Origin of the sequence: Kitasatospora sp. NPDC056327, assembly GCF_042261735.1 — a bacterium.
Taxonomy (GTDB): domain Bacteria; phylum Actinomycetota; class Actinomycetes; order Streptomycetales; family Streptomycetaceae; genus Kitasatospora.
In genome coordinates, this window is the sequence record NZ_JBHJRC010000016.1 from 1 (window position 1) to 57671 (window position 57671).

The window sequence follows — 57671 nt, forward strand, 5'->3', positions numbered from 1 at the left end:
ATCACACATAAATATCGGTGTTTATCATGCTTTTTCGGGTCGCGGACCACCCTGCCGCGCCTTTACTGCGCTTGTTTTTCCCCGGGACGGGGGGTGCGCCGGCCCCGCGCACCGCCCGTCACCGCCCGCGGCCCCGCCCCCGTCCCCGCCGAGGCGCTCCCCCACGCGCCGGCCGGACGCGGAAGGGCCCCGGTCCACCGGCGGCACCCCCGTCGCCCGCCGGTGGACCGGGGCCCGGATCGAGGGGGCCCGTCCGGCCCGTCTTCGGTCCCGCTGCCCGTCCGTTCCCGTGTCCCGCCCGTTCCGCCCGGTCCGTTCCGTTCCCGGTCGCGGCCGTCCCCGTGCCGTGGCGGCCCTACTGCTTGCCGCCGCTCGCCGCGACCGGGCGGGACCGCAGCAGGGCCCGGGCCGGCAGGGCCGTCGCGGCCAGGCAGAGCACCACCGCCCCGGCGGCCAGCGGTACCGCCGTCCCGGCCGGGACGTGCGGCGCGGCACCCGTGAGGCCCCGGGTGATCGGCACCAGGGTGACCCAGGCGATCACCGCCCCGACGCCCAGACCGGTCGCGGCCACCAGCAGCGCCTCCCAGCGCATCATGTGGCGCACCTGCCGCCGGGTGGTGCCGGCCAGCCGGAGCAGCGCGACCTCCCGGCGCCGGTCCAGCACCATCATGACCAGGGTGTTGGCGGCCGTGACGGCGGCGAAACCGCCCAGCACACCGGCCATCACCGTGTTCGCCCAGGCGCCCATCTCCTGGGCCTTGTCCGCCTGCGCCGCGTAACCCGCCCGGTCGGTCACCTGCAGACCGGGGACCCCGAGCCCGGACAGGCCCCGGGCGACCGCGGCCCGGTCGGCGCCGGGAGCGTCCGCGACCAGCACCCGGGTGTCGTACGAGGTGGTCGAGTGCGCCGCGACCGCCGCCCGCGGCAGCAGCGCCTGGCCGAAACCGAGGCCGCGCTCGTAGGTGGCGACCAGCTGCGGCTTCACCTCCGTGCCGTCGCCGAGCCAGAACGGCACCCGCTGGCCGACCTCGACGCCCAGGCTCTCGGCCAGAGCGGCGTCCAGCGCGACGGTGTCCGCGGCGCGGCCCAGGTCGGCCAGCGAACCGCCGCGCACCCCCAGGTCGAGCACCCGGGGCAGCCGGGAGGGATCACCGGTGACGCCGAGCGCGGTGGCGGAGAGCAGCTGGTCGCCGTCCCGGTAGACGATGCCGGTGTTCAGCACACCGACCGCCGCCTCCACCCCGGGCACCCCGGCGGCCCGTTCGACCACCCCGGGGGTGCCGGGCAGACCGGCCACGGCCGGTGCCCCGGCGGGCAGACCCGGCCCGGTCGAGCCGAGCACGTGGTCGGCGACGATGCCGGTGCGCACCTGCTCGCCGGTCTCGTGCCGCAGGCTGCTCTGCATGAACAGCAGGGTGCCGCAGAAGGCGGTGACCATCGCGATCGGCGTGATCGCGGAGGCCAGCCGACGGGAGTTGGCACGGGTGTTGTCGGCGGCCAGCGAGCCGGTCGGGCCGCCGGCCCGCAGCGGCAGGCCGAGCACCTCGGCCGCGAGCCGGGCCACCCACGGCCCCAGCAGCGCCACCGCGACCAGGAAACTCATGACCACGCCGAGCGCGGTGTTGGCGGCGTCGGCGCCGTCCAGCTTCGCGGCGACCACCGCGAGCACCGCACCGCCGACGGCGAAGAGCACGCCCACCAGGGTGCGGACCAGACCCGGCCGGGAGGGTTCGACGGCGGCGGCGCCGAGCGCCTGGCTCGCCCGCATCTTCGCCGGGCCGCGCGCCGCGACGTAGCCCGCCGCGAGGGCGGCCAGCGTGCAGGCGGCGACCGCGACCAGCATCGGCACCGGGCCGACGGACAGCTCGACGTCGGCCGGGACGGCGCCGCGTTCCACCATCCCGTCGAACCACCAGCGGGCCAGGCCCAGGCCGGGCAGCACGCCGAGCGCGGCGGCCAGGGGCGCGACCAGCATCGCCTCGGTGGCGATGGTGCGGCGGATCTGGCTCGGAGTGGCGCCGACGGCGCGCAGCAGGGCGAACTCCCGGGCCCGCTGACGGACCGCCAGGGCGACGGTGGAGACGACCACGAACACGGCGGTCATGGTGGCGGTACCGCCGAAGGAGCCGCCGATCGCGATCAGCATGACCTTCGCCTCGGTGAGCACCGGCTGCTCGGCCGAGCCCCGGCCCTGACCGCTCAGCACCTCGGCGGCGCCGCCCACGGCCTGCTCGACCTGCGCGGTCAGGGTCTTGCGGTCCACGCCCTCGCGGGGCTGGACGGCGATGGCGTCCACCCGGCCGGGGTGGCCGGAGAGGTGGTCGGCCTGCTGGTCGGCGAACCAGACCGTGGCACCCGCGGGCTGCGGGGCGGCGAGGCCGGAGATCCGGTAACTCCCGCTGCCGCCGGGGGCGGTGAGGGCCACCGTGCCGCCGGGGGCGAGGTTCGCGGAGCGGGCGGTGCCGGCGTCCAGCACGACCTCGCCGGCGGCCGGGGCACGGCCCTCGACCAGGCGGTCCTGCGACCCCGCGATGCCGAGCGCGGCGAAGCCCCGGCCGGTGACCGCGCCGACCGTCCCCGGCAGCCCGGCCCCCGGGGGCGCCGCGCTCTGCAGCGGGAAGGAGGTGTCCGGGCGGGCCGCCGCGACCCCCGGCTGGGCAGCGATCCTGGACACCAGCCCGGCGTCCACCCGGGCCCGCTCGGGCAGCGGCTGCTCGTGGGTCTCCTTCTCGTCGTTGATCTTGTAGGCGATGGTGACCTGCGGGTCGGCGGCCACCACGACCGGCGCCTCGGCGTACCGGACGGTGGGCACCGAGGCCGTGAGCCCGGTCTGCAGCAGCGTGCCGCAGGCCATGATCACCGCGGCGCCGAACAGCAGCGCGACGAAGGTGCCGACGAAGGAGGCGGGGCGGAAGCGCACCGAGGCGCGGGCGAGTCCGTTGCTCATGCCGCGGTCCTCAGCGGGCGCGCCGTCAGCGCGACCATCCGGTCGGCGATCGTCTGCGGGTCCGGCCGGTAGAGCTCACCGGCGGGCAGGCCGTCGGCCAGGAAGACCACCCGGTCGGCGAACGAGGCGGCCACCGGGTCGTGCGTCACCATGACGACGGTGGCCCCCATGGTGTCGACCGCGCGCCGCAGCAGCCCGAGCACCTCGTGCGCGGTGTTGGTGTCCAGCGCGCCGGTCGGCTCGTCCGCGAACAGCACGTCCGGGGAGGTGATCAGCGCCCGGGCGATCGCCACCCGCTGCTGCTGACCGCCCGACAGCTGGCCCGGCCGCCGCCGGCCGTGCTCGCCGAGACCGACCTGCGCCAGCAGCTCCCGGGCCCGGCCCCGGTCCTGGCGCTCCCCGGCGAGACGCTGCGGGAGCAGCACGTTCTGCAGCACCGTCAGCGAGGGCAGCAGGTTGAAGGACTGGAAGACGAAGCCGATCCGGCTGCGGCGCAGCCTGGTCAGCCGGTCCTCGCTCAGCCGGGTGATCTCCTCACCGCCGAGGAAGACCTCGCCGGAGGTCGGACGGTCCAGACCGGCCGCGCACTGCAGGAAGGTGCTCTTGCCCGAGCCCGACGGACCCATCACGGCGGTGAACGAGCCGCGGTCGAGCACCAGGTCGATGCCGCGCAGCGCGTGCACGGTCTCCTCGCCACGGCCGTAGCTGCGCCGGACGCCGCGCAACTCGATCGCGGCGTGGGCGGCGGACCGCCCGGTCGGCTCGGGCGCGGGGCGGGAACGGCGGGGTGCCATGGTGGGGCCTTCCTTCGTGGATCGTCGCTGCTCTTCGACGTGTTCCAGGCTAGGAAGACGGGGTGCGGCGGACCATGGAGGCCGCTGGCGGACCGGGGGTGGGGTTATCCCCCCGGAGGGGCTGCGGGTGGCCCCGGGGCGGGACGGCTGTGGGGGGCTTCGGCGGTGGGGGGCTTCGGCGGTGGTGGGCTTCGGCGGTGGGGGGCGGTGGATCGGCGTGGTGGGCGGTGGTGGACGGGTGGCGGTCGGGGGCCAGGTCGCGACTGTCGGCTGCGGGCGGCGTCCCGTCGCCCGGTCGGCCCGACCCGGGCGGCACCGGTCACCGGGCGGCGGCGGCCACCGGGCAGGACGCGGGTCCGTGCGCCGGCGTCCGTACGCCGGTCCGCGCGCGCCCGGCCCGTCGGCCCGCCGCCGGGGTCGCGCCCCGTCCGTCCGCGCCGTTCGGTCGCGCCGTTCGGTCGCGCCGTTCGGTCGGCCGCACCGCGTCGCGCCCGTCGACGGCCGGCCCGGCCCCGGGGCGCGGATCCCGGGGCGCGGGGCGCGCCCGCCCCGGCCCGCCTCCGCCGCCCCTCGTCGTGTCGGCCGTGCGGGTCAGATCTCCTCCGCCCCGACGCCCTCGTAGGCGGCGCGCAGCTGGGCGACGACCGGGTGGGCGGGGTCGAGGGCGGTGCCGTCGACGGCGGCGAGCGGGCGGACGCCGGCACCCGCGTTCACGGCGACCGCGGCAGTGAAACGACCCAGGTCGCCCGGGGTGACGGGCTCTCGCCGCTGCGGGCCCGGGTGGGCGGCGGCGAGCAGGGCGGCGGTGACGCCGGGCAGGGCCTCGGCGTCCGGCCAGACCAGCGCCCGCCCGTCGTGGAGGGCGAGGTTCCAGGTGGCGCCCTCGGTGATCCGGCCGGCGTCGTCCAGCAGCAGCGCGTCGTCGTAGCCGTCGAGCTGGGCCTGCCGGCGCTGGTGCAGCAGCCCGAACAGGCCGACGTGCTTCACCTGCGGCAGCTCGCGCCGGTGGGCGACGGTGCGGACCCGCAGCGGCCCGGGCACCGCGGCGGGTGCCGGACGGGTGGTGACCAGCAGGTGCGGCACGGCGGGTGCGGCGGGCCGCTCCAGGCCGAGCCCCGGATCGAACACGGTGACCCGGACGATCACCGGCGCGCCGTCGGCGGGCAGCACCCGGCGGATCCGGGCGCGGACGTCCGCGCGGTCCAGTTCGGCGCCGAACACGATCCGGCAGTCGCGGACCAGCCGGTCCAGGTGCAGGGCCAGTCCACGGGCGCGGCCGGCCTCGGCGCGCAGGGTGGTGAAGTGGCCGTAGTTGAGCAGGCCCAGGGCCGCCAGCCGGGCGGGGTCGGCCGGGCCGCCGTCGATCTCGATGTCTGCCATGGTGCCGAGTCTCCCAGGGGCGAGGGCGAGGACGGGGGGCGAAGTGCAGGGACCGGGGCGGGGATGGGGGCGGGGGCGGGGCAGGGCGGGGTTCGGGCACCGCGGGGGTGGCCGCAGTGCCGTCCGTCGTGCGGCGACGGTGCCCGTCCGGACGACGGGTTTCCGGCTAGCCGACGAGGGCCGTTCTCGGCAGCACCCCGACGGCCCGGCCGTCCACCAGCACCAGCACCCCCGGATGCGTCGCCCCGAGCGCCGCGCGGGCCTCCGCCACCGACTGCCCGACGCCGACCGTCGGCAGGGCCGGCCCGACCAGGGCGCCCAGCGCGGCGGCGGGCTTGGCGGAGCCGTCGGCGAGCGCCGCCACCAGCGCGTCCCGGGACACCGAGCCGACGACCTCGATCGCGCTCACCCCGTACGGGCGCGCCGCCCGCGCCAGGACCACCGGGGCCACGCCGCCCGGCGCACCGTCCAGGGTCTCCAGCGCCCCGCCCACCGTCGCGTCGGCGTGGACCGCGACCACCGGCCCGGCGCCGTCGAGCAGCGGACGCAGGCCCTGCGGCTCCCCCTCCTGCGACTCCTGGCCCCGCCCCTGCCGCCGCGCCTGCGACGCCTCGTCCTGCGACTCCTCCAGGAAGCCCCACTGCCGCATCCACGCGTCGCTGTGCACCTTGGACAGGTAGGAGCGGCCCGAGTCCGGCAGCAGCACCACGACCAGGTCGTCCGGGCCCAGCTCCCGTGCCACCCGCAGCGCCGCGGCCACCGCCGTGCCCGAGGACGGCCCGGCCAGGATCCCCTCCTCCCGGGCGAGCCGGCGGGTCGTCACCAGCGACTCGCGGTCCGGGATCTGCTCCATGACGTCCACGACCTCCTTCCGGTAGGACTCCGGCCAGCGGTCCTCGACGGTGTCGGGGTGGACGAAGTGACCGATGCTCTCGACGAAGTACGGGCTGCCGTCGCCGCCCCCGTAGATCGAGGACTCGGGATCGGCGCCGACGACGGTCACCGCACCCCCGGACACCTCCTTCAGGTACTCCCCGGTGCCGGTGATGGTGCCGCCGGTGCCGACGCCCGCGACGAAGTGGGTCACCCGGCCGCCGGTCTGGTCCCAGATCTCGGGGCCGGTGGTCCGGATGTGGGCGTCGGGATTGGCCGGGTTGTCGTACTGATCGGCGAGCCAGGCCCCGGGGATCTCCTCGGCGAGCCGCCGGACGACGTGGTACAGGTGCGACGGGTCCTCCATCGGCACGACGGTCGGCGCGAGCACCACCTCGGCGCCGTACGCGCGCAGGATGTCCGACTTCTCCGCCGAGGCCTTGTCGGCCACCCCCGCGATCACCCGGTAGCCGCGCTGCCGGCCGACGATGGCCAGACCGATGCCGGTGTTGCCGGAGGTCGCCTCGACGATCGTTCCCCCGGGCCGCAGCAGCCCGTCCCGCTCGGCGGCGAGCACCATGGCCAGCGCGGCACGGTCCTTGACGCTGCCGCCGATGCCGAGGAACTCGACCTTGGCGTAGACCGGGGCGGCGAGCCCGGCACCGAGGGCGGCGAGACGGATCAGCGGCGTGCCGCCGATCGCGTCGAGGACGGATTCGTGCACGGGGGGTTTCGCTGGAAGCATCTGGGGCTCCTCGCTCCGGTGTCCTGCGGGCGGCGCCGGGACTGACGCCGCCCGGTCTCCGCCGAACCTGCCCAGCCCGGTGCGCCGTTAGGCCGTGTCCTGTGACTCATCCCGTCGTCGGGTGCGGGGTGTCCAGCGGCCGGGGGGAACCCGAGGGGCGGGGTACGCACGGGCCGGTGGGCCCGGTTCGGTCGGGATGGTCGGTTCGGTCGGGGTGACCGTCGCGGTCCTCGCGGTCCTCGCGGTCCTCGCGGTCCTCGCGGTCGACTCGGCCGACCCGTTCGACCCGTTCGACCCGTTCGAGCCGGTCGGCCCGTTCGAGCTGGTCGATCCGGTAGGCGAGGCCCTCCGGTTCGCCGGTGTCCGCCCAGCGCCAGGCCTCCGCCCACCACTGCGGGCCCCGCACCAGCGGCCGGCCGGCCAGCGCCAGGTGCAGGGCGAGCGTCGAGCGGGCGTAGCCGTGCACCCAGCCGTCGGTCTGCCGGTAGGCGGCGGTCTCGTCCAGCCGCAGCCGGCGGCCCTCGGAGCCCGCGGCGAGCAACGGGCTCCAGTCGTGCCCGGACGGTTCCGGCGACGGCCGGTCGGCGACCAGCAGGACCAGGCGGCCGTCCTCCTCGCAGACCCGGTAGGGCGGGAGTTGCGGCATCCGGGCGAGGGCGACGGCGTGCTTCCAGGAGACCGTCCAGAGGCCGCGGCGCAGGGCGTAGCGCAGGGCGTCGGGGTGGGACCAGGGGGCCTCCAGCCGGTAGCCGGGCAGGCCCTCGGCGGTGGCCGCGCGGTAGACCTGTTCGAGGGCGGCCGCGGCGAGGCCCCGACCGCGGGCCGAGGGGCGCAGGTAGAGCGCGGAGACGGCCAACTGGCCCGGCCCCCGGGTGCAGTTGTCGACCGCCAGCACCCCGGCCGGCCCGTCCACCGGATCGACGGGGCCGCCCAGCCCGCCAGGACCGCCCGGCCCGGCAGTGCCACCCGGGCCCGTGTCCAGCAACCAGTAGCGCCGGCGGTGGAGTTCGCCGCCGGGCCAGGCGGGGCCGCCCCCTCGGAGCCGCTCGCGCAGCCGGCGCTCGTCGGCGGGGCCGATCGCCGCCGGGTCGACCCGCTCCGCCGACTCCTCCTCGACGCGGGCCGCGAGGTCCCAGCGCGCGAATCCGCGTTCCTCGTCCTCCCCCGTCACCCGCCGTACTCCGGGCGCCGTGCCCAATCGTTCCTGCGCCCGCTCGACCGCCGCATCCCAGGACCTCACCACACCGTCCACGATAGCGAGCAACCGGCACCGAGGGTAATTCGATGGACACCGAACGTCAGATCGGATACGAATTCCCTTGTTCGGAACGCCGACCACCGAGGGGAGATCCAGAACCGTGCACACCCGTCCCACCGTTCACGCCGTCCGCCGGGCGCGGGGGCCGCCGCGTCCGCCCGCCCGGTGGTAGGGGAAACCCGACCGGAGGACTCGACCTGACCGTCATGACCTCGCCGACCTGCGCCGCTGCAATGAAGTGGTGCTGATTCCCCGTCTCCGTACCGCCCTTCCGTCCCCTGCCCGCCACGGCTCCGGCTCCGGGACCGGCCCCGGGACCGGCCCCACCGCCGGGCCCGGCACCGCTCGCAGGCCCCGGCCCGCTGCCCTCCCCGGCCGCGCCGACCACGCCGACCGCACCGGCACCGGCCGACCGCGCCGCCTCCCCCGTCCACCCGGATCCTCCGCTCCGGGCCGCCCGGCCGGCGGGCGGCGGGCGCTGTGGTGCGGCGGGTGGCTGGTCGCGGCCGGGTGGGCCGGGGCGTTCCCGCTCGTCTCCGGGCTGGGACCGCACCGGAGTTGGGGACTCCTCGCGGCAACGGGATACCTGGCGGCGGCGGTCGCCGTGCTCGTCCTGCGCCCGCGGTGGGCACGGCCGGGGTCGGTGGCGGTCGCGCTGACCGGTGCGGTCCTCATACCGTTCCTCGTCCTGGTGCTGACCGGGCAGGGGCAGAGCGAGGTCACCGTCATCGAGCGGTCGGGCGAGCTGCTGCTCCGGCACGGGACGCCGTACCTGGCCGAGCCCCGGACGGTCGACGAGTACACCCCCTACCTGCCCGGGATGGCACTGTTCGGGCTGCCCCGCGCCCTGCTGGGCGCGGACGGGTGGCCGGCCCGGCTGCTGGGCGACGCACGCCTGTGGTGCGCCGCCGTGTTCCTCGGCTGCCTGGCCACCGCCGTCCGGCCGTCCTGGCGCGGTGCGACGCCGCGCTCCGCCCCGCACCCCGGCTCGCGCCCACCGCGTGCCGGGGAGCACGCGTCCGGCGGCCCGTCCGTGCCCGTCATCGCGGTGACGGCGCTCCTCGCCTCGCCGCCGGTCGCGCTGCCGCTCTGCGTCAGCGGGGTCGACCTGCCGTTGACCGGGCTCTGCGTGCTCGCGCTCACCCTGGCCGACCGGGCACGTCCGCTCGCCGCCGGCTCCGCCCTCGCCCTGGCCTGCGCGCTCAAGTGGACGGCCTGGCCCGCGGTCGCGGTGGCCGTCGCCCTGCTCGCGGTCACCGCCGGGCGCGGACCGGCCCTGCGCGCCGCCGTCACGGCCGTCCTCGGCACGGCCGCCCTCGTCCTGCCCGGTGCCCTGCGCTCACCGGGGCCGCTGCTGCGGCAGGTGTTCGCCTTCCCCACCGGCCGGGGCGGGCTGCCCACCCCGGCGAGCAGCCCGCTGCCCGGCCGGCTGCTCGCCGACCTCGGCCCCGGCGGCTGGTGCGCCGCGCTCGCCCTGCTGCTCCTCGCCGGGCTGGCCGTCGCCGCGTCCCTCCTGCGCCGCCCGCCCCGGAACGTCCGAGCCGCCGCCGACCGGCTCGCCCTCGGCCTCACCCTGGCGTTCCTGCTCGCGCCCGCCGGCCGTTTCGGCTACCTCGCACTGCCCGCCGTCCTGGCCCTCCTCCCCCGGCTGCGCTCCGCCCCGGCCGCCGGACCGATCCGCTCCCCGCACCCCCTTCCGTCCGCCGCCCCCCGTCCCCGCGCACCCCAGGTGGTTCCCGCCCCATGACCGGCACGCTCATCGTCACCAACGACTTCCCGCCCCGGCAGGGCGGCATCGAGACCTTCGTCCACGCCGTGGCCACCCGGCTGCCCGCCGACCGGGTCGTCGTCTACACCTCGGCCGAACCCGGTGCGGCCGACCACGACGCCGCACTCCCGTTCCCGGTGATCCGCGACCGGTCCCGCACACTCCTCCCCACCCCCCGGGTGACCCGCCGGGCCGCCGGGATCGCCCGCGCCCACGGCTGCGACCGGGTCTGGTTCGGCGCCGCCGCGCCGCTCGCCGCGATGACCCCGGCGCTGCGCCGGCAGGCGCCCGGCATCCGGCGAACCGTCGCCACCACGCACGGCCACGAGATCTGGTGGGCCCGCACGCCCCTCGCCCGGCACCTGCTGCGGCGGATCGGCGACAGCGTCGATGTCGTCACCTACCTGGGCCCGCACACCCGCGACCGGATCGCCCCGGCGCTCGGCCCCTCGGCCAGGCTGGAACGGCTGGTGCCCGGCGTCGACACCGAACTGTTCCGCCCCCGGCCCCGGCCGGCCGGCCCGCGGGCACCGGTGATCCTCTGCGTGGCACGGCTCGTCCCCCGCAAGGGCCAGGACACCCTGATCCGCGCGCTGCCGGTGATCCGGCGGACCGTGCCCGACGCGGTCCTCCTCCTGGTCGGCCGGGGCCCCGACGAACGGCGGCTGCGCCGCCTCGCCCGGCGTCACACCGCCCCCGGCTCAGTGGTCTTCGCGGGCGGTCGGGAGCACGCCGACACCCCCGCCGCCTACGCCGCGGCCGACGTCTTCGCGATGCCCTGCCGCACCCGCCGCGCCGGGCTGGAGGCGGAGGGCCTGGGCATCGTCTTCCTTGAGGCGGCGGCGGCCGGACTGCCCGTCGTGGCCGGCCGCTCCGGCGGCGCCCCGGACGCCGTCCTCGACGGCGTCAACGGCACGGTCGTCGACGGCCGCGACCCGGCCGCCGTCGCCACCGCGATCAGCCGCATCCTCCGAGCCCCCTCCGCCGACCGCACCCGCATGACCACCGCCGGCCGCCAATGGGCCCGCAGCCACTGGTCCTGGGACACCACGGCCCAGCGCCTCACCACCCTCCTCACCCCACCCGACACCCCGCACTGAGCAGCCGCCCCCACCCGCTCCCGCACATCCGCGTCAACGGTCCGATCACCCAGGGGCCGTCACCCCGGCCGGACCCACCCGCCCACCCGCACCCCAGACTCCCAACAGCCCGGCAAACCCAAGGGCCTCCACACCGACGAAGACCGGCCGGCCGCACACCGCACCGCCGCTCGGACACCCGCTTCGTAGCCCCAACAGCCCGGTCCCTCCAGGGACTTCACCCGACCGGGGCCAGCCGCACCGCACACCGCGCCGCCGTACCGCCACGGCCGCAGCCCCGCCGTAGGCCCCGGCCAGGCGGCCCGGCGGCCCCGTGAGCGCCGATGGACGGGTCCGGCCAGGCGGCCCGGCGGCCCCGTGAGCGCCGATGGACGGGTCCGGCAGCCTCACAGGTGTCCGGCCGCCGACAGCCGGTCGAGGAGATCACGACGGGGACAGCCACCGGCCCTGTTCCCCAGGCCCACCTGTACGGGCGAACCGAGCCACCACTGCCTCCGGGGCCGCAGCGGCGCCACCACGCCCGACGGGACACCGCCCGCACGGATCCGGTCCCACGAACCCGACTCCCGGCCCCGCTCCGGGCGACAACGACCCGCCGAAGCAACCACCGTGCGGGCGGCCGACCCCGGCCGACCCCGGCCACCCTCGGCTGATCCGGCAGCGGCTCAGCGAGCGGCGGCGTCCAGCAGGATCCGGGCCGGGGCGGTCGGCCTGAAGATCATCGGCCGGTGGCCCGTGTCGAGGGTGACGTGCCGCCGGCCCGCTTCGCGGACCAGGGCGGCGACGGCCGGCGGTGGCGCGGGACTGTCGAGCGGACAGGTGAGGTACGTCGCGGGGAGGTCGGCGAGCGAGCCGGTGAGGGCGGCCGGTTCGGCGAGGCTGCCGCCGGGTGCGGGGTCGATCCGTCGACGATCCGGGCGATCCGGGCGTCGGTGAGCCCCTGGCCGCGAGGTCGCCGGCGGCGAGCGGCCGCCAGGAGCCGTCATCGGCGGCGATCGCCCCGGCCACCGCCGCGCCCCAGGGCCCGGCCGCGACGAACGGCTGCCCGTCGACCGGGACGGCGGCGTCGACGAGGACGAGGTGGGCGAGCCGGTCACCGATCCGTTCCGCGGCCTGCCCCACCGGGACACCCGCGTAGCCGTGCCCGACCAGGACCACCTCCCGGAGGTCCCACCCCCGGAGGTCCCACTCCTCGACGAGGCCGACGACGTCCCGGACACGGCCTGCGGCCCGACCGGTTCGCCGCGCCGCTCGGCGAGGCCGGCGAGGGTGAGCGGGTGGACGCCGTGCCCGGCCGCGCGCGGTTCGGGGACCACGTCGTCCCAGGCCCACGCACCGAGCCGGGCACTCGCCCCGAGTACGTGTTCCGTCATGGCGGCGCCGTAGCGCCGGGCACCGACGGTCCCCCGGGGCCGATGGTGCGGGGCTGGCGGCGCGGGGCCGGCGGCGCCAACGGTGCCGACGGGTGGGGACGGCGGGGTCGCCTCAGTCGCCCCGCCGGTCGGCGAGGTGCGCGAGGACCGCGAGGACGCGGCGGTTGCCCTCGGCCGGGTCGAGGTCGAGCTTCATGAAGATGTTTCCGCAGTGCTTGACCACGGACGCCTCGGTGATGTTCAACCGGGCGCCGACCGTCTGGTTGTTGAGGCCCTCCGCCATCAGCCCCAGCACCTCGCGCTCGCGCGGGGTGAGCCGGGCGAGCGGGCGGTCGGCGGACTGCTGCCGGAGGAGGACCCGGACCACCTCCGGATCGATCACGGTCTCCCCCGCCGCGACCCGGCGCAGCGCGTCCAGGAACTCGGAGACCTCGCCGACCCGGTCCTTCAGGAGGTAGCCGAGCCCGGCCGGCTGGGCGCCGGCCGCGCCGAGCAACCGGGTGGCGTACGGCGTGGCCACGTACTGGGAGAGGACGAGCACGGGCAGGCCGGGGTGGCGGGCCCGGAGGTCGAGGGCGGCGCGCAGCCCCTCGTCCTGGAAGCCCGGCGGCATCCTGACGTCGGTGACGACGGCGTCCGGCCGCTCGGCGTCCACCGCGTCGGCGAGGGCCCGGGCGTCGCCGACGGCGGCGACCACCCGGTGGCCGCCCCTGGTGAGCAGTTCGACGAGGCCGGCCCGGAGCAGGACGGCGTCCTCGGCCAGGACTAGCCGGAGCACGGCACCTCCAGCCGGAGCCTGGTCGGCCCGCCGGTCGGACTCGTCACCATCAGTCGTCCTCTCAGGATCGCCACCCGGTCGGCCAGTCCCTGGAGCCCGGCCCCGGCGGCCGGGTCCGCCCCGCCGCGGCCGTCGTCGGTCACCTGGAGCACCAGCCGGCCGGCCGTGACCCGTCCGTGGACGGTGACGGCGGTGGCGCCGCTGTGCTTGGCGGCGTTGGTGAGGGCCTCGGTGACGGTGAAGTAGGCGGTGCTCTCGACGGGGCCGGGCAGCCGGCCGGGCAGGTCGACGTCGACCTCGACGGGGACCGGGTGGCGCAGCGCGACCTCGGCGACCGCGGCGGCCAGTCCGTGGTCGGTGAGCACCTGGGGGTGGATGCCGCGGACCAGCCCGCGCAGCTGTTCCAGGGCCTGCCGGGCCTCCCCGCGCGCCCGGTCGACCAGGACGAGCACCGGGTCACCGGCGGGCGGAACGGCGGGAACGGCGGGAACGGGACCGGACGCGCGCTCGCGCAGCTCGTGGGCGGCGAGGCCGAGGGTCATCGCGAGGGCGACGAGCTGCTGCTGGGCGCCGTCGTGCAGATCGCGTTCGATGCGGCGGCGTTCGGCCTCGAAGGCGTCCGCCAACCGCGCCCGGGAGCGGGTCAGTTCGACGACCCGCCGCCCGAGGTCCTCCTCACGGGGGCCGAGCAGCAGCCGCGCCGCCCGGACGTGCACGGCGGTGAGCAGCGCCCCGGCGTAGCTGCCGAGGACCAGCCCGGCCAGGCCGGCGGCGGTCGCGGGCAGGGCGTACAGCGGTCCGGGCGTGGCGTGGCCGGGGATCAGCATGACCGTCTCGGGTGCGAGCGCCCAGACCACGACGGGGCTGACCACCAGGGCCGCGGAGAACACGAGCAGCGCGACGAGCCCGAGCCCGGCGGCGGTCAGCGGCGGGCCGACGAGCAGGGTGTGGGCGAGCTCCCGCCAGGTCGCGCGCTCGCGCAGCCTGGTCCGGATCCTGGCGCGGCGGCCGACCCCGGGGAGCGGGCGGTGCGGGTCGGGCACGGGGACCGGTTCGACGAACCGGAGGCGGCGGCGTTCCAGGGCGCCGGCCGGCAGACCGGAGAGCGCGACGGCCAGCAGCAGCGGCAGCCCGACGCCGACCACCGAGAGCCCGAGGCCCAGCAGGGCGAGGGCGACCAGCAGGACGACCGACAGCAGCCCGAGCACGGCGCCCCCGGACAGGTGGGCCCAGCAGCGCAGCGAGTCCGTGGTGAACGGGAAGCGCAGCGGACGGGCGCGCAGCGCGGTCAGCACCGCGACGGGGGACGGCCGGTCCACGTCCTCCTCCGCACCCGCGTCCGTGTCGTGCTCCGCTGCCCGCCCCGTGCCCATCGGGCCACCCTAACGGACCGCTTGACGCCCCCTCCGGCGCCGCCTTCCGACACCCCTGCGGGCGGCGCCCCGACCGCCTCACCGACCGCCTCATGACCGCTCACCGGCCGCCTCACCCGGCAGCCCGCCGACGCCCCGGCTGCCGGGTCAGCACGACGGCCGCGATCACGACGAGACCACCGACCAGGGTGTTCCAGCCGACCGGCTCCGCGAGCAGCAGCGCACCGAACACCGTCGACCAGAGCGGCGTCACATAGGTGACGGCAGCGGCCACCACCGTCCCGGCGGTGCGGACCAGACCGAGGTTCATGACGTAGGCCACCCCGGTGCCGATCGCCCCGAGGAGGAGCAGCGCGCCGGCCGCCCCGGTGCCGGGCCACTGCGGAACGCCGGCCGCGACCGGGGCGGCGACGGCGAGCTCGGCGGCGGCGCAGGTGATCTGGACGGCGGACAGGGCGGTGGCCGAGTGCGGGCGGGCGGCGAGGTGGCGGCGCAGGTAGGCGAACCCGGCGCCGTAGCAGCAGGTCGCGGCCAGGCACGCGAGCCCACCGGCGACCACGTCACCCGACGCCGGACCACCGACGGCCCCGGCCCCGGGAGCACCCCCGGCACCACCTCCGGGGCCCTCCCCGAACCCGGCCCCGAGCACGGTGAGCACCCCGGCGAGGCCGAGGGCCAGCCCCACGAGCCGCCGCCGCCCCGGCCGCCGCTCCCCGGGGACGAGGGCCGTCGCGAAGAGCAGGGCGAACAGCGGCGTGGTCGCGTTCATCACCCCCGCGAGCACCGAGCTGACCCGGGTCTCCCCGTAGGAGAACAGCACGAACGGCACCGCGTTCAGCAGCACCGCGGCCACCGCGCTGTGCCCCCAGGTGGCGAGGTCGCGCGGGGCGGCCTCGCGGCGGACGGCGAGGATCGCCCAGAGCGCGGCGGCGCCCAGCAGACAGCGCCAGGCCGCCACCCACACGGGCGGCACCCCGGCGTCGACCGCCACCTTGATCAGCGCGAAGCTCGCGCCCCAGATCGCCGAAAGGGCCACGAACCCCGGCCACCAGCGCCGTCCCATCCCGGTCACCCTCCTTCGCCCTCCTCGCCGAACCCACCGACCCGCTAATCCGCCGGACCGAACCAGCGGGACCGAACCAGCCGGACCGAGCCCGGCGACCGGACAGCTCGCCGGACCACCGCGCCGGACCACCGCGCTGGACAGAGCGTCGCCGGTCGGCGGAGCATGAGTCCAACAAGTGGCGATGCCGGACGGATGAGGAGGTCTCATGACCCAGGACGTGAACCTCGCCCAGCTCAGAGCCCTGGTCGCGGTCACCGACACGGGCGGCTTCGGATCGGCGGCGGCCGAACTCGGCGTGAGCCAGTCGGCGGTGTCGCACACGGTGGCGGCGCTGGAACGGATGCTCGGCGCGCCCGTCCTGCACCGTGGCTCCCCGGTCCGGCCGACCCCGCTCGGGGAGCGGATCCTGCCGCACGCCCGGACGGCGGTCGCCTCCGCCGCGGCCGTCCGCTCGATCGCCACGCACCACCACGGCGGACTGACCGGAACGGTCCGACTCGCCGCGCCGACCACCGTCTGCCAGGGCCTGCTGCCCGGACTGCTGTGCGACTGGCGGGCCGAGCACCCCCGGCTGACCGTCCGGGTCTTCGAGGGCGAGGACGACGAACTGGGCGTCTGGCTGGAGGCCGGCACGGTGGACGCGGCGGTGCTCGTGGACGCGGACCCACCGCCGCCGGGCGCGGTGGCGCTCGGCGCGGACTCGATGCACGCGCTGCTCCGCCGCGACCACCCGCTCGCCGGCGAGGCCGCCGTCGACGTCGCCGACCTGACGGACGACGACTTCCTGCTCTCCGAGGGCGGCTGCGAGCGGCACATCCGGGACGCCTACCGCCGGGCGGGCGTCCGCTTCGTGCCGCACCACCGGATCCGCGACCTCAACACCCTGATCGGCATGGTGCAGGCAGGGGTGGGCGTCTCGGTGATGCCGGCGCTGGCGCAGCCGATGCTGCCGGCGGACTGCGTGCTGGTCCCGATCCGGCCCGCCGTCCACCGGACGCTGACCCTCACCGGTCCGGCGGGCCGGCCCTGGACGCCGGCCGTCACGGGCCTGCTGGCCTCCCTGCACGGCACCGACGTGATCGGCATGATCGGCGTGATCAGCGGGGCCGGCGGGGCCCGTGGGGCAGCCGCGCCGCGGTGAGCGGCGGACCGACGCCTCCCGCCCCCGCCCCGGCCGCTTGTACCCCAACCACCCGCCCCAACGGAATCCGCATTTCGTCGTACGACACGGCCGGGAGCCACACGCCAGGATGGTCCTGGCATGGCCGCCTCACCACACGACCACCGCCGCCGTCACCATCCCGGCCGGACCGCGCACCCCGCGTCCCGACCGCCCTGACCATCCGAACGCCCGGCCGGCCACCCGACCTCTGGGCCGACCGGCGCCCGCGCCCCGGTGCCGATCCCCCCGGCACCGGGGCGCACCCGCACCGGTGCTCACCCGCACCACCGGCCCCGCCTCAGCCGGCCCGGCCCCCGCCCCCCGACCGCGGGCACAGGAAGAACAGCTCGGGATCCCCGTCGTCCAACCCGTCGACCATCCCGACCGCCCGCCACCCGGCCCGCCCCAACAGCCGCTGCATCGCCTGGTTCGAGACGTTGGTCGAGGTGAACAGCTTCGGCGCGGTGCAGGCCTCCTCGACGGCGGCGAGCACCCGCGCCCCCACACCCCGCCCACGGGCCCGGGGCGCCACCATCACCAGAGTGACGAAGCCCTGCTCGAAGAAGGTGTACTCCAGCACGCCGTAACCCAGCGGCCCGGACGAGTCCTCCACCACCACGGCCGAGCCCTCCCCGCACCACCGCCCGATACTCGCCCGCCGCCCCTCGTCACCCGCCGCCGCGACCGAGTCGACACCGACCAGCGCCGCCCGGTCCGCAACCCCCGCCGCACGAACCACGAACCCACCGAAGTCCCGGATCTCCATACCCCCATCCTCCCAACCCCCACCAACCACCCCCACACCACCGGGAAAGCCCACCCCACCCCGCCGACTACCATCGCCCCGCCCCGAACCCCGCCCGACGACGGGCACCGCCGCCCGGGGCCGGATCCGCGTGGATCCGGCCCGCGTCGACGATCCGGCCGGCGTCGACGATCCGCCGGCCGTCCGCGCCGCGGTGCACCGGCACTCCCCCGCCTCGGTGCGGTCCGGGCTCCGGCGCACCGCCCGGCGAGCGCCGCCGCCACGGACCCCAGCCCGTCACGCCATCGGAACCACCGCTGCACCGTCCGACCCGCGCAACGCCTCGGCGGCCGAGCGGAACCCGGCCGCGCCCGACGTGTCGCCGGCCTCCTCGCTGAGCTCCACCAGCGCTTCCAGCACGCGCAGTTCGTCCCCGGGCGAGCGCCGCTCCCGCGCGCCGGCCAGCGCGGCCTCGTACAGGGCCACGGCCTCGGCCCGCCGCCCGGCCGCACGCAGGGCGCTGCCGAGCTCGAAGCCGGTGCGGGCGGCCATCCGTTCCCGGCCGAGCCCGCTCGCGGCCGCGTTCGCCTCACCCAACAGATCGACCCCGCGCGCGAGATCGCCCATCGCGACGGCGGCCCGGCCGAGCAGGTAGGTCTGCAACATCACGCCGTAGGCGTTGCCGATGGCCCGGTGCTCCTCACGCGCCGCCTCGAAGTCCGGGACGGCTGCCGCCCAGTCGCCGAGCACCGAAGCGAACTTGCCGCGGAACTCGACGGCGGAGGCCCGGAGTTTGCGCTCCTCCGCCGATTCCCCGAGCAGCCGGGCGCCGTCGACCGCCAGCCCCAGCTCCTCGGCGGCCTCCGGGTAGCGGTGCTGTTCCCAGAGCGCACGCGCGAGTTGGCAGCGCATGCGGACGGTCGCGGCGAGCCGATCGGAGCGGACGGCCGCGGCCACGCCGTGCCCGAAGGCCTCGATGACGTCCGCGTAGTGCCGGTGGTCGAGGAAGTGCGTCCACAGCGCCTCGCAGAGCGCCACCACCTCCTCGTCGAACCCGTCCTCGGCGGCGATCCGCACGCAGCCGTAGAGGGCGAGCCGCTCGTCCTCCAGCCACCGCAGGGCAGTGGGGGCGTCGGGGAACACGAGGTCCGGCACCCCGGCGGGGGCGGGCGCCTCTTCGGCCGGGACGGAGACGGTGAGCCGGGGACCGGCGGCGACCAGGTCGGCCCGGCCGGCCTGCCGCCGGTACCAGCGCACCAGACGTGCCCGGGCGCCCTCGGCCGGATCGGCGGAGTCGGCGTCCCCCGCGCGGCGCAGCGCGTGACCGCGCAGCAGGGCGTGCATCCCGAGCCCGTCGGGTCGCCGTTCCAGCAGCCCTGCCGTGTCGAGTTCGTCCAGCGCCCCGGCGGCCTCGTCCAGGTCGGCACCGAGCAGAGCGGCTGCCGCGTGATCGCCCACCACGGGGGCCGGGTGGTGCGGCAGCAGCCGGTACAGCCGCGCCGCGACAGGACCCAGGCCGGCGTACGCCGCGTCCCAGACGGCTTCCACCACGGGCAGTCCCTCCCGGTCCAGTTCGGCGGTCAGGTCCTCGATCAGCACACGCAGTTCACGCCGTCGCTGCCGCCGGATCCAGCGGCCGGCGACGTACAGCGCGGCGGGCAGGCCCGCGCAGCGACGGGCGAGTTCGGCGACTGACGCGGGGTCGGCATCGAGCCGGTCGGCGGCGGCGCGGTCGTCGGTGACGATCCGGCGCAGCAGGTTGACGGCCGCCTCGGGGCCGAGCGGGCCGAGCGGCAGATCGAGGAGACGGACGCCGTCGAGGTCGTACAGCGGTCCGTGGCTGGCCACGATGACGACGCTGTCGGCGGAGGCGGGCAGCAACGGGCGCAGTTCGCCGTCGCTGCGGGCGTTGTCGACCACCACCACCAACCGCCGCCCCTGGGTCGCGGTCCAGTACTGGCGGGCCCGGCCGCGGAGTTCGGGCTCCGGGCGGGCCTCCGGGGCGAGCGCCCGCAGCAGGTCACCGAGGGCGTCGGCGACCTCCACGACGCCGTCGCGGCGCAGGTCGTCGAGGTCGACGTGCAGAGCCCCGTCCGGGCAGTGGCCGAGCAGCGCACGGGCGAGCTCGAAGCCGAGCGCGGTCTTGCCGATCCCGCCCATCCCGCTGAGCGCCACGACCAGCGGCCCGCCGCCCGCCCCGGGCCCTTCCGCGACGGCGGCCAGCACTCTGGCCCGTTCGTCCGCCCGGTCCTCGAAGTGCGCGAGCGCCGGCGGCAGCTGACACGGTACGGCGGACGTCCGCACGGCCGCCTCGTGCACGTGCAGCGTCCCGACGGACCCCGCCTGGATGATGGCACCGGCCCGCACCGGCCCGTCCACCTTGTTCCACGTCTCTTCGGCCACCTGCCAACTCTAGGCCGTACCGGGCGGCCCGGGCGGTGGATCCGGGCCGGATCGCACGCGGAGGAGCACCCGGCACTGTTGACGTGTCCTCAGCACAGGTCTATACCAGTGAAGGCCTCGCGGCGGCCCGGCCCCGCCGCGAGGCCTTCCGGGGCCCGGCGTGCCGCCCCCACTGTCGGCACGGACGGGCCGGCCCGCCGTTTCCTGGAGAGGCAGAAGCCGATGGAACGCGCACGTCCCCCGCACTCGTCCCGCCCCTCGCCCCGGCCCGGCAGAACCCGAGCGCGACGGACCGCCGCCGCGGTGGCCGGGGTGCTCGGGCTGGTCGCCGGCGGGCTGCTGTCGGTCGCCGCGAGTGCGACGCCCGGCACGCCGGGTGCGCCCGGCTCGGGGGTCACCGCGCCGCCGACGGTCCCGCCGACGAGCGCGTCCCCCTCCCCCTCGCCGACCTACACCATGCCCGGTGTCTGCCAGGACCCGGAGTGGAAGCGCGACACGGCCTACAGCCGCAACACCAAGGTCTCCTACCAGGCCCACCGGTACCACGCCAAGTGGTGGAACCTGAACGAGGAGCCGAACTCGACCAACCCGTGGAGCGTCTGGGTGAACGACGGTCCCTGCGCGCCCACGCAGTGGCCGACCCCGATTCCCTGACCCGGCCGATCACCCGACGCACCGGATCCCCCGGCCCACCGGGTCCCCCGCCCCGCCGCACACGGCGCCCCGGTCGTGTTCCCCGCCACGGGGCAGCACGACCGGGGCGCACCCGGTCCCGGACCGGCCCCCGCTCAGTCCGCGAGGCGCTCCCGCAGCTCCGCGAGGATGTCCGCCGCCTCCGTCAGCCCGTGCCGCCGGCACCGCTCCGCGGCGACGGCGAGCCGGTCCCGGGCCGCCTCCCGGCGGCCCAGGTCGGTGCCCTCGATCAGCGCGGCCAGCCGGACGGCCTCGGCGCGCGGCGTCTCGGCCTGCTCGCCGCCCGCCTCGTAGGCGGTGATCGCCCGTTCGGCCTCGGCCAGCGCCTCCTCGTACTGCTCGGCCACCGCGTGCACGCGGGCCCGCTCGTAGTGGACGGCCCCGCGCGGGTACCAGGTGTCGGCCCCGGGGTCCTCCCGCTCCAGCCGCTCGCGCACGGCGTCCGCCTCCGCCAGCCGGGCGAGCGCCGGCTCGACCCCGGCCGGCCCCTCCTGCTGCGCGGTGAGCCGGGCGAACTGCCGCAGCATCGCCAGTACCGGGCCGGGCTGCGGCCACTGCTCGTGGGCGGCGAGCGCCCGGGTGCGGGCGGCGTGCGCGGCCTCCCAGCGGTCGGCGTGGATCAGCGCGACGGCGGCCTCCGAGGCGACCATGGTGCGCAGGTGGAGGTCCTCGGTCCAGCCTTCGAGGTCGGCGGCGAGCCGCAGGTACTCCTCGGCCGCGTCCCGGTCCTCGTCCAGCGAGAAGAGCCCGCGCGCGAGGTCGAGCCGGGCCTGGGCGATCAGCCGCTCACCCGGGCCGGCTGTGGCCGCCTCGACCAGCACCGACTCCAGGACGGCCACCGCGTCGGCGGTCCGGTCGGCCTCGGTGAGCAGGTCGGCGAGCTGCAGCCTGGTCCGGACGGCGTCCTCGGCCGCCTCCGGGCCCTTGCGGTCGAACCGCGAGGCGGCCTCGGAGAGCGAGCGGATCGCGGCGCCGGTGTCCCCGAGGTGGGCGCTGGCGTGCCCGGCCATCAGGTAGGTGGCGGCGAACGGGTAGGAGTCGTCGGCCCAGCGGGCGGCCGCCGCCAGGGCGCGGTGGAACACCTCGACGGCCTCGGCGTGCTCGCCGTTCTTCGCCAGCGCCTGACCCAGCAGACCGTACGGCCGCGGGGTGTGCCAGGGCTGTCCGGCCTGCTCCAGCTCGGCCACCGCGGTCCTCAGTTCCTCCGCGGCCTCGGCGACCCGGCCCTGCCGGGCGGCGGCGTCTGCGGCGTACTGGCGGGCCACCGCCAGGCGGCGCACGGAGCCGCGGGCGGCGGACGCGTCGCGGTAGGCGGTGACGGTGGCGGTGAAGCGCTCGACCCGCTCCGCGGGCGGCTGCCCGGGCGGCTCGGGCAGGACCCGCACCAGCTCCTGGTGGGCCGCGTAGGCGCGGCACTGCAGGACGATCAGGTAGTCGTCGTCCGTGATGGCCGGGCCGGTCGCACCGGGCGCGGCGGCGGCCAGCTCCTCGGCCCGGGCCAGCGCGACGTCCAGCGCCGCCCAGTCGATGACCGGCTCGGCCGCGGCACCGCCACCGCCACCGACACCGCCACCGCCCGGCGCGGCGGACCCGCCGGACCCCCCGGCCTCGCCGCCCCCGGCGCCCTCGCCCGCCTCGCCCGCCTCGCCCGCCTCGCCGTCCTCCCGGACCAGCTCCGCGACCAGCGCCCGGGTCCGGGCCGCCAGCGCACGCCCGGCCAGCCCCTCCCGCTCGTACAGGTCCCCGGCCGCCAGCATCGCGGCGGCACCCTCCTGCCAGGCGGCGCGCTCCAGCGCCGCGTGCGCCCGCCGCTCGGCGACCTCCGCACGCACCTGCCCGAGCGGCCCGGCACCCCCGCCGAGGAGCTCGGGGACGGCGGCGGCCCCGTCGCCGCCGCTCTCCTGCGCCGTGAGCCGCTCGTCGATCCGCAGCCAGAGCCGGTCCGCGTCCGGGTGTCCGACCAGCCGCAGCTCACGGGCCCGCAGCACCAGCGCGGCGAAGTCCGCCGGCTCCGGCTCGGCCTCCCGGGCCGGCACCGCCGGAACGACCGGGACGGCGGAGAGCTCCGGCGCGGCCGCCGCCCGCACACCGAGCGCCAGCGGCTCGGTGAGCAGCGGCCGGCGGGCGAGCCGGTCGGCCCGGCGCCGGCCCACCGCGTCCGTGCCGTTGCGGGCGTCGAAGCGGGCGGCCAGCGCGTCCGCCTCGGTGTGCACATGGGCGAGCAGGGTGTCGACCGTCCAGCCCGCCCCGGGCGGGCCGCTGACGGTGAGGCCGCCGTGCCCGGCGCGGGCGAGCCCGGCGATCAGCACCTCGACGCCGGTGAGGAAGTCGAGCCGGCCGACCGGGTCGCCGGTCACGCCGAAGAGGTCGCGGTTCTCGGCCACGATCTCCAGGCCGCGCGGCTCGTTGCCGGACAGCGCGCAGAACTCGATGTGCAGACCGACCGAACGGGCCAGCCCGCTCTTGCCGCGGGCGAAGCGGTACCCGACCAGGTGGCTGGAGCGGGCCTCGTCCAGCCGGCCCTGGCGCACCAGCGGCAACAGCGCCTGGGCGTGGCTGAGGTAGGGCTCCTCGGCACAGGTGGCCTCGCCGCCGAGCACCGGCCGCCAGACCTCCAGCGCGGTCGCGTCGTCGCCCTGTCGCAGGTGGTGGACGGCCCGGGCGCGGATCTCGCAGGCGTGGCAGTCGCTCAGGTCGGTGCGGGGCCGCCCGGCCCACAGCTCGTAGGCGTCCTGGAGCCCCTCCCCGGTGTGCGCGGCGAGGTGGAAGCGCTGGGCGTAGTACGGCTGGAGGCCGTGCCCGGCGGCCCGGTAGCGGGTGCGCATCTCCTCGTGCCAGCGGCGGATCGCGGCGAGCGGCACGTCGGGGGTGCCGAGCAGGGAGGTGGCGACCCACTTGAAGCGCCAGAACACCTGCTGCTGCGCCCACTCGCCGAAGTCATCGGGGTCGGTGTCCCAGAGCTTGAGGACGCGGGCGAAGACCACCGGGGCCTTGCTCCGCTCGCCGTCGTACTCGTAGGCCTCCATCAGTTCGAGCAGCGCCATGGCGCGGATCGCGGTGTCGTCGAACTGCTCCGCGGCGTCGACGAGTTCCTCGGCAGTGACGGTGCGCTGCCGGCCGTAGGGGCGGGCGTCGTTCTCGCGGAGCGCGGTCATCACCGCGTCGATGCTGTTCAGCATCACGCCTCCTTCCGGGGAGCCTGCGGGCCCTGCGGGCCGTCCGGGTCCTGCGGCCGCCGGTCGCCGGCACCGCCGGCGGCGGCCTCGTGGCCGAGCATCGCGTGGTCGAGCAGGCTGATGAACGAGCGGTTGAGCAGCGCGCTCTCGCTGGAGGTGAGCGGCCGCCGGGTGAGCAGCACGGCCTGCCCGTAGAGCGTCTCGACGGCGGTGACGGCGAGTTCGCGGTCACCGATCGAGGCGGCCCGGCGGACCAGCGGGTTGAGGTGGTTGAGGACGAGCTGGGCACGGGGCACCTCGGCGCGCAGCGAGCCGAGGATGTCCGCCCACAGTCCGTCCGCCTCGTCGGCCAGTTGGGCGCGGGTGCGCTCGTGCCTGGCCTCCCGGTTGTCGAGCAGCAGGGCGGGCGCGCTGGTCGGGTGGAAGCTGCGGAGGGCGACGTCGCAGTCGAACCGGCCGACCACCTCGCGGGCGACGGTGAGGAAGGCGGAGGCGGCGAGTTCGGCGGCCGGGTCGACGGTGTCGAGGTGCGCGGTGACGGTGCTCGGGTCGAGGTCGGCGACGGAGGTGCCGGGGCGGATCTCGGGCAGCCGGTGCACGAGGTCGCGGTCGTAGGTGTAGCCGCCGTTGACGACGCCCAGCCCGGCGGCGCCGGCGATCGGGGCGACCTGGCGGAACTCCTCCACGGTGCGGGTGACCAGCACCACCGGGTGGGTCCGGGCGAACTCGTCCAGGGTGACGTTGCCGTCGGTGGTCTCGAACGGCAGCCAGGGCAGCAGCATCCGCAGCAACTCGTCGTCGTAGCGCGCGAGTTCCTTGACGGCCAGGTGGTGCACCGAGATGAACCGGTGGAGCAGCGCCGGGTCGCTGGCGGAGAGGCCGGTCAGCCAGTCGCGGATCCGGGCGCCGAGCGCGTCGCGCACGGCGGCGAGCGTCTCGTCGGCGTACAGGCCCTCGCGGGAGGCGGTGGGCCGCAGGCCGTCGGTGTCGACCACGCAGCGCACGAAGAACGCCCAGTCGGGCAGCAGGTCGTGGGCCTGGTCGGAGAGCAGCATGCCCTTGAGGTGCACCCGGTGCCCGGCCCGGCGGGACGGCGGCACCGCGTCGGGCAGCACGTAGGCGACGCCGCGCAGGCCGACCAGCGGCAGGTCCAGCTCGATGGTGTCCAGCGGGGTGAAGTCGAAGGACGAGCGGCAGTACGCGGCCAGCGCCTCCCGGCGGGCCAGCGGGGAGCCGTGCCGGTCGGCCCACGGCGGGGTGTGGTTGACCCGGGTGGCGTCGCCGCGGCCGTCGACCACGGTGACCTCGTGGCGCAGCAGGCTGCCGAAGTCCCGGGCGAGGCCGAGCACCCGGTCGGCGCGGGTCCACTCGGCGGCGTCGGCACGCGGCGAGAGCCGGACGGTGGTGCCGGGCTCGGGCCTGGCGTCGGCGGGCAGGGTGCGGATGGTGTAGCGGCCGTCGGAACCGCCGCGCCACTCGATGACGGGGGCGTCGGGGGTGGCGGCGGAGCGGGTGACGACGGTGATCTCGTCGGCGACCACGAAGCAGGCGAGCAGGCCGATGCCGAACTGGCCGATGAAGTCGCCGCGGGCGCGGGCGAGTCCGTCGCCGTCGAGCCGGCCGTCGGCGTCCCGCTTGGAGCTGCGGCCGATGGTGGCGAGGAAGGTGTGGACGTCCTGCTCGGTGAGGCCGATGCCGGTGTCGGTGACGGTCAGGTCGCCGTCGGCGCGAACGGTGATCGCGGCGGGCGCGGCCGGGTCCAGGGCCTGCCGGGCGGAGATCGCGTCCACCGCGTTCTGCAGGAGTTCCCGCAGGTAGACGCGGGGGCTGGAGTAGAGGTGGTGGGAGAGCAGGTCGACCAGGCCGCGCAGGTCGACCTGGAAGGTGTGCGCGCTCGTCGGGTTCTCGGATGGGGACACCGGGGGCTCTTTCGCTCGCGAGGAGTGTGTCGGGCTTCGGGAGGGGCGCGCCGCGGACCGGTTCCGTGCCGCGCGGACGCGGGACGGCCGGCGTGCGGCGCGGACGCGGCGGTGGCCGCGGCGGCAGCGCCGGCGGCCGCGGCTAGCGCGGGGCGCAGCGGTCGCGCTGGACGCGGAAGTTCTCGGCCTCGTCGCCGCCCAGGTAGTACCAGGGCCAGTCGGTGACGACGTCGTCGAGGGTGGCGAACACCGCGTGGGCGAGCTCGCGCTCGTCCGCGAGTGCGAGCACCATCGCGAAGGCGTTGTGGGTGGCCCGCCAGTCGCGCCGGCGCCGGTAGGCGGGGTGCAGCACGGAGCGCAGCACCGCCTCGCGCAGCGAGGAGCGGACGGCGGGGCCGGTCAGGTAGGCGTGGTCCTCGCCGTCCGGCAGGTCGAGCCAGTGCTCCAGGTGCGCGAGGGCGACCAGTTCGCCGAACGGGCTGCCCTCGGGTGCGGCGAGCATCGCGGTGCGGGCGAAGGCGTGCATCTCCTCGTGCGAGCCGCCCCACTTGGCGCAGAGCTGCTGGAGCCGCTGCTGGTGGGAGGCGAGGTGCCCGGGGTCGCGGCGCACCGCGGCGTCGAAGCGGGTGGTGGCGACGGTGCGGCCGAGCGAGGCACCGCGGGCGGCGATCTGCAGGAAGAACCAGGGGGCGAGCCAACCGGGCTCGCGCTCGGCCACGTCGAGCAGCTGCTCCTCGGCGGTCTCCAGCCGTTCGCCGAAGGTCCGCCACTGCTCCTCGGTGACGTGCTGGGAGCGCTGCCCGGTGCGGGCCTCCCAGGCCCAGGCGATCTGCCGGGCGCCGGCGAGCAGCAGCAGGAGGGTGTCCCCGGGCCGCTCGGCGACGGTCCGGGCCAGCCACACCTCGGTGCCCTCGACGGAGGAGATCCGGTGCAGCAGCCAGGTCAGCCCGGCCTGGTCCCCGACGGCGGCCAGGGCGGGGCCGAGCGCGTCCCAGTCGCCGGCCTCGGCGAGGTCGCGCAGCCGGCGCAGCTCCTCGTCCCCGTGCGCGAGGTCGAGCACGGGGGGCAGGGCGCGCGGCGCCTTCCGTCCGAAGCCGAGGCTCCGGCGGCCGCCCTGACCCACCGGAGCACCCTGACCCATCTGAGCACCCCGGCCGCCCGGAGCGCCTTGCTCCGCCGAGGCGTCCCCGCCGGATCGGCGTCGGAAAATGGACATGGTGCGGCTCCCCCTGAGACCTCGTCGACCGGGACGGTCGTCGGCATCGCATCGTTCGGCGGCCTGGCGGCGGCCGGTGTTCGACTGATGCACTGCCTATCACACGCTTCCGACATCCCGTTGACCAGCCCTCTTCCGGCGGCCCTCCCCGACCCCCTCCCCGCCCCCGGCCCGGCACCCCGCCACCCGGCCGGCGGGCGCGCGAAACGGCGAGGACCCGGTCCCGTCGCCTCGCGGCCGGGCCGGGTCCTCGCCGTGCGGCGACGTTCCGGGTGAGCGGTGGGCGGACCCGCCGCGGGATCAGACCCGGTCGGCGGCGATCAGCAGGTACTGGAAGGAGCCGTCCTTGTAGGAGTTGATGAACGCCTCCTCGATGCCGGTCACCAGCGAGGGCACGGTGGCCCGCAGCTCCCAGTACGGGAGGGTGGCGGCGGTCAGGTCGACGACCGCGTTCGGCACCAGCCGGTTGTCGGCCATCGCCCGCAGGTACTCGCGGCGCGAGTGGATGTTGCACTCGAAGTGGGCGTTGATCTGCGAGACCCACTTCGACGGCTGGCCGTAGATCGGGTTCCAGCAGCCGGTGATGGTCACGTAGCGGCCGCCGACCGAGAGGATCCGGGAGTGCTCCGCGAACAGGTCCTGAAGGTCGACGTACATGCTGGACTCGTTGTTCCAGGAGCCCCGCACGGTGCCGTTGCCGAACGGCATGTCGAGCATGTTGCGGACCTGGGCGTGCACCGAGTCGTCGATGCCGAGCTCCTTGGCCCGCCGGTTGCCGAACTCGGCCTGCTTGGCCGACAGGGTCACGCCCTCGACCTTGCAGCCGAAGCGCTGGTGCGCCATCACCATGGAGCCGCCGCGCCCGCAGCCGGCGTCGACCAGGGTGTGCTCCGGGCGGATGTCCCCGAGGCTGTCCAGCAGGACGTCGGTCTGCGCCGACTCCAGCCGGTGCAGCTCGGTGACGAGCTTCTTCTCCCGCTCGCTGTCGTCCGGGGCGCCCAGCGCCTCGTGGTCGACCTCGCCGATGCCGTAGTGGTGGTGGTAGAGACCGTCCACATCGCCCAGGCGAAGGTTCACCGGCCGGGCCTCATGGTCCCAGTACCGGGCGATGTCGCCCTGGTAGGGGGTGGCCGGACCGGGGACGGCGGCGTGGTTCACGGGGGTGGTGTCGGTGACGGACACGGTTCAACTCTCCTTGGTTACCAGGGTTACCAGAAATCGGGCAGGCTGTAGCGGTAGGTGTTGGTCTGGTGCCAGTAGTGGTTGCCGTCGACCCATGCGGCGACCCCGCGCAGGAAGCGCACCACCACCGGGACGGGCGTGGCGGCGGCCAGCGCGGCCGCCTCCGCCTCGAAGGCGTGCATCAGTTCGTTGTGCACCTCGACGGCCTTCAGGTAGCCGGCGCGGTCGTCGACGCCTTCGCGCTCGGAGATCACCACCGGGAGGTTCAGGTGCCGTCCCGGACTCGCCAGCTCCTTGGTGTACGAGTACAGGTCGTTGACGATGGTGGTGGCGTTCGAGGCGAGGGCGATGACCCGCTGCATGGCCGGGCGGGCGTGCAGGTCGGCGGGCAGCTCGTAGCCGCCGACGGTGTCCGTGATGGTGGGGCAGGGGCGGAAGTTGTTGAACTGCCGCATCGCCAGGTACTCCCAGACCTCTGGGACGTGGTCCTCCAGGTCCCAGGCGGCCTCGGCCAGGTACCCGAGGTGCAGGCGCGCCATGTCGTGCCGGAACCGGTCCGCCTGGGAGGCGGTGGCGGCGCCGGTGAAGTGCTCCATCGCCGAGCGGTAGGCCCGGCGGGGCGCGTCCGAGCCCAGCGACTCCTGCCAGCCGCCCTGGTACTCCGCGGTGGTGTGCAGCGGGTCGAGCGCGGTGTGGGCGAGCAGCAGCCGGCTGCCCAGCCCGACCGGCGAGCCGCCGAGGTCCTCGCAGTAGCAGTCGTCGACGGCGTTCTCGGCGACCATCAGCCGGGTGGCCAGCATCAGGTGGTCGACGCTCGGCGCGTCGGGGTGGCAGGCGACCATGTAGCGGCTCACCGAGAAGCCGTCGAACTGGTCCTCCCAGTCCGGCGGGTAGAGCTCGATCTCGTCGGCCCACAGCTTGACCCGGCGGTTCAGCTCGGCCACCCGGCCGGCGTCCGGCTCGGGCACCGGGTGGAAGTACAGTCCGGGGATCGGATCCCCCGACTTCGGCTTGCCGGACGGCGCTTCGGCCCCCGCCGCCGGGGAGTCCGCCGAACCGGCCGCCGCCTCCGCCGACCGGCGCGGCGCCAGGTTCAGCCCGGCCGTGCCCAGCCCGCTGGGCCCGCGGAGCAGCTGCTCCAGAACCGTCCCGCTCATGACCGCACCGCCGCGCGGAGGCCGGGGTGCGGGTGCTGCGACGCCTGCGGGGTCTCGCCGCTCGTGGCCACGGGCATGGGAGAACCTTCCTCTTCGAAGGGGGACGCGTTCTGACGGGTCGTCGGCCGTCGCCTCGTCCCGGAAGAAAGGGATCTCCGCTCGCTTCCGCGGCCATCCCGTCTCGCTGCTGCCCACCGTAGGCGGGGCGGAACGATCTGAACCGCTTCGCATGATCCTGTGCACTCGAAAGGGTGAACGTTCACATCACTCGCGTTTGAAATCGCGCAATCGATGATCGGTTCGGACCGCCCTCACCGCCCGGCGGCCCCACCCGTGGGCCGGGGCCACCGCTGAACGGTGGTGCGCATTCGAAGCACGCCGGCCGGCCCGCCCGCCGCTCCGGGCCGGCCCCGCCCCGGCCCGGTCAGCGGTGCTCGGGGTTCTCGAAGTCGAACCGGCAGCCCGCGTCCCACGCCGACCGCTGGTTGCCGTGCACGGGCACCCCGCCGGCGTCCTTGAGCATCCGCGCGAAGTGCAGCAGGTTCCAGGTCATGAACGTCGCGTTGCGGTTGGTGAAGTCGTTCTGCGGACCGCCCGAGCCCTCGTCCAGGTACGACGGCCCCGGCCCCGCCTCCCCCACCCAGCCTGCGTCCGCCTGCGGCGGCACCGCGTACCCCAGGTGCTGGAGGCTGTACAGCACGTTCATCGCGCAGTGCTTGGCGCCGTCCTCGTTGCCGGTGATCAGACAGCCGCCGACCCGGCCGTAGTAGGCGTACTGCCCGTGCTCGTTGAGGACCGCCGAGCAGGAGTAGAGCCGCTCGATCACCCGCTTCATCACCGAGGAGTTGTCCCCCAGCCAGACCGGCCCGGCCAGCACCAGGACGTCGGCGGCCATCACCCGGCTGTAGAGGACCGGCCACTCGTCCGTCTCCCACCCGTGCTCGGTCATGTCCGGCCAGACACCGGTGGCGATGTCGTGGTCCACCGCCCGCAGCACGTCCACCCGTACGCCCCGGCGCTCCATGATGCCGGTGCTGATGTCGATCAGGCCCTGGGTGTGGCTCCGCTCGGGCGAGCGCTTGAGGGTGCAGTTGATCACCAGGGCGCTCAGGTCGCCGTACTCGGCGGGCGGGGAATCCATGGTCGTCGGCCTCTCGGGTCTCCGTCGGGGATGCCACCAGTCCACCCCGCGCGGTACCCGGCCGCCCGCCGGACTCCGCCGACCGGAGGCGCCTCACCCCTCCCCGTCCCGCTCCTCCACCGGCGCCAGCACGGGTGTGACCAGCATCCGCCCGGCCAGCGCGGTGCTCGCGGTGACCGCCGCGAGCGTGGCTTCGTACATCGGGCGGATGTTGCGCTGGTGCCAGAGCGTCTGGACCGCCGCCCAGGCGGCTTCGCCGGCCCGCGCGACCGAGAAGCCGGAGACGATGTGCTCCAGCGGCTCCGCCGGCCCGGGCGCCACCCGGCCGATCCGCGCCCCGAACTCCGCCCGCGCCTGCGCCTCCACCCGCACGAACAGCTCGCCGACCGCGAGGTAGTCGGCGTGCACCGGCGGCGTGTCGGGCGTGGTGCGGCACTCGATGCACGTCGCGACGACGGCGGGCGCCAGGTCGTGGTTGACGTGCGCGTACATCCCCGCGAAGACGAACTGGACCGGCCACACCTTCCGGCTCCCCCGGGCCTCGAACAGCGGCTGCCACGCCGGGTTCACCGGCCGCCCGGCCGCGGCGGCGTCCACCGCGTCGAAGTAGAGGTTCGCGAGGACCACGGCCAGCCGCTCGGCGAACGCCCGGTCCGCGAACCGCCCGGCGGCGAACCCCTGCCCGATCAGCTCCATCACCGCCAGGTAGGCCCGGTTGAAGCAGGCCACCCCGTCCCGGGGGTCCAGCCCCGCCCCGATCCCGCGCATCCGGGCGACGGCGTCGCCGGTGCTCCGGGCGGCCCTGGCGACCGACCGGGTCATGGCGTCCCCTTCCGTTGGCGTTCTCCGGCTGCCACCTATACACACCGCCACCCGCCCGCCCCACCGAACCGACGGACACCCCGCCACCCGTCACCCGAACCGCCGAGCCGCCCCGGCGCCCGTGGGTGCGTCCCCTCCCTGCACGACGACCGGGCCCGTCCTACTAATCTGGCCACCTGCGTCCGCGGCGGTGGCCACGCCGCGAAACCACGAAGGGGTGTGCTCATGCCGGGAGTGCCCGAGCGGATCGGCCGGTACACGGTGGCGTCCACCCTCGGATCCGGCGGCATGGGAGAGGTGTTCCTCGCCTTCTCGCCCGCCGGGGACCCGGTCGCGGTGAAGCTGATCCGCGCGGACCGGCTGAACCCGTTGACCCGGGAACGCTTCGAACGGGAGGCGCGGGCGGCGCGGAAGGTGGTCGGCACCGGCCGGGTGGCGCGCTTCCTGGACGCCGACCCGTACGCGGACCGCCCGTGGATGGCCATGGACTACGTCCCGGGCCGCACCCTGCTGGAAGAGATCGACGCCCGCGGTCCGCTGCCGGCGGTACAGGTCGCGAGTCTGGGCGCGCTGCTCTCGGAGGGGCTCGCCGCCGTTCACGCCGCCGAGCTGCTGCACCGCGACATGAAGCCGCAGAACGTCATCATGGGCGACTACGGCCCGGTGATCATCGACTTCGGGCTCGCCGCGTTCACCGACGCGACGCACGAGTCCCTCTCGCACAGCGGCATGATCGTCGGAACGGTGCGGTGCATGCCGCCCGAGCAGGCCGCGGGCCGTCCGCACGTCACCGCGGCGGCCGACGTGTACGCCCTCGGCACCGTCCTCCTCTACGCGGCGGCCGGCCACTTTCCCTACGACGGCACCCGCTGGGAGTCGATCGTCGCCCAAGTCGCGAGCCCCGAGCACGCTCCCGACCTGTCCGGAGTGCCCGAGGCACTGCTGCCCCTGCTCACGGCCGCGTTCGCGCACGAGCCGCAGGACCGGCCGACACTGGAGCAGGTCGCGGACGCGTGCAGTGCCGTGATGTCCGCTGCCGGTGTCACCGCGGCCGCGGCCCGGCAGACGCTGATCGCCCGCACGGCCGGCGGCGGCTCGGGGGCGGCCCGGCTCACCCCGGAGGTCGAGGACCGTCTGCGGGATCTCGCCGAACCGGCGCCGGGCCCGGACACCCTGCCGGCGGAGTCGCCCGCCGTGGAGGAGGCCCCCGAGGCGCCGGCGCCCGAGCCCGGACCTCCCGTGCCCGCCGCACCTGCTCGCCCCCGGGTGCCGGCCTCCCGGCGGGTCGCCGACGAACTGCGCAAGGCCTACGCGTCGAGGCCCGCGCTCTAGAACCTCCCGGACGATCACCCGAACGGTCCCGGTCCGGCCCCGGGCCTGGTTGGATGGCACGGTGGCGCCTCCCACGCCCGGACACCTCGGTGCGGGCGTGGCGGGGCAGGAAACCGGCGAGTGCAAGTGAGTGGGAGTACGGCGTGGCGGTCGACGCGGAGTCCGGCGACATGACGGCGACCGGAACGGCGGCAACCGGGACAACCGAGGCGTCCGATTCCGGCTGGACCGACTGGGAGCCCGAACCGGCGCCTCCCGCCTCCCCGGGCGACCGGGCGGCCGGGCCCGGGTTCGCCCCGGGCTCCCAGGTCCTGGTCCGGGACGAGCAGTGGCTGGTCCGCAAGGTGACCTGGACCGCGCACGACCGGTGGATGGTCGAGGTCACCGGCGTCTCCTCCTTCGTCCGGGGCACCGAGGCCGTCTTCTACAGCCGCCTCGACGACATCCAGGTCCTCGACCCCCGTGAGACCGCCCTGGTCGCGGACGACTCCCCGAACCACCGCCGCGCCCGCCTCTACCTGGAGGCGGTGGTCCGCAAGTCCTTCCTCCCCCAGACCGAACACGGCCTCGGGCTGGCGGACAACTTCCTCATGGACGCCCAGACCCACCAGCTCCGCCCCGCCGAACTCGCCCTCTCCATGGCCAACCCGCAGCCGCGCCTGCTGATCGCGGACGTCGTCGGCCTCGGCAAGACCCTGGAGATCGGCCTCGTCCTGGCCGAGCTGATCCGGCGCGGTCGCGGCGAGCGGATCCTGGTGGTCACGCCACAGCACGTCCTGGAGCAGTTCCAGCGCGAGCTGTGGACGCGCTTCGCGATCCCGCTGGTGCGGCTGGACTCCACCGGGATCCAGCGGATCCAGCAGGAGATCCCCTCGGGCCGCAACCCGTTCGCCTACTTCAAGCGCGTGATCGTCTCGGTCGACACCCTGAAGCGCGACGGCCAGTACGCCCACCACCTGGACAGGACCGAGTGGGACGCGGTGGTGATCGACGAGTCGCACCGCCTGGTGAACCGCGGTACCGACACCAACGCCCTCGCCCAGCTCCTCGCCCGGCGCACCGACGCCCTGGTCCTGGCCTCCGCGACCCCGCACAACGGCGACGCCCGCTCGTTCGCCGAGCTGATCAAGCTGCTCGACCCGGCGGCCATCGTCGACCCGGACCGCTACGAGGTGTCCGACCTGGAGCACCTCTACATCCGCCGGACCAAGACCACCCCGGAGGTCCGCGACTCCCTCAAGGGCGCCTGGGCGGACCGCGGGCCGTCGGTGCCCGTGCCCGCCGCCGCGAGCGAGGCGGAACTCGCCGTCTTCGAGGAGCTGGCGTCGCGCTGGATCCCGCGCGACGGCGCCGACGCATCCGCGGCCTTCAGCCAGCTCGACGCCTACAACCTGCTCAAGTCCTTCCTCTCCTCGCACCACGCCCTCCTCCAGACGGTCGCCACCCGCAGGAGGACGCTGAGCACGGCGGTCAAGGAGCAGCCGGCGGACGACGGACCGGCCACCGCGAGGTCCGGCCGCCGCAGGCGCACCGCCGAGGAGACCGCGGCCGAGCTCGCCGCCCTGACCGAGCTGGAGCGACTGGCCGGCGCCATCGGCGACGACGAATCCGCGAAGCTCCGCGCGCTGGTCGCCGAGCTGCGCGCGCTGGGCGTCGGCCCCGGGTCGGACGTCCGCGTGGTGGTCTTCTCCGAGCGCATCCCCACCCTGAAGTGGCTGGCCGAGGCGGTACCGGCGGCACTGGGCTTCACCAAGGGCCCGAGCCCGGACGACCGCAAGCCCTGGCTCGCCTACGGCCACGGCCGCGGCGGCACGCACGCCGTGCAGGTGATGCACGGCGAGGCGACCAGCGACCAGGAGCAGATGAGGATCATCGAGAGCTTCGGTCTGCGGGACGACCCGGTCCGGCTGCTCTTCACCGGCGACGTCGCCTCCGAGGGCGTCAACCTGCACCAGCAGTGCCACCTGCTGATCCACTACGACCTGCCCTGGTCGCTGATCCGGATCGAGCAGCGCAACGGCCGCATCGACCGCTACGGGCAGAAGCGCTCCCCGCAGTTCCGCGCCCTGGTCCTCACCAGTGACCTGCCCTGGCGCACCGACCCCCTCACCGGCGAACCCCGCACCCTGGACGACCGCCTGGTCGGCGAGAAGCTGCTGCGGCGCGAGGAGGAGGCGCACAAGATCGACGGCTCCGCCGAGGCCGCCACCGGCCTCTACCGGGCGCAGGAGGAGGAGAACCGCCTCACCAAGGACCTGATCGCCGGCCGCACCGTCGAGCAGTCCATCAAGGCGTCCCGGCAGGCCGGCGGCGGACTGCTCGCCGGACTGCTCGCGCAGGTCGGCGCCGCGCCGACCCGCCGCGAGGTGCCGCGCGCGCAGGTCCTGCGCCTCTTCCCCGACACCGCCGCCTACTTCGAGGCGGGCCTGCGGCAGGTCTGCCGCACCAACCCGGAGGACGAGCTGTCCCTGCGCCGCGACCCGGACGGCACCCTCGCGTTCGAACCGCCGCGCGACCTCGCCTACCGGTTCCGGGCCCTGCCCAAGTCCTACCTGGACGAGCAGCGGATCCTCCCCCGCCGTGACGAGCCCGGCCGGCTCCGGGTGACCTTCTCCAAGGAGCTCGCCGGGAAGCGGCTGGCCGTCGCCCGCGACTCCTCGGAGTCGCTGTGGCCCAACGTCTCCTACCTCACCGACATCCACCCGGTGCTGGACTGGCTCACCGACAAGGTGCTCGTCGAGATCGGCCGCCACGAGGCCCCGGTGCTGGCCGCCGCCGTCCCCGCGCCGGTCTTCCTCGTCCAGGGGATCTACTCCAACGCGCTCGGCCGCCCGACCGTCGTCGAGTGGATGGCCGTCTCCGGCCTGCCCGGCGAGCCCGTCGTGGAGACGCTGGACAACGACTGGCTCGCCCGCGCGGGGGTGAACCCGTCCATGCCGGGCCGGGCCGCACCGCGCGACCTGCCCGGCCTCCAGGGCCTGGTCCCGGCCGCGATCACCGCCGCCACCGGATTCCTGGAATCGCGCGAGGACGCCTACCGGCAGCAGGTCGACGCCACCCTCGCCCCCTACCGCAAGCGGCTGACCCAGTGGAAGCAGGGCGCCCTATTCACCGGCGGCACGGCCGGCAAGCAGCAGGCGGCGCTGACCGCGAGCCGCCGCTTCGACCTGGTCAAGTCGCTGGAGACGGCGGGCGCGCCGATGCTGCGCCTGCTCGCCGTCCTGGAGCCCCTGGACGCCGGCACCGCCCCGGCCGGACCCTCGCACCTGGAGACCGAGAACCGATGAGCACCGTCCACGACTCCTTCGGCAACCGCGGCGAGTACTTCGCGGCGCACTACTTCGCCGAGCAGCTCCCGGCCGACCTGAAGAAGCACGTCTTCGACTCGTGGACGCTGCGCGAGGGCGACGAGCACGACCCCCGCACCACCGCCCGCGAACGCGTCCGCACCCTGCGCGCCGCGTACTTCGCCGACGACCTGCGCCCGTTCTTCGCCGAGGCCGACCGCACGGACGCCGAGGACGAGTACGCCCGCCGCACGTACGGCAACGCCGAGTGGACGAAGCGGCTCACCGAATGGCACCAGACGGTGCTGCGCGCCCTCGGGTACGACGACGGCGGCCCGGCCGAGCTGACCGTCCACCGGGCGGGTAAGGACCACACCGTCCAGGTCGCCTACCACGGACACGGCCTCGTCGCGGTGGACTGCGGCTGGGCCGCGGAGAACGACGCCGCCCTCGACGCGGCCGGGCCGGGGCGGCTGCTCGCCCCGCTGCGGGTGAGCGCCGCCGAGAGCTACGCGGACGGCGCCGCGCTCGCCTCCTGGCTGTTCGCCGGCAAGATCGGCGGCCCCGAGGGCAGCCCGCCGCGCTTCGTGCTGTTGCTGATCGGCGGCGTGCTCGTCCTCGCCGACCGCAACAGCTGGGGCGAGGGCCGGTACCTGGCCGTCAACCTGGACGCGGCGCTGGAGCGCAACGACCGCAGGCAGGGCGGCGAACTCGCCATGCTGGCCGCCCTGTTCGGCCGGGACATGCTGCGCCCGGGCGACAACGGCGCCGAACCGCTGCTCGACACCCTGCTCAAGGCCTCCGCCACCAACGCCGTCGGCGTCAGCGGCGAGCTGCGGGACGGTCTGCAGCGGTCCGTGGAGATCATCGCCCAGGAGGTCCTGGACCGGATCGCCGCCGCCGGGCTGACCCCCGCCGACCTGGAGGACGGCCGCACCCCGTTCGCCAAGCGGCTCACCCGCGAGACGCTGCGGTACCTGTACCGGATCCTCTTCCTGCTGTACGCCGAGGCCCGGCCGGAACTCGGCATCCTCCCGGCGGACGACGGGAGCTACGAGGCCGGGTACTCGATGGCGCGGCTGCGCGAACTCGTGGCCCGGGACGAGGAGCTGGTCGAGCCGGCCGCACGGGAGGGGTACCACCTGTACTCGTCCTTGGACGTGCTGTTCCACAAGGTCAACCACGGCCACCGCCGCTACGGCAGCGAGCCGGACGACGAACTGCCCGGCGACGACGTGGAGACGCGGAAGGCCAAGGCCGCACGTCGCAGCGAGGACCGCGGGCTGCGCTTCGAGCCGCTGCACAGCACGCTGTTCGAGGACAAGTCCGTCACCCTGATCGGCGGCAATACGCTGGACCCGCGCGCGGAGGACGACTGCCCGGCCTGGCTGGACCTGCGGCTCCGGAACGCGGCGCTGCACGAGGTACTGCGGCTGCTCACCATGAAGAACGCGCGGCGCGGCGAGCGCGGCGGCTTCATCTCCTACCGCAACCTGGGCATCAACCAGCTGGGCGCGGTGTACGAGGGCCTGATGTCCTACACCGGCTTCATCGCCGACCAGGAGCTGCGGGAGGTCGCCAAGGGCGGCGACCCGAAGGACGGCTCCTGGATGATCCCCGCCGACCGGCAGGGCGAGTACCCGGACGAGGTCTTCGTCGAGTACGACGAGCGGGACGCGCGGAAGGGGCTGCGCGGGCGGAAGGTGTACCGGAAGGGTTCGTTCGTCTACCGGTTGGCGGGGCGGGAGCGGCAGACGTCTGCTTCCTACTACACGCCGGAGTCGCTGACCAAGGTGACGGTGGAGCTGACGCTCAAGCACCGGCTCGACCAGGAGAAGGACGAGAACGGGGGGGTCATCCCGACACGGGCGGCCGAGCTGCTCAAGTACCGGATCTGCGAGCCGGCGCTCGGGTCGGGGGCGTTCCTGAACGAGGCGATCAACCAGGTCGCGAAGGAGTACCTGAGGCGGCGCCAGGACGAGTTGGGCGTCTCGATCCCGACCAGCAAGGCGCTGGAGGAGGAGCAGAAGGCCAAGGCTTACATCGCCCTGCACAACGCTTATGGCGTTGATCTGAATGCGACGGGTGTGGAGCTGGCGGAGGTCTCGCTCTGGCTCAACACGATGCACCCCGGTATGCAGGCGCCGTGGTTCGGCCTGCACCTGCGGCGGGGCAACTCGCTGATTGGTGGGCGGCGGGCCGTGTTCAGCGGAGAGGACGTCGGGGCGAAGGAAAAGCTCTGGCTGAAGGCCAAGGGCGCGCTGGGCCCGACGTCGCTGCCGTTCATCGGCGAGGACGGCGTGACGCGGCAGGAGCTGCCGGAGGGCGCGGTGCACCAGTTCCTGCTGCCGGCGCCGGGGTGGGCGGCGGTCGCCGGGGAGAAGGAAGCGCGGGCGCTCGCGCCGGAGGAGACGAAGCAGCTCGCGGCGTGGAAGAAGGGGATCCTGAAGCCGCCGACGGTGAAGGCCGCGCGTGGGCAGAAGCTGTCACAACTGGCGAGGCTGCAGGCGGTGGCGCGGCGGGCTGAGTTTTTGTGGGAGCTGGTCGTGCGGAGGATGGAGATCTCGGAGGGCGAGATCTCGCGTCGGATAGACGTGTGGGGCACGGAGGACTCGGAGGAGTACGCCTTCCTGCGGCGGCCGGAGGGTGCGGTGCCGAAGGAGAAGGTCTATCGGGATCTGTTCGATAATCCCGGGTCGCCTTACTGGCGGCTGAAGACGATGATGGACGTCTGGTGCGCCCTCTGGTTCTGGCCGGTGGAGAAGGCCGCGCTGCTGGACGGCAGCACGGCGGTGTACGAGGCGAACGATGACGCACTCGCCGTCGCCGCACTGGCTGGACTGCCGCAGGTGGGCGAGGTCGAACCGGCCCCGGCTCTTGCCGGGCTGGGCATCGCCGAACAGTCGTCGCTGTTCGGCATGGGCCACGAGCAGGAGTCCCTGCTGTCTGCCCTCAGCGATGCTGCCCCTGTTGCGGCGCCACGCAAGGCCTCCACCGGTACGCGACGGCGCATGCCGGGGCCCACACGGCGCCCCGTCATCGCCCTGACGGATTTCGCAGACTGGCTGGACTTCACCGAAGCCTTGCTCGGTACGTATGACCAGGAAGAGGGCACGCTGGTCGCCGACCTCGGATCGCTCGACACCATCGAGGCCTACGAGGAGGGGCTGCCCGGATTCATGGGCATGGACTCAGTATCCAAGCTCAATGAACGCTTCCCCTGGCTGGCTACAACACAAGAGATCGCCGATCACCAGGGCTTCCTGCATTGGGAGTTGGATTTCGGCCCGGCGTTCGCCCGTTATGGCGGCTTCGACCTCCAGGTGGGCAACCCGCCATGGGTGCGGCCACGATGGGATGAGGCTTCGGTACTAGCTGAGCACGAACCATGGTTCATGCTTGCGGAGAAGGCGCCCGCGACAGAGAAGCAGAGCCGTAAGGAAGAACTGCTTCAGTCGACGAAGGTTCAGCGCTACATTTTGGACGAGCTGACGTTCATCAGCGCCCAGGTCGAGATGTTTACATCCGAACAGGTATATCCGCTACTGACGGGCACTCAGCCGGATCTGTATCGAGCATTCATGAGCCAGGTATGGCTCCATAGCAGAGGACTTGGATCTGCGGGAATCGTACATCCGGACACTCACTTCTCAGGAGACAAGGAAGCTAAGCTCCGGGAAGCCGCATACCGGCGCCTCCGAATTCACGGTGACTTTGTGAACGCAGGAAACCGCTTCTTTCCGCATCCAGTCGGCCGGCACACCCATTTTGGAGTGCATATCTACGGGCCTGCCCGCAATATCAGCTTCCACCACCTGTCATGGCTCTTTTCCGTGGACGCCTTGCGACTCTCCGCCGTGACACAGTCAGACAAAAAGACACCCGACCCAGGTGTCCGCTTCGGGGCAACGTGGGACGAACGCCCACACCCCCGCCGCATCGTCCATGTAGACGAGAGCGTCCTGAGCCAATGGCAACGACTCATGGGAGAGGAAGGGAACCCCGTAGAACAGGCCCGCCTTCTCTCTCCCGTGAGCACGGCCGAGGCCAGCGCAATCGCAGCACTGGCTGAATATCCGATTCGACTAGCCCGATTTTCTCCACAAATTTCCCGAGGATTCGAGGAGAGTAATGCAAAGAATTCCGGGATAATCGAATACAATACACTTTCCAGCGATTCCGATGGCCCCTACCGTCCGACCAGTTGGACGGAGGTGGTCCTAAAGGGCCCTCAGCTAGGGGTCGCTAATCCAATGTTCAAGCAGCCCGGAGAATCCGAGGGGCGAGATTTTCTCGGGCTTAATCTAGCGGAGCTTCCTAAGGATTCCATCCCTGGAACTGAATACGTAAGATCGATCGATGAAAAAATCTTCCGAGGTGCCCAGGACCGCTGGATCGATCATGCAGAGCGCGCGCGCCTGCTGACCGATCAGCGAGAGGTTTCCGCAGCAAGGGCCAAGATTGCCCACCTTCGCCATGTGCCAACAGAAACAGTGCTAGACAGTGAAATAGAAGATTACCTTACCAATGAAGCCCGCACGTCATATACGGACTTCTACCGGGTTGCATGGCGTCGGCTAATTGCTCCCAACACGGAACGGGCACTGTATGCGGCAATGATCCCGCCAGGCGCAGCGCATGTGCACAGCGTGCACAGCCTCGCCATGCCAACAACACTCATGACCGCGCTAGTTGCCGGATTTTGGGCATCACTGCCTCTGGACTACTTCCTCCGTGCCACAGGCCGAGGCGACCTCCAGGTCAAGGGTGCGAAGGCCATGCCCGCAGCGTCCCCTGGTCACCCCCTTGCCTCACCACTGCTCCTGCGCACCCTACGACTGAACTGCTTGACCAGCGCCTACAGCCGCCTTTGGGAAGAACTCTTCGATCCCCAGTGGCCCGCGTATGAGCCTTGGGCAATCAACTGGCCTGGATTGAAGCCCCTGCACACTGTTACCTCCAACTGGACCCAGACATCTCCGCTACGCACGGAGCGAGCGCGGCGCGCGGCACTTGTTGAGATTGATGCCCTCGTCGCAGTTTGGCTAGGCGTGAGCGCAGATTCCTTGGTCGCCATGTATAAGGCTCGTTTTCCTGTTCTGCAAGATTTCGACTCAGGAACATGGTTCGATGCAAGCGACCGTAAGATTGCCAGCCATCGATACACTTTCGGACACGGGCAGACTAAGGAAAATTTCGAGCAGCTCGAAAGACACCTTGCCGACCCCGACAACGCACCCGTCCCCGACGGCTACACCGCGCCCTTCTACAAGGCCGACCGCGAGCGCGAGATGCGCGAGGCGCACGCCGTGTTCCAGGCACGCCTGGATGCGGAGGTGGCCCGGGGCAAGTGGGATCCGGTGCGGCAGGAGGTGCCGGGCGCCTCTGCCGCGGTGTCCGGCGACGACAGTAAGGTCGGGCCATGACAGACCGCCGGCTCCTCCGACTCGACGTGGAGAACTTCCGCAGCCTTCAGCGGGTCTCCCTGCCCCTCGGCAGCCTGACCGTCCTGGTCGGGCCGAACGGTGTGGGCAAGTCGAACGTGCTCCAGGTGTTCCGTTTCCTCGCGGACATCATCAAGACCGACCTCGATCCCGCCCTCTCGTCGCGGGGCGGCTTCGACGAGTTGGCCTTCTGGGGTGGCGAGCGACCGCCGACAACCATGCGGATCGCCGTCCAGGCGCGGTGGACCTCCCATGCGTCCACGGCTGCACCGGACGAGTACGAGTTGGCCATCCGACGGCGGAGCGACAAGCGCGCCGCCGAGGGCTACACCATCTCCCGCAGCGAGTCGTTCCGTTTCAAACGGACGAAGGGGCGCGGGCGCCGGATCACCGTCTCCGGTGAGGAGGCCTTGGTCACCGATATCGCAGCCGGCAACAAGAACCAACTGGACGACTCGGGCGAACGCAGCTTGGGCATCAGCAAGCTCAGCAGCGGTCTGTCGACCCTCCCGCGGCTGGCGTCGTCGGAGGGCGGGGAGGAGGTGTCCGCCATGGCCGATGGGTTGGCGTCGTTCCGTGTGTTCGATGTCGATGTCACAGCAGCCCGCCGACCGAGCAGACTCAACCGCGCAGAGCTTTCGACCTCCTTGAACCAATGGATCACGCCCCGGCATTCACGGCATCGCCGATCGGTCGAACTCGCTGACGATGCAGGCAATCTGGCGTTGTTCCTGGTTCGGCTCTCCCTGAACAAGCCTCTGTGGAATCGCCTGCTGGAAGACGCTCGGACTGTGCTCCCCAACCTGGAGGACATCCGCTTCGCCTCGTTCGGCGGCGCCGCCGAGCACGTCTCCGTCGAACTGGTCGAACGGGGCCTGCGCCGCCCGACGCCGCTCGCCGACGCGTCGTTCGGCACCGTTCGCCTCCTCAGTCTGCTCGCCATGCTCTACGACCCGGCGCCTCCCGCGCTGACCTGTGTGGAGGAGCTGGATCACGGGCTGCACCCGCAGGCGCTCGAACTGCTGGTGGAGCGGCTACGCGAGGCGAGCGAGCGCAGCCAGTTCATCGTGACGACGCACTCCCCCGCGCTGGTGGACCGGCTGGAACCGGAGGAGTTCGTCGTCTGCGAGCGCGACGAGAACGGCGCTTCACGCATTCCGTCGCTCAGCGCCGACGAGGTCCGCGACATCAGGACGGCGAGCGAGGGGCTTCCGCTCGGCGAGCTCTGGTTCTCCGGCGCCTTGGGCGGCGGCCTGTGAGCAAGGCGCCAAAATCAACGAAGGGCAGTGGCAGCCGGGCCCGGATCATCGTCGTGGCGGGCGAGAGCTCGAACGACCGTGAGGCGCTCACCCACCTCGTCAGGGCTCACCTGACCACCTTCACCGGCAAGGTCGCGTCCATCAACGACCAGGTTGCCCTGAAGGACGCCAGCGGAACGAACCTCTCCTCCCGGGTGACGAAGATCGTCCAGAAGGCCAAAGCGCTCGCGGCCAAGGAGAAGGCAGATCTGCACGGCCTCGCCATGCACCTCGACCTCGACGACGTCTCGCGCGGCCGCTACGACGCCGTACGCGCCAAACTGCGGGCCGAGTTCGCTGACCGCTGCCCCGCGCCGCTCGCCCTCGCGCTGGCGACCTGGGAGACGGAGGGTTGGCTGCTGCTGTTCCCCGACGCCTTTCCCGAGGTCCACGCGGGGTGGACGGTGCCACAGCAACTCCGGAACCGGGACACCGCACAGATACGTAGCCCGAAGGAGGAACTGCAGCGCCGGCTCGGCTCACCGCGCTATCGAGAGAGCGACAGCCAGACGGTCGTCCAGGCCGCCGTCCGGCTCGGCCACGCGCCGGCGAAGCCCACGGGTAGCAACCACTCCTACCGCGACTTCCTCGACGATCTGACCGCCTGGTAGCAGTCGGCCGCACCCCGACCGGAATCAGACGAGCGGAAACTCCCCCGCCTTCAGCCCGCCAACGAACGCCGCCCACGCATCAGCAGCGAACAGCAACGCGGGCCCATCGGGATCCTTGGAATCACGCACGGCCATGCCGCCGATCACAGCACGACCCGTCTCAACGCAGTCGTTGGCCTGTGCGCTATAGCTGCTTTTGCACCAGCCGCGAGCAGCTGTCTCCGACACGTTCACGCGCCTGCCTCTTTCCGTCGTCCGGCCCCACGCTCACGTTTCCCGGGTGTGGGGGCAGTGGTCCACCGCGGCCCCCACACCCGGCCCCGTCAGGCGATCGGGAACTCCCCCGCCTTCAACCCGCCAACAAACGCCACCCACTCATCAGCGGCGAACAGCAACGCGGGCCCATCGGGATCCTTCGAGTCACGGACCAGATGGTGCCCGGACACACCGTCGGCAACCTCGATGCATTCACCTTGCCCGTTGCTGTACGAGCTCTTGCGCCACTGCACAGCCGAGTTCTCGCGGTTCACCTGTACTCCTCTGCGACATCCCTCAACCACGAGACGGAGCGCTCGGGTTGCACTGACGAGGCCATGAGGCGGCGGAAGGTGTCCTCATGACGGGCGATCTCCGCTGGACGATCGGTGTAGATGCTGCTGGTGGTGACCTCGGAGTAGGCCACTCGTCCAGGAATGTCGCTGAAGGACAGGATGGAGAAGGAGGAGCCCATGGCCGCATGGGCGCCCGCGGAGAACGGCAGCACCTGGATCGTGATGTTCGGCCGTTCCTCGGCCATCCCCGCCATGTGATCGAGTTGGTCTCCCATGATGGTCGCCGACCCGACAATCCGCCTCAGGACGGCCTCCCCGACGATCGCCCAGAACCGCGGCGGCTGTACTCGGTCGAGGATCTGCTGCCGCTCCATCCTCAGCGCGACGCGACGCTCGATGTCTTCGGCCGACTCCTCCGGGTTGGTAGCGCGGATGACCTGGCGCGCATAGTCCTCGGTCTGGAGCAGACCGGGCACCAACTCGCATTGGAAAGTCTCGATCTTCGCGGCGTCGGTTTCGAGACCGATGTAGGCGCGGAACCAGTCGGGCAGCGCGTCACCGTAGGCGTGCCACCAACCCTGCTGACGGCTCTGCCGCGTGAGGCTGACGAACTGCTTGACCTGCTCGGGGTCGTCAACTCCGTAGTAGGCGAGCAGCTTGGAGGCGTCACGATCCTGGAGCGGAACACTCCCGCTCTCGATGCGGCTGAGTTTCGATGCCGACCAGCCGAGCGCGGCAGCCACATCCTTGGCAGCCATACCGCGAGCCGCACGCAACTTGCCCAGCTCGCCGCCCAGCCTACGCCGCAGCACAGTTGGACTGTCCACCCGTCACCTCCCCTGCTCGGTCGCGTAGATACACAGTCTGCCACCCCCTCAATCCAGTCCAGGCCTTCACCATTTCGTGCAATTGCATGAGCGAAGCACTTGCATCATCTATCGCTCGCGAGCATGCTACTCGCAGTAGTCAATCGCTCGACACAAGGTGACAAGCGTGAGGCGTACCGGGCATCCCCATGCCCGATCAGCAGCCCATCGAGGCTGCATACCAAGCCCTCGGCCGTCACCACCATTCGCGCCACGAAGGGTGATCAGCCGTGTCCGACGTCTGCAACAACCTCCCCCCGGCCCCCTCGCCCCACGAGCAGTCCACCTGGCTGCCCAAGCACCGCCGTTCCGTCGGCGTCGCCCGCCGGCTCCTCCTCGACTTCCTCCGTGCCTCCCCGCCCGGGCTCGCCGACCTCTTCTCGTCGACCGGCGAGCTGCTGCTCAGCGAGCTGGTCACCAATACCGTGCAGCACGCCCGGGTGCCCGCCGACCGGCTGCTCCTCGTGCGCTTCGCGCTCTCGCCCGCCGAACTCCGCATCGAGGTGCACGACGCCGGCCGCCCCCTCCCCTCCTCCGTCTCCACCCCCCAGCAGCCCGGCCTCGACGCCGAGGCCGGGCGCGGGCTCTTCCTCGTCGACCGCCTCGCGCACAGCTGGGGCTGCTTCCCCCGCCCCGACGGCATCGGCAAGGCCGTCTGGTGCACCATCGCGCCCGCCCGCCCCCAGTAGCACACCCCGTCCCCACCCCGGGGAAGAGCAGCCGCCCCCTCGGCCGAGCCACCCCGACCGGCACGAACAACCGATTCCGATTCCGCCACGACCCCCCTGTCCCACCCGCCCCCGCAGTAGGCTCGTGGACCCGGCAGACCGCCCCTTCGGCGCCGCCGGGCCCCGGCCACGGCGACTGTCCGTGTCCGACCGTAAACTTCACCCCGCGAGCACCACCCGAACACCCGGCGGGGAAGAACCACGAGGGGGACCGTCACACCGTGAGGCCGACGCTGGAGGCGCGGGCGCTCAAGGAGAGCCTGCTGCAGTACCTCTCGACCACCTACGCGCTGACGGACGAGGGCGCGCGGCTCGCGCTGCACAGCTTCCTCGGCGACGAGACCACTGGCATGTTCCGGGGCCCGTTCCTGCGGATCCGCACGCCCTTCCTCCAGGCCGACCCGAGCTGGCGTTCCTCCCTCGACTGGGCACCGGGCGACGGCTGGACGCCGTACGCGCACCAGGCCCGCGCCTTCGCCCGGCTCAGCTCGGCCCACGGCCGCACGCCGCAGCCGACGATGGTCACCACGGGCACCGGCTCCGGCAAGACGGAGTCCTTCCTCGTCCCCGTCCTCGACCACTGCCGCCGCGAGAAGGCCGCCGGCCGGTACGGCGTGAAGGCCGTCCTCCTCTACCCGATGAACGCGCTGGCCACCGACCAGGCCCTGCGCATCAACGACTACCTCCGCAACAACGACGAGCTCTCCGCCGTCACCGCCGGCCTCTACATCGGCGACGTCTCCAAGACCCGCTACGAGCGGGTGGAGACCAACCGGGCCTCGATGCAGAGCTCCCCGCCCGACATCCTGATCACCAACTACAAGATGCTCGACCTGCTCCTCCAGCGCAGCGACGACGCCCCGCTCTGGAGCGGCGCGGACCTGCGCTACGTCGTGGTCGACGAGTTCCACACCTTCGACGGCGCACAGGGCACCGACGTGGCGATGCTGCTGCGCCGACTCGCCTCCGCGCTCGGTGTGTCCGAGCCGGACCGGCCGCTGGGCACGATCTGCCCGGTCGCGACCTCGGCCACCCTCTCCTCCGACTCCGGCCCGGACAGCGCGGAGGCGATGCTCCAGGTGGCGGGCGAGGTGTTCGGCACGCCGTTCACCGCGGACGCAGTCGTCGGCGAACAGCGCCTCTCCCCCGAGGAGTTCATCCCCTCCGAATCGATCGACCCGCTGCCGGTGCCGACTCCGGACAAGCTCACCGCGATGGCCGATCCGACGCTGAGCGAAGCGGCGTTCGACGCCCTCGCGGAGGCCTTCACCGGCGAGCGCGGCCTCGACCGCTTCGAGCTCGGCGCGCGCCTGAAGAGGCACATCCTGACCCAGGCCGTGATGACGGCACTCGACGGCGAGCTGAAGTCCGTCGACGAGGTCCTCGCCGTCCTCTGGCGCGCGGGTGCCTACTCCTGGGGCCAGGCGATCACCCAGCGACCCGAGCAGGCCGCCGAGGCACTAGCCAGGTTCGTCGCCCTGCTGTCCACCGCCCGCGCACCGGAGTCCCGCACCGGCACGCCCCGGCCGCTGGTCCAGATCGAGGTGCACCAGTGGGCCCGGTCGGTGTCCCGGGTGCTGCGCGGAGTGCTGCCCTGGCCCCGCGCCCAGTTCCAGTGGGACGCCGGCGACGCCTCGCAGGCGGGCGCGCCGGAGACGGTGCGCAGCGCCCCGATGACGACCGCCAACGGCGGGGAGAGCGCCAATCTCTTCCTCCCGGCGGTCTACTGCCGTGACTGCGGGCGCTCCGGCTGGGCGGTGTTCACCCCGGAGAGCGACGACCTGGAGGTGGAGGTCACCCCGTCGAAGATCCGCCGGGCCTCCACCAGCCAGGACCGGATCCGGGTGCGGAACCTGATCGCCGCCACCGACGCGGAGGCCAGGCGCGCCTCCGCCGAGGCGCCCGTGGCGGCCTCGGCCCGGGGTGCCCGGGGCGGGCAGCTGCACGGCGCCGGCGGGGACCTGATGGTGCTGGACGGCGGCAGGCGCCGGCTCCGTCTGCCCGATCCGCTCACCGACTTCGACCCGGAGACGGGCGAACCGCGGGTCGGCACGCCCGACTCGGCCTTCGTCCTGGTCAACCGGGGTGCCACCGCCAACACCGCGGCCAGGGAGGACTGGTGCCCGGCCTGCGGCGAGCGCAACGCCGTCCGCTACCTCGGTACCGGACAGGCGGCGCTCGCCGCAGCCTCCATCACCCGGCTGTTCACCGGCGGCGAGCTCGACGAGAAGGCCGACGAGCGCAAGACCCTGATGTTCAACGACTCGGTGCAGGACGCGGCACACCGGGCCGGCTTCGTCGCCAACCGCTCCTACACCTTCTCGCTGCGGGCCCTGCTGGTGGCGCACCTGTCGCAGGACCGGCCGACGGCGCTGAACGACCTGATCGCCGAGGTGATCGCGGACAGCACGGACGCCGACACCCTGGTCGCGGTCGTCCCGCCGGACCTGCACGACCTGCGCGGCGTCGCCCGGTTGCTGTCCGGGAAGTCCAAGGGCGACCGGGCGACCTGGCAGCTGATCGGCGAGCGGCTGGCCTTCCAGACCCTGATGGAGTTCGGCCTGCGGGCCCGGCAGGGCCGCACCCTGGAGCTCACCCGCACCGCGGCCGCGCACGTTCGCCTCACCGACCCGGCGGCGGCCGTCGCGCTCGTCCGCGAGGCGCACGCGTCGAGCGGGCACGCGGACACGCTGGAGCCGCTCGACGACGCCCGCTACCTGGCGTTCCTGCGGGTCTTCCTGGAACGGCTGCGCTGGCGCGGCGCGATCAAGCACCGCTGGCTGGAGCAGTACCTCTCCGAGACCGGAACCAGCCGCTACTTCGTGTGGGGGCGGCGTCCGCAGGGCATGCCGGCCTTCCCGAAGGGCGTCGCCGCCCCGGTCTTCCTGCTCTCCGGTCCGAAGGACGGCAGCGAGTTCGACGTGGTGAGCGGCCGGCTCGCCTGGCACGAGCGCTGGGCCGGGCGGACCCTCGGCCTGCCGCGCGAGCAGTCGCCCGCCTTCTGGGGCGCGCTGCTGCCCGGCCTGCACGACGCCGGTCTGCTGTCCGTGCGCACCGCGAAGGACGGCGCCACCCGGATCCACGGCCTCCAGCCCGGGGCGATCGACGCCCTGCTGCTGTCCGACGAGGACGTGGAGACGGCGTACGTGCGCTGCCGGGTCTGCTTCTGGGAGCAGACCGTGCACCCCTCCCTACTGGAACAGTGGCACGACGCGCCGTGCCCGTCCTACCGCTGCTCCGCCGGGCGGCTGGTGGCCGGCACCCACGCCCGTGAGGCGGACGTCCACGCCCGGGACCGGCAGTTCCGCGAGGACTACTACCGCCGCCTCTACCACAGCGCGGGCCCGTACCAGGTGGTGACGGCCGAGCACACCGGCATGCTGAACCGCGAGCAGCGCGAGAGCGTCGAGGCGGCGTTCCGCCGCAAGCGGCTCGACGGACGGGTCTTCAACGACCCCAACGTGCTCTCCTGCACGCCCACCCTGGAGCTGGGCATCGACATCGGCGACCTGTCCGCCGTGGTGCTCGCCTCGCTGCCGCGCACCTCGGCGAGCTACGCACAGCGGGTCGGCCGGGCGGGCCGGCACACCGGCAACGCCTTCCTGCTGACCATCCCGGAGCGGCGCAAGCGCGACCTCTACTACCTGGACCGCCCCAAGGACATGATCGCCGGTCCGATCACCCCGCCCGGCTGCCACCTCTCCGCGGTGGAGATCCTGCGCCGCCAGTACCTCGCCCACCTGCTGGACCTCGCGGCCCGCGGCCGTCTGACCGGACACGGGGGCCGGGTCCTGCCCGGCCTCCCCCGCAGGGCCAAGGAGCTCTTCGGACCGCACGGCTACCTGGCCGACCTGACCGAGGCGGCGCTCACCCACGGCGAAGCCGCCGTCACGGGGTTCCTGGCGCTCTTCCCCACCGGCGTGAGCGACCAGGCCGCCGCCGATCTCCGGGCCTACGCCACCGGCGGCCTGCGGGGCGCGATCGAGCAGGCCGACCGGGCCTGGGCGGCGCGCGAGGAGACCCTGCGCACCCGGATCGCCCACATCAACGCGGCCGTCGCCGCCCTGCACGACGCCGACCCGGAGGAGGCCCGGCAGAAGGCCGAGCTGGAGGCCGAGCGCCGCGGCGTGGGCAAGCAGCTCGGCAAGCTGCTGGAGGAGACCCCGGGCCAGGGCGCCCTGGTGGAGCTCGGGCTGCTGCCCAACTACGCGCTGGTCGACGCGTCCACCGTGCTGGAGGCGACGCTGTACTGGCCGGAGGAGAAGGCCCCGGGCGAACGCCCCTCGTACGACTCCGAGCTGCGCCCCTACGAACGGCCCCAGCGCCTCGCACTGACCGAACTGGCCCCGGGGAACACCTTCTACGTCAACCGGTACCGGCACGAGATCACCGGCCTCGACATCGGCACGGCCTCCCAGCCGGGCTGGCAGACCTGGCGGGTCTGCCCCCAGTGCGGCTACGTCCGGACCTCGGGTGCGGAGGGCGACCGGTCGGCCTGCCCGCGCTGCCGCAGCGGAGCGATAGCGGACGACGGCTCGTGCCTGTTCAAGGTCGTCCAGCCCCGGCTGGTGACGGCCCGGGACAAGCGCGACGACGCCCGGATCCGGGACGACCGGGACGAGCGTGACCCCCGCTTCTACGAGGTCGTGCACGCGGTCGACATCCCGGAGGAGTCGCTGGAACCCGGCTCCTGGCGGCACACGACCGAGACCTTCGGCGTGGACTTCTCCCGCACGGCCGTGATCCGCACCGTCAACGTGGGCCCGGCCCGCTTCGACATCCCGGCGGCCGACGAGTTCGCCGGGCACACCGTGCGGCTCAACCCGTTCCACGTCTGCACCGGCTGTGGCGCCGCAACCGCCGACGGTCGTCCGGTGTTCGACCACGACACCGACGAACTGAGCGCCTCCGCCGCCCGCGACCCCCGCCTCAAGCACCACCGGCCGTGGTGCCCGGTGCGGCGCGGGAAGGCCTCGGAGGCCGAGCAGCTGCCCGTCCTGCTGGGCCACGAGCTGCGCACGGAGGCGCTGCGCGTCCTGCTGCCGGCCGCGACGGTCCTGGTCGAGGAGAAGATCCACTCCTTCCGGGCGGCCCTGCGGCTCGGCGTGGACCGGCAGTTCGGCGGCGACCCCCAGCACCTGGAGCACACGCTGGCCTCGATGCCGGACAGCGGAACCGGTGAACGGCGCTGGTTCCTCGTGCTGTTCGACGCCCTGCCCGGCGGCACCGGGTACCTGCACCGGCTGACCGACCCCGCCGTGTTCCGGGCCACCCTGCTCAAGGCCCGCGAGGCACTGCTCGACTGCGCCTGCAAGGACGAGGAGCACCGCCGGGCCTGCCACCGCTGTCTGCACCGGTACACCGCCGAACGCTTCCAGTCGAAGGTCTCCCGCCTGGAGGCGCTGGCCCTGCTGGAATCGCTGCTCTTCGACCGCGAGGGTGCCGACGCCTGGCGGACCACCGCGCTCGCCTCGACCGGTCTGATCGGCCTGGACCGCCAGGTCGAGTCCGACCTGGAGGCCCGCTTCCTCGCCGCGCTGCGGACGTGGAGCGAGAAGAGCGAGGACGCCGTTCTGGAGGAGGACGGCCGCGCCAGTGGCCATCTGAGGATCAGTGGTGGGGACGGGCGGCTGCACTGGCGGCTGACCGCGCAGGAACGCGTGGCCGGAACGCGAACGGACTTCACATTCACCCGGATCAACGGCCCCACCGGCAGCGTCAAGGTGTACCTCGACGGGCGCCGCTACCACGCCAGCAGGGAGCACAACCGCCTCGCCACCGACGCCGCGGCCCGCACCGGGCTGCGCGCGGACGGATCGGTGGTGTTCCAGCTCACCTGGGACGACCTCGACCTGTTCGAGGGGCGCCCGACCCGGAGTGCGCCTGTCTGGCCCCCGTACGAGTGGGCCGCCCAGGAGGCGGCGAAGGGCGTCTACGAGGAACTGGGCGGCAGCCGACCGCAGCTGGCGGGCGCGGTCCACACCAACCCGATCGACACCCTGTTCGGGTACCTCCGCGACCCGGCGCCCCGGCTGTGGTCCCGCCGGGCCAATGCCCTGGTCAGCGGCCTCACCGCGCACGCCGGCACCGTGCTCGCCGGATCCGCCGACCGGCGCGGTGTCCTTGTGGAGACCCTGCGGACGGCCCTCGGCGTGCCCGCCGGCGGCACGAACGGCGATGACGGACAGGTCGAACCGGTGCACGTCCTGCGCAGCACCGACGTCAACGGCCTGCCCCTGGTGCTCGCCGTGCGCGACGCCGACCAGCAGGCGCCGGCCTGGACGGTGCTCGCCTGCCTGGACGACGACTCGGCCGCTCTGGACACCGACGAGCACAAGCAGCGCTGGCGGGCCTGGCTGTACTGGTCCAACCTGCTCCAGTTCCTGCCCCGCGCAGGCGGCGACGGCGTCCAGCTGACGACCGGCCAGGCCGCGGACTTTCCGCTCGAAGCGCTCGCGGTGTGCGGCGGCGCGGGCGAGTTGGAGTCCCTGAACGCGGCGCAGGCGGCCCCGGCCGAGCCGCCGTCCCCCGCCCTCTCCCCGTTCGAGGAGAAGGTCGTCGTGCTGCTCCGGGACCGTGCCTGGGACAACGACTTCCTGCCGGAGATCGACCCGGACGAGGAGGCCGCCCTGCTCGATCTGGCGGTCCGGCTCGCCGAGCGCGGCAAGTCGGCCCCGACTGTGTTCGGCTACGAGCTCGGCGACAGCCGGTGGCCGGCGGACTTCGTCTGGGCCGACGACGCCGTCAAGGTCGCCGTCCTGCCCGTCCCGGTCCTGCTGCCCGGCGACCCCGAAGGCGCGGCGGACGACGAGACCGAGCGACGCGTCGCCGCCTACCGGGCCGAGGGATGGACGGCCCGCACGGCGTCCGACTGGCTCGACCACCTGGACACCCTCTTCTCCCTGCTCCCCGACGCGTCCTCGTCCGGCGCGCCGCACGACGTGGAAGGCTCTCTGCGATGACCGCCCGGCTCAGCCTGTACCAGAAGGCCGAACAGGAGCTCTACAAGCTCGACCACCAGGTGAAGGGGGAGTTCTACAACTTCAGCCGACTGTTCCGGTCGGACCCCTGGCACTCCAAGCTCCGGCTCAAGCCGCTCAAGGGCGACAGTCGGATCTTCTCGGCCCGCCTCGGCCCCTCCTACCGGGTCCTGCTCACCCGCACGGGTGTGGGCGCCGACGGTGTGGAGAGCTGGCTGGCCATCGCGGTGCGGCACCGCCGTGACGTCTACGAGCAGCTGTCCGTGGCCGTCAACCGGGTCACCGGAGAGATCGAGTTCGTCGACCTGTCCGTGGTCGGCGAGAGCGCGCTGCGCAGGGCCGGCATCGCGCTCACCCCGGCCGAGCCCGAGGCCGAACCGGACGAGGTCCCCGCCGCCCCCGCGCCCGCGCCCACCCCGGTCGACCCGGCGGCGGACCGGGCTGCACCGCTGCTCGCCGCCTACGACGCCGAGCTGCTGCGCGAACTGGGCGTCGCCGAGGCACTGGTGGACCTCGCCCTGGTCGTCACCACCAGCGAGGAGCTCGACCAGCTCGTCCGGGGCGCCCCTCTGCTGACCAAGGACGTGCTCTACGGACTGGCCGCGGGAGTCCCGCTCGACGAGGTCCGCCGGGAGATCACCGCCCCGGTGGAGCTGGACGAGCGGCCCAACCCCGAGGACTTCGACGCCGCTCTGGCCCGCACCACCGTGACCGTGGTCACCTCGGACACGGCGCTCGCCGCCGCGATCGGGGAGGGCGACTTCCGGGCCTGGAGGGTCTTCCTCCACCCCACCCAGGCCAAGCTGGCCAACCGCGTCTACAGCGGGCCCGCCAGGGTCTCCGGCGGGCCCGGCACCGGCAAGACCGTCGTCGCCCTGCACCGGGTCGCGCACCTCACGGAGCAGCTGCCGCCCGGCGAGAACAAGCCGATCCTGCTCACCACCTTCACCAAGAACCTGACCACCGACCTCCGGGCCCGGCTCGCCTCCCTGCTGGAGCCCGAGCGGCTCGCCCGGGTCGAGGTCGCCCACATCGACCAGCTCACCGCACGGGTCCTCGCCGAGAACAGCCTCGCGGGCCGCACCCGCAGCCGGGTGGAGAACCAGGTCGCCCTCCGGGAGCTGCGGGACATGCTCCTGGAGCTCGACGAGCGTGCCTGGGAGCCCGAGTTCCTGCTGGAGGAGTGGGAGCAGGTCGTCCTCGGCCAGGCCGTTCCGACCCGCACCGCCTACCTCCAGGCCCGGCGCGCGGGCCGTGGCCGACCGCTCAACCGCTCCGAGCGGACCGCGGTGTGGAGGCTGCTGGAGCAGTACACCGCACGCCTCGACAAGTTGAACCTGGAGACGTGGAGCCAGGCGTCCGAACGCGCGGCCCGGTTCGAGATCGGCCGGGCCGCGAAGGTCCGCGCACGCGCCGACTACAAGGAGCAGATCGGTGCCCAGGACCTGATCCACCGTGACGCGGAGTCGGGCATGCGCTACCTCCACCACCGCTACCGGCACATCGTCGTCGACGAGGCCCAGGACCTCAGCCCCGCGCACTGGAAGATGCTCCGCGCCATGGTCCCCGACGGCCCCGACGACCTCTTCATCGCCGGCGACACCCACCAGCGCATCTACGACAACCAGGTCTCCCTCGGCGCCGTCGGCATCAACATCCGGGGCCGCTCCAGCCGGCTCACCCTGAGCTACCGGACCACCAAGGAGATCCTCAGCAAGGCCATCACCGTCGTCACCGGCAAGGATGTGGAGTTCGACGACCTCGACGACGGCACGGACAACCTCACGGGCTTCCGATCCGTCCTCAGCGGGCCCGACCCCGTCCTGACCGGGTACCCCACGTGGGCCGAGGAACTGAGCGGACTGGCCGAGACCCTCCGGACCTGGCGGACCGAGCTCACCACGGACGAGGCCGGACGGACCGTGCGCGACGCCCGTGGCCTGCTGGCCGTCTGCGTCGCGGACCGCAGCAAGGTCAACGAGGTCATGTACTACCTGACCACCACGGCCGGCATCACCTGCGCCGAGCTCACCAAGGAAGGCCCGCGCGGCGAAGGTGAGGTCCACGTCGGCACCATGCACCGGTTCAAGGGCCTCGAATACCAGCGCCTCGCCATCGCGGCCGTCGGCGAGGGCATCCTTCCCCGGGCGTTCATCGAGCAGTACCGCACCACCGACCACACCCGGTACCAGCGTGAGCTCCGCAAGGCGCGTGCCCTGCTCTTCGTCGCGACGACCCGCGCCCGCGACTCCCTCAGCATCTCCTGGCACGGCACGGCCAGCCGCTTCCTGCCGCGCTAGCTCCTCCTCCGCTGCGGAGCCGGTCGCGCGGGACGCCCGGAGCCTCGTGCGCACCGCTCCGTCGGGTCCGCGGCGCCGGGTTCCCGCAGTGGTGCGCGTGATGCGTCCGGAGGGCGGGTGGGCCCGCCGATGGGCGACTTCCGTGCAGTGCGGTGTCCTTCCCCGGGCGTACGGGAGTACGTCCGCCGGGCGAGGAGCGGGTCGTCGGGCGGGGCGACGATTCGGTGCCGGGGGGCGGGGAGGCTGGGTCCGGAGGCGGGCGCGATCGGTGTGCCCGCCGGATCCGGGGAGGAAACCATGAAACGTCGTCTTGCCCTCGTCGCGGCCGCTGCCGCCTGTCTCGCCCTGGCCGCGCCGGTGGCTCCCGCCTTCGCGGCGCCGGGTCCGCCGACCGGTGACGGCCCGGCCGCGACGGCGGAGCAGCGGGGTGGCACCGACGGACGGCGGCAGCAGGCGCTGAGCGCGCTGACCGGGGCCGGGGCCTCCTCGGCCGTCGCCGAGGTGCGCGACCGGGGCGGGGTCTGGCGCGGTGCCTCGGGCGTGGCCGACCTGGCCACCGGGGCACCCGCGCGGGCCGACGGGCGGTTCCGGGTGGGCAGCGTGACCAAGACGCTCGTCGCGACCACCGTGCTCCAGCTGGTCGGCGAGCGGCGGCTCGGCCTGGACGACCCGCTGGCCCGGCACCTTCCGGGGCTGGTGCCGGGGGCCGAGCACATCACGGTGCGGCAGCTGCTCAACCACACCTCGGGGCTGTGGGACCCGACCAACGAATCCGGCGGGATCTTCCCGAACCTGTTCGAACCGGCGGTGTTCCGGGCCTGGATCGCCGACGGCGGGCTCCGGCGGACCGTCACCGCCCGCCAGTTGGTGGCCGCCTCGGCCGCCCACGCCCCGGACTTCCCGCCCGGCTCGGCGTGGAACTACTCCAACACCAACTACGCGCTGCTGGGGCTGCTGATCGAACGGACCACCGGCCACGAGTACGGCGAGGAGGTCACCCGGCGGATCCTGCGTCCGCTCGGGATGTCCCACAGCCTCTTCCCCGGCACCTCGACCGGAATCCCCGGACCGCACGCCCACGGGTACTGGACGGTCGTCGACGAGACGGGGCCGGGCAGCCGGACGGACGTCGACGTCACCGAGCAGAACCCCTCCTGGGCCGGCGCCGCGGGGGCGTTGATCTCCACCACGGAGGATCTCAACCGCTTCCAGCGGGCCCTGCTGAAGGGGCAGTTGCTGCCCCAGCGGCTGATGCGGGAGATGACGGCCACCGTCCCGACCGACCCCGCCGGACACCAGCTCGACTACGGCCTCGGCCTGGCCCGGTACCAGCTGTCGTGCGGACCGGTCCTCGGGCACAACGGCGGCATCTTCGGCTACGACACCCAGCTCTGGGGCACCGCCGACCGCCAGGTCGCGCTCTCGTACACGGGCCGCGGCGACCGGGAGCAGGACGCGGCGCAGCAGGCGGCGATGGCGGGGTTCCTGGAGACGGCGTTCTGCGCGGACCGCTGACCGCGGGGGACACCGACCGCCGGGGGCACCGACCTCGGTGACCCCGGCACGATCCGGTGCACCCGATGCCCCCGGTGCACCGGGGTGCAGGGGTGCAGGGCCGTCGGCCACCCGCCGGGGAACCCGGGGCACCGGCTTCCCCGGCCGCCGCTTCCCGCCTTCCCCCCTCCCCCGACGGAGGACCGTGTGAACACCCCGGTACCGGCCGGGTCCGGCGGTCCTGCCTGGCCGGTGGACGCGGACAGCCGACTGTCCGCGGTCATGGTCGCGCGGGGCCTCGGCCCGGTGGAGCCGGCGGCGCGGCTGGGCTGCGACACAGGGGGCCGACGGCGACGGCCGGCGAGGACGGTGCGGAGCTGCTGCTGCTCGGCGCCCGGTACCGGCCGGGCGGGGGCCGGGGCGGGCTGGTCCGGGTCGGGGAGCGCGCCGGGTGGGCCGTCGCGGTCGAGTAGGGCGACGCCCCGTGCCGGGGCCGGCTCGCCGACGCGTCGCGGGGGCGGCGGCGAGGCCCCGCGCCTCGAACGGCCGTCGGACGACGGGTTCTCCGGCGGGCCCCCGACGTCTGCTACGCCCGTGACGGCGGGTGCGGCGGGTGCGGCGGGGGTACGGGCCGGCGGCGGAGGCGCGGCGGTACGGGCCCGAGCCGGACCTGCCGGTGCCCCGGCTGGTCACGGCCGGTGTCCTGGTGCCGGACGGGCGGACCTGGCTGCCGCCCGCCGACGGCTCGGACCGGACGGCCCTGCGGCGCGGCCCGGGCGCGCCGGAGCAGCGGTTCGGGCCGGCACTGCCGCCCGGCCTGCTGCTGGACGCCGAGCCGGCTGCGCCCCCGGTGCGGCAGGGCGCGCCCGGTGACCGCCGACCGTCAGCCGCCCGCGTCGTCCCCCTCACCCGTCCCCACCCGTCCCGTCCGCCGGCTCGCCCGCCTGATCGCCCGCCGCAGCGACGAGCCCCCGGACGGTCGCGGTCAGGATGCGGGCCAGCCGGGGCTCGACCTCGACGACGGCGTGGGCGAGCCGCGGGTCGCTCCGGTAGAGGGCGGCGACCTCCGGGCCCGGGTTGGCGATCTGCCACAGGGCGCCGGCGAGGGAGACGGCGGTGGCGACGAGGTCGACCACGTCCTGGTCGCGCAGACCGGGAAGCTGCGCACGGACCGCTGCCGCGATCGGCTCACGGGCGGCGAGGGTGGCGAGCTTGAAGTCGCGGACCGCGTCGAGGGAGACATTGCGTTCGAGGTTGAGCGGGGCGTGGGCGAGCAGGTCGCAGAACGGCCCGCGGGCGGCAAGGGTGGCGGCGAAGGCCCGCGCCACGGCGGCCGGTCCCGGATCGGTGCTGTCGCGCAGGCGCGCGGAGAGCGCGCGGGACCACTCGTCCCAGCCCTCCGCGGTCAGCCGCAGGAAGATCTCCTCGCGGGTCTCGAAGTAGCGCAGCAGCGCCGACTTGTGCATCCCCACCGCGGCGGCGATGTCGGTGAGGGTGACGTCCCTGATGCCGCGCTCGCGGCCCAGCGAGCGGGCCGCCTCCAGGATCGCGGCCTCGCGCTGCCGCTTGGCCTCGGGCGAACGGGCTCGCTGGAACTCCGATGCAGTCACCGGCCCATAGTAGCGCAACGCCGTTGCACTATTACCGCAACGGTGTTTTACTAACGGCATGGACACCAACCACACGGACGCCACGACCGCGGACACGCC

35 protein-coding genes and 1 pseudogene (1 of these 36 running past the window's edge) are annotated in these 57671 nt (G+C 74.0%); 14 read left to right on the forward strand and 22 right to left on the reverse strand.

Annotation, left to right across the window (positions count from 1 at the left end):
- Nucleotides 1–355 precede the first annotated feature (355 nt).
- The 5 genes from ACFCX4_RS04350 to ACFCX4_RS04370 all read right to left on the reverse strand — a co-directional run bounded on the left by ACFCX4_RS04350 (nt 356) and on the right by ACFCX4_RS04370 (nt 7982).
- The gene (locus ACFCX4_RS04350; RefSeq protein ID WP_376138848.1) at nt 356–2947 is read right to left on the reverse strand and encodes an FtsX-like permease family protein; all 2592 of its coding nucleotides are present in this window, start codon (nt 2945–2947) and stop codon (nt 356–358) included.
- Entirely contained in the window at nt 2944–3741 is a 798-nt protein-coding gene (locus ACFCX4_RS04355; protein WP_376138850.1) for an ABC transporter ATP-binding protein, read from the reverse strand. The genes ACFCX4_RS04350 and ACFCX4_RS04355 overlap by 4 nt, the downstream gene beginning before the upstream one ends.
- A gap of 591 nt (nt 3742–4332) precedes the next feature.
- The gene (locus tag ACFCX4_RS04360; protein WP_376138852.1) at nt 4333–5121 is read right to left on the reverse strand and encodes an aminotransferase class IV; all 789 of its coding nucleotides are present in this window, start codon (nt 5119–5121) and stop codon (nt 4333–4335) included.
- Nucleotides 5122–5287: 166 nt separating this feature from the next.
- Nucleotides 5288–6739 carry a pyridoxal-phosphate dependent enzyme gene (locus ACFCX4_RS04365; RefSeq protein WP_376138854.1) on the reverse strand — a complete coding sequence of 484 codons (1452 nt, stop codon included), beginning with the start codon at nt 6737–6739 and terminating at the stop codon, nt 5288–5290.
- A gap of 106 nt (nt 6740–6845) precedes the next feature.
- Complete coding sequence (locus ACFCX4_RS04370) at nt 6846–7982, reverse strand: hypothetical protein (protein ID WP_376138856.1); 1137 nt, start codon at nt 7980–7982, stop codon at nt 6846–6848.
- A 658-nt stretch (nt 7983–8640) separates the two neighbouring features.
- Between ACFCX4_RS04370 and ACFCX4_RS04375 the strand changes: the two genes are divergently transcribed.
- Both ACFCX4_RS04375 and ACFCX4_RS04380 read left to right on the forward strand, forming a co-directional pair.
- Nucleotides 8641–9744, forward strand: coding sequence for a glycosyltransferase 87 family protein (locus ACFCX4_RS04375; protein WP_376138858.1), 1104 nt, complete (start codon nt 8641–8643; stop codon nt 9742–9744).
- Nucleotides 9741–10865, forward strand: a complete 1125-nt coding sequence (locus ACFCX4_RS04380; RefSeq protein WP_376138860.1) for a glycosyltransferase family 4 protein — start codon at nt 9741–9743, stop codon at nt 10863–10865. The genes ACFCX4_RS04375 and ACFCX4_RS04380 overlap by 4 nt, the downstream gene beginning before the upstream one ends.
- Before the next feature lie 665 nt (nt 10866–11530).
- On the opposite strand, the pseudogene ACFCX4_RS04385 reads toward ACFCX4_RS04380, so the two are convergent.
- The 4 genes and pseudogenes from ACFCX4_RS04385 to ACFCX4_RS04400 form a co-directional block, all read right to left on the reverse strand.
- Nucleotides 11531–12238: pseudogene (locus tag ACFCX4_RS04385) on the reverse strand (alpha/beta fold hydrolase).
- A gap of 112 nt (nt 12239–12350) precedes the next feature.
- On the reverse strand, nt 12351–13016 hold the full coding sequence (locus ACFCX4_RS04390; protein WP_376138862.1) for a response regulator: 666 nt from the start codon (nt 13014–13016) through the stop codon (nt 12351–12353).
- Nucleotides 13004–14389 (reverse strand): sensor histidine kinase, encoded by a 1386-nt coding sequence (locus ACFCX4_RS04395; protein ID WP_376138864.1) that lies wholly within the window; start codon nt 14387–14389, stop codon nt 13004–13006. The genes ACFCX4_RS04390 and ACFCX4_RS04395 overlap by 13 nt, the downstream gene beginning before the upstream one ends.
- Nucleotides 14390–14501: 112 nt before the next feature.
- Nucleotides 14502–15452 carry a DMT family transporter gene (locus ACFCX4_RS04400; RefSeq protein ID WP_376138915.1) on the reverse strand — a complete coding sequence of 317 codons (951 nt, stop codon included), beginning with the start codon at nt 15450–15452 and terminating at the stop codon, nt 14502–14504.
- Between the two features lie 208 nt (nt 15453–15660).
- On the opposite strand from ACFCX4_RS04400, the gene ACFCX4_RS04405 reads away from it, so the two are divergent.
- Nucleotides 15661–16596, forward strand: a complete 936-nt coding sequence (locus ACFCX4_RS04405) for a LysR family transcriptional regulator (protein ID WP_376138866.1) — start codon at nt 15661–15663, stop codon at nt 16594–16596.
- 319 nt (nt 16597–16915) lie between these two features.
- Here ACFCX4_RS04405 and ACFCX4_RS04410 read toward each other — a convergent pair whose 3' ends face one another.
- Nucleotides 16916–17383 carry a GNAT family N-acetyltransferase gene (locus ACFCX4_RS04410; RefSeq protein WP_376138868.1) on the reverse strand — a complete coding sequence of 156 codons (468 nt, stop codon included), beginning with the start codon at nt 17381–17383 and terminating at the stop codon, nt 16916–16918.
- A gap of 276 nt (nt 17384–17659) precedes the next feature.
- Complete coding sequence (locus ACFCX4_RS04415) at nt 17660–19765, reverse strand: hypothetical protein (RefSeq protein ID WP_376138870.1); 2106 nt, start codon at nt 19763–19765, stop codon at nt 17660–17662.
- A 303-nt stretch (nt 19766–20068) separates the two neighbouring features.
- Between ACFCX4_RS04415 and ACFCX4_RS04420 the strand changes: the two genes are divergently transcribed.
- On the forward strand, nt 20069–20419 hold the full coding sequence (locus tag ACFCX4_RS04420) for a hypothetical protein (protein WP_376138872.1): 351 nt from the start codon (nt 20069–20071) through the stop codon (nt 20417–20419).
- A gap of 134 nt (nt 20420–20553) precedes the next feature.
- Here ACFCX4_RS04420 and ACFCX4_RS04425 read toward each other — a convergent pair whose 3' ends face one another.
- From ACFCX4_RS04425 to ACFCX4_RS04455, 7 genes are all read right to left on the reverse strand, one after another.
- Entirely contained in the window at nt 20554–23637 is a 3084-nt protein-coding gene (locus ACFCX4_RS04425) for a hypothetical protein (protein WP_376138874.1), read from the reverse strand.
- Nucleotides 23637–25553, reverse strand: a complete 1917-nt coding sequence (locus tag ACFCX4_RS04430; protein WP_376138876.1) for an HSP90 family protein — start codon at nt 25551–25553, stop codon at nt 23637–23639. The genes ACFCX4_RS04425 and ACFCX4_RS04430 overlap by 1 nt, the downstream gene beginning before the upstream one ends.
- A gap of 142 nt (nt 25554–25695) precedes the next feature.
- Complete coding sequence (locus tag ACFCX4_RS04435) at nt 25696–26694, reverse strand: hypothetical protein (RefSeq protein ID WP_376138878.1); 999 nt, start codon at nt 26692–26694, stop codon at nt 25696–25698.
- Nucleotides 26695–27069: 375 nt separating this feature from the next.
- Nucleotides 27070–27951 (reverse strand): geranyl diphosphate 2-C-methyltransferase, encoded by an 882-nt coding sequence (locus tag ACFCX4_RS04440; protein WP_376138880.1) that lies wholly within the window; start codon nt 27949–27951, stop codon nt 27070–27072.
- A gap of 26 nt (nt 27952–27977) precedes the next feature.
- Nucleotides 27978–29339 (reverse strand): family 2 encapsulin nanocompartment cargo protein terpene cyclase, encoded by a 1362-nt coding sequence (locus tag ACFCX4_RS04445; RefSeq protein WP_376138882.1) that lies wholly within the window; start codon nt 29337–29339, stop codon nt 27978–27980.
- A gap of 193 nt (nt 29340–29532) precedes the next feature.
- A complete protein-coding gene (locus tag ACFCX4_RS04450; RefSeq protein WP_376138884.1) occupies nt 29533–30249 on the reverse strand; it encodes a flavodoxin family protein in 717 nt (238 codons plus the stop codon).
- A 93-nt stretch (nt 30250–30342) separates the two neighbouring features.
- Entirely contained in the window at nt 30343–31071 is a 729-nt protein-coding gene (locus tag ACFCX4_RS04455; RefSeq protein ID WP_376138886.1) for a DUF5995 family protein, read from the reverse strand.
- A 225-nt stretch (nt 31072–31296) separates the two neighbouring features.
- Between ACFCX4_RS04455 and ACFCX4_RS04460 the strand changes: the two genes are divergently transcribed.
- The 5 genes from ACFCX4_RS04460 to ACFCX4_RS04480 all read left to right on the forward strand — a co-directional run bounded on the left by ACFCX4_RS04460 (nt 31297) and on the right by ACFCX4_RS04480 (nt 43043).
- Nucleotides 31297–32403, forward strand: coding sequence for a serine/threonine-protein kinase (locus tag ACFCX4_RS04460; RefSeq protein WP_376138888.1), 1107 nt, complete (start codon nt 31297–31299; stop codon nt 32401–32403).
- A gap of 143 nt (nt 32404–32546) precedes the next feature.
- Complete coding sequence (locus ACFCX4_RS04465; RefSeq protein WP_376138890.1) at nt 32547–35690, forward strand: SNF2-related protein; 3144 nt, start codon at nt 32547–32549, stop codon at nt 35688–35690.
- Nucleotides 35687–41116 (forward strand): hypothetical protein, encoded by a 5430-nt coding sequence (locus ACFCX4_RS04470; RefSeq protein WP_376138892.1) that lies wholly within the window; start codon nt 35687–35689, stop codon nt 41114–41116. The genes ACFCX4_RS04465 and ACFCX4_RS04470 overlap by 4 nt, the downstream gene beginning before the upstream one ends.
- Nucleotides 41113–42393 (forward strand): AAA family ATPase, encoded by a 1281-nt coding sequence (locus ACFCX4_RS04475; RefSeq protein ID WP_376138894.1) that lies wholly within the window; start codon nt 41113–41115, stop codon nt 42391–42393. The genes ACFCX4_RS04470 and ACFCX4_RS04475 overlap by 4 nt, the downstream gene beginning before the upstream one ends.
- Nucleotides 42390–43043: a hypothetical protein gene (locus tag ACFCX4_RS04480; RefSeq protein ID WP_376138896.1), complete on the forward strand. Its 654-nt coding sequence runs from the start codon at nt 42390–42392 to the stop codon at nt 43041–43043. Before ACFCX4_RS04475 ends, ACFCX4_RS04480 begins: the two co-directional genes overlap by 4 nt.
- A gap of 24 nt (nt 43044–43067) precedes the next feature.
- Here the strand turns inward: ACFCX4_RS04480 and ACFCX4_RS04485 are convergent, their stop codons facing one another.
- From ACFCX4_RS04485 to ACFCX4_RS04495, 3 genes are all read right to left on the reverse strand, one after another.
- Nucleotides 43068–43277, reverse strand: a complete 210-nt coding sequence (locus ACFCX4_RS04485) for a DUF397 domain-containing protein (protein WP_376138898.1) — start codon at nt 43275–43277, stop codon at nt 43068–43070.
- Between the two features lie 89 nt (nt 43278–43366).
- Entirely contained in the window at nt 43367–43573 is a 207-nt protein-coding gene (locus ACFCX4_RS04490; protein ID WP_376138900.1) for a DUF397 domain-containing protein, read from the reverse strand.
- Nucleotides 43570–44421, reverse strand: a complete 852-nt coding sequence (locus tag ACFCX4_RS04495; RefSeq protein WP_376138902.1) for a helix-turn-helix domain-containing protein — start codon at nt 44419–44421, stop codon at nt 43570–43572. The genes ACFCX4_RS04490 and ACFCX4_RS04495 overlap by 4 nt, the downstream gene beginning before the upstream one ends.
- A gap of 269 nt (nt 44422–44690) precedes the next feature.
- Here ACFCX4_RS04495 and ACFCX4_RS04500 point away from each other — a divergent pair, with 269 nt between their 5' ends.
- From ACFCX4_RS04500 to ACFCX4_RS04515, 4 genes are all read left to right on the forward strand, one after another.
- Nucleotides 44691–45149, forward strand: a complete 459-nt coding sequence (locus tag ACFCX4_RS04500) for an ATP-binding protein (protein WP_376138904.1) — start codon at nt 44691–44693, stop codon at nt 45147–45149.
- Between the two features lie 260 nt (nt 45150–45409).
- Nucleotides 45410–52150, forward strand: coding sequence for a DEAD/DEAH box helicase (locus tag ACFCX4_RS04505; RefSeq protein WP_376138906.1), 6741 nt, complete (start codon nt 45410–45412; stop codon nt 52148–52150).
- A complete protein-coding gene (locus ACFCX4_RS04510) occupies nt 52147–54468 on the forward strand; it encodes a UvrD-helicase domain-containing protein (protein WP_376138908.1) in 2322 nt (773 codons plus the stop codon). The genes ACFCX4_RS04505 and ACFCX4_RS04510 overlap by 4 nt, the downstream gene beginning before the upstream one ends.
- A gap of 297 nt (nt 54469–54765) precedes the next feature.
- On the forward strand, nt 54766–55983 hold the full coding sequence (locus ACFCX4_RS04515; RefSeq protein ID WP_376138910.1) for a serine hydrolase domain-containing protein: 1218 nt from the start codon (nt 54766–54768) through the stop codon (nt 55981–55983).
- Between the two features lie 884 nt (nt 55984–56867).
- Here ACFCX4_RS04515 and ACFCX4_RS04520 read toward each other — a convergent pair.
- On the reverse strand, nt 56868–57572 hold the full coding sequence (locus ACFCX4_RS04520) for a TetR family transcriptional regulator (RefSeq protein ID WP_376138911.1): 705 nt from the start codon (nt 57570–57572) through the stop codon (nt 56868–56870).
- 58 nt (nt 57573–57630) lie between these two features.
- Between ACFCX4_RS04520 and ACFCX4_RS04525 the strand changes: the two genes are divergently transcribed.
- Nucleotides 57631–57671, forward strand: the 5' end (the start) of a protein-coding gene (locus ACFCX4_RS04525) for an SDR family NAD(P)-dependent oxidoreductase (protein WP_376138913.1). Its footprint extends 892 nt past the window's final position; only the first 41 of its 933 coding nucleotides appear in the window; the start codon lies at nt 57631–57633; the stop codon falls past the right edge of the window.

Bases quoted from the DNA above. Each gene is read 5' to 3' on its own strand.
- ACFCX4_RS04350 (WP_376138848.1), bottom strand. From the start codon at position 2,947: ATGAGCAACGGACTCGCCCGCGCCTCGGTGCGCTTCCGCCCCGCCTCC.
- ACFCX4_RS04355 (WP_376138850.1), bottom strand. From the start codon at position 3,741: ATGGCACCCCGCCGTTCCCGCCCCGCGCCCGAGCCGACCGGGCGGTCC.
- ACFCX4_RS04360 (WP_376138852.1), bottom strand. From the start codon at position 5,121: ATGGCAGACATCGAGATCGACGGCGGCCCGGCCGACCCCGCCCGGCTG.
- ACFCX4_RS04365 (WP_376138854.1), bottom strand. From the start codon at position 6,739: ATGCTTCCAGCGAAACCCCCCGTGCACGAATCCGTCCTCGACGCGATC.
- ACFCX4_RS04380 (WP_376138860.1), top strand. From the start codon at position 9,741: ATGACCGGCACGCTCATCGTCACCAACGACTTCCCGCCCCGGCAGGGC.
- ACFCX4_RS04395 (WP_376138864.1), bottom strand. From the start codon at position 14,389: ATGGGCACGGGGCGGGCAGCGGAGCACGACACGGACGCGGGTGCGGAG.
- ACFCX4_RS04400 (WP_376138915.1), bottom strand. From the start codon at position 15,452: ATGGGACGGCGCTGGTGGCCGGGGTTCGTGGCCCTTTCGGCGATCTGG.
- ACFCX4_RS04405 (WP_376138866.1), top strand. From the start codon at position 15,661: ATGACCCAGGACGTGAACCTCGCCCAGCTCAGAGCCCTGGTCGCGGTC.
- ACFCX4_RS04410 (WP_376138868.1), bottom strand. From the start codon at position 17,383: ATGGAGATCCGGGACTTCGGTGGGTTCGTGGTTCGTGCGGCGGGGGTT.
- ACFCX4_RS04425 (WP_376138874.1), bottom strand. From the start codon at position 23,637: ATGCTGAACAGCATCGACGCGGTGATGACCGCGCTCCGCGAGAACGAC.
- ACFCX4_RS04435 (WP_376138878.1), bottom strand. From the start codon at position 26,694: ATGGGTCAGGGTGCTCCGGTGGGTCAGGGCGGCCGCCGGAGCCTCGGC.
- ACFCX4_RS04445 (WP_376138882.1), bottom strand. From the start codon at position 29,339: ATGCGAAGCGGTTCAGATCGTTCCGCCCCGCCTACGGTGGGCAGCAGC.
- ACFCX4_RS04450 (WP_376138884.1), bottom strand. From the start codon at position 30,249: ATGGATTCCCCGCCCGCCGAGTACGGCGACCTGAGCGCCCTGGTGATC.
- ACFCX4_RS04455 (WP_376138886.1), bottom strand. From the start codon at position 31,071: ATGACCCGGTCGGTCGCCAGGGCCGCCCGGAGCACCGGCGACGCCGTC.
- ACFCX4_RS04460 (WP_376138888.1), top strand. From the start codon at position 31,297: ATGCCGGGAGTGCCCGAGCGGATCGGCCGGTACACGGTGGCGTCCACC.
- ACFCX4_RS04470 (WP_376138892.1), top strand. From the start codon at position 35,687: ATGAGCACCGTCCACGACTCCTTCGGCAACCGCGGCGAGTACTTCGCG.
- ACFCX4_RS04475 (WP_376138894.1), top strand. From the start codon at position 41,113: ATGACAGACCGCCGGCTCCTCCGACTCGACGTGGAGAACTTCCGCAGC.
- ACFCX4_RS04510 (WP_376138908.1), top strand. From the start codon at position 52,147: ATGACCGCCCGGCTCAGCCTGTACCAGAAGGCCGAACAGGAGCTCTAC.
- ACFCX4_RS04515 (WP_376138910.1), top strand. From the start codon at position 54,766: ATGAAACGTCGTCTTGCCCTCGTCGCGGCCGCTGCCGCCTGTCTCGCC.